The sequence below is a fragment of the Massilia phyllosphaerae genome (assembly GCF_034659755.1).
Classification (GTDB): Bacteria; Pseudomonadota; Gammaproteobacteria; order Burkholderiales; family Burkholderiaceae_D; genus Telluria; species Telluria phyllosphaerae.
The window spans coordinates 394565-452235 of record NZ_JAXSQX010000006.1 but is presented as its reverse complement, the minus strand read 5'-3'; the positions used below and the strand labels follow the sequence as shown (position 1 = coordinate 452235).

Sequence of the window (57671 nt, the reverse complement as noted above, 5' to 3'; positions counted from 1 at the left end):
AGCCGGGCGTGACCGTCAAGGACCTGAACATCCCGGCCAATGGCGGCGGCACCATCCCGCTGCACGTCTACGTGCCGGACGGCGCGGGTTCGGGTCCGCTGCCGGTGATGATGTACTACCACGGCGGCGGCTTCGTGATCGCCGACACCAAGGTGTACGACGCCTCGCCGCGCGCGCTGGCAAAGATGGCCAAGGCCATCATCGTCTCGGTGGATTACCGCCGCGCTCCCGAGCATAAATTCCCGGCCGCGCCGGAAGACGCCTACGCCGCCTACACCTACACGCTGCAGCACGCCAAGGAATGGGGCGGCGACCCGATGCGGGTGGCGGTCGGCGGCGAATCGGCCGGCGGCAACCTGGCGACCGTGGTCTCGCTGATGGCGCGCGACAAGAAGGCGCAGATGCCGGTGCACCAGCTGCTGGTCTACCCGGTGGTCGACAACGACATGAACCGTCCGTCGTACCAGCAGAACGCCAACGCCAAGCCGCTCAACAAGCCGATGATGGCCTGGTTCTTCAAGCACTACGGCGGCGACCCGAAGAGCCCGTACGCGCTGCCGCTGAAGAACGCGACGCTGACCGGCCTGCCGCCGGCAACCGTCATCGCCGCCGAGATCGACCCGCTGCGTGACGAAGGCAAGGCCTATGCCGACAAGCTGCAGGCGGCCGGCGTCAAGGTCGACTACAAGCTGTACAACGGCGTGACCCACGAATTCTTCGGCATGGGCGCGGTCGAGCCTAAGGCCAAGGATGCCGAGCAGTACGCCGCCGACGCCCTGAAGAAGGCTTTCGCAGCCAAGCACTAATTAGTATCAACTAGCATCAACCAGCAGCAGCGCCGCGGATGGGATGCGCTTTTTATGCCCATCCGCGGGCGCAAGCGTTACACTTGCGGATTCAACGCACCGACATCACGCAATAATGAACCTCGAACAACCCCTTTCCGAAAAAGAATTCGACGACCTCGACAACTTCCTGCTGTCCGAGCGCTGCGCCGACGACGCCATGACCCTGGACACGCTGCACGGCTACCTGACCGCGGTCGCCGTGGGTCCGGAAACCATCATGCCGGCCGAATGGCTGCCGCGCGTGTGGGGCGAAGACAAGACCGCGCCCCAATGGAAGAACCCGAAGGAAGAACAGCGCATCGTCAACCTGATCATGCGCTTCATGAACGAGATCCTGATCACCTTCGAAGTCTCACCCAAGGAATTCGAGCCGCTGTACGTCGAGCACGAGGTTGACGGCGAGACCCTAATCGATCCCGAAGGCTGGTGCTGGGGCTTCTGGGAAGGCCTGGAGCTGCGCGCCGACGCCTGGAACCCGGTCTGGGAATCGGAAGCCGGCCCGCTGATGCGCCCGATCTACCTGCTGGGCGCCGACGAGATCGAGGAAGAGGAACTGGCCGAAGTCGAGGACCCGCGCAAGGTGCACAAGCTGGCGCTCGAGATCGAGGCCAACCTGCCGGGCATCTACCGCTTCTGGCTGCCGCGCCGCAAGGGCGCGGTCGAGACCGTGAAGCGCGAGGAGCCAAAGGTCGGCCGCAACGACAACTGCCCTTGCGGCAGCGGCAAGAAATCCAAGAAATGCTGCGGCTAGGGTCAGAGCCCGGTTCTCGGGGTGGGCTCTGACCCGGGTGTAGAGTTGGCGTAGGGGTCAGAGCCCGGTTTTGACGGTTGGGCTCTGACCCCGGTTTTCAGCCGCGCTACCCAGCCACCACCACTCATTCCACCGTAATCGCCAGATCCCGCCCCTCCAGCGCCACCTGCCCGCCATAATCCGCGGCGTAGATGCGCAGGATATAGTCGCCCGGCGCCAGCGCATCCACCTGCCAGCTGCCGGGCAGCGCCACCCCGCCCTGCAAGGTGTTGTTGACGGCATACGCAAAGCGCGTCGCCTTGCTGCCGTACACCGTGATGCCGCTGCTGTCGGCATACACCAGCTTCACCGCCTCGTGCTCGCGCGGCAGGCGGTCGTACACCTGCGTGATGCGCGGCGCCTCGAAGCCGGCCACCGGACTGCCGTCCGCCTGCAGCAGCTGGTAACCCAGTTTATAGAGACCGAGCCGGCGCCGCGCCAGGTTGCCGTCCATCTGGTCGTAGACGTCGGCCACGATCGCGACCTGGCCGAGCGCGCGCGCCACCACCAGCCGGCGGTCCTTCTTCGCCGGCAGGCGCCGGCCGGCTGCATCGTACAGGGCGATGCCCTGGATGCGCGGCGCCACCGTGTCGCGCAGGCCGACAAAGGGCAGCGTCAGCGGATTGACCATTGCCCCGCCCGGGTGGTACTCCATATGCACGTGCGCCATCGGATTGATGGTGCCGAGGGCGTCGCCGACCGCGAAGCGGGTGCCGCGCCGCACGCGCACGCGCACCAGGCTGCCGTTGGCGCCGCGCAGCAGCTGGAAGCGCCCATCGAGGGCCTTGCCGCCGCTGTCGCGCCCCACGCGCATATGAATATAGTTGAGCGGTCCCAGGCTCATGCCCTCTCCCAGTTCGCCGAGCGCCCAGTTCGGATAAGGATCGCTGACCGTCGCCGGCAGGATCGCCAGCACGCGCGTGCCGATGTCGGCGCGAATGTCGAGGCCGGCGTGGAAGTGGTCGCGGCTCTCGCCACTGTAATTGCCGCGCACCTCGCCCATCACCCCGACGACTTCGTGCGGCTCTCCCTGCGGTCCTACCGGCCACGGCATGGCCGCCACTGCCGCCGCGGCGGCTGCCGGCGCCATCGCCGACAAGCGCGGCGCGGCCGCAGCAGTGGCCCCGGATGTGGCGCGCGGCGGCGCCAGCGAAAACAGCCGAAGCGCCTGTGCATCGGACACCACCAGCGCACCGTCGCGCCGCACGGCGATCGCGCGCGGGGCATACAGGCGCACGCTGCCGTCGCTGGCATAACTTGTCTGCGGCGGGCGGTCGGCATCCGCCAGCGCGCGATAGTGGCCGTCCGGGGCGCGCTGGACGATGCGTCCGCCGGCACCGCCGATGTACAGGTAACCGTCGTGGGTCAGGGCCACCGCCACCGGGCGCCGCAGCAGCGCGCGCTGCACGTTGGCGCCCTGCTCGTCTTCAAGCGGCACCGCCAGCGTGCTCACGCTGCCATCCTTGTCGATGCGGCGGATGGCGTCGTTGCCGGTATCGGCGACGAACAGCGTGCCCTCCTTGCTGACTGCGATCGCGGTCGGGGTGTCGAAGGCGGCCGCCGTGCCGATGCCGCCCAGGCTGGCGGGCGTGCCGCTGCCGGCCACCGTGGTCACGCTGCCGTCGCGGCCGATGCGGCGGATGCGGTCGTTGTAGGTATCGGCTACCCAGACCGTGCCGTCGCGGCCGACCGCCACGCCGACCGGGCCGTCGAAGCGGGCGGCGCGCCCCACGCCATCGAGGTAGCCGGCTTCGCCGCCACCCGCCAGCGTGCTCACGCTGCCGTCGGGCGCCACCTTGCGGATCGCGTTGTTGCCGGTGTCGGCCACGACCAGGTTGCCGAGGCGGTCGATGGCCAGCGCCGACGGCGTGTCGAAGGCGGCGGTGGCGCCCGGGCCGTCGGCGAAGCCGGCACGGCCGCCGGCGAAGGTGCTCACCACGCCGTCCGGGCCGACGCGGCGGATGCGATTGCCGTCGGCCACGTACACGTTGCCGTGGGCGTCGACCGCGGTGCCGAAGGGGTCGCTGAAGCGGCTGGCCGCTGCGGCACCGTCGGCGCTGCCCTCGATGCCGTCGCCGGCCAGCGTGGCCACACGCGCGGACCATGCGGTCCGGGTCGGGGCTTCGGCGGCGAGCCAGACCGGGCGGCCGGGCGTGGGCGGCTGGCGGTAGTCGAAGACGAAGTAGAGGCCGGCGACGGCGGCCAGCCCGGCGCCGAATACGAGCGCTGCGATCAGGGGTTTGCGGTTCATGCGTCTGGGCTAACTGAATAAGGATGCACCACTGACCACCGGGGTCAGAGCCCACCCGCCGAAACCGGGCTCTGACCCCTGCTGCGCAGACGGCTTTCATAGACGGCCGCCAGCAGGTCGGACTGGCTGACGATCCCCACGAACACCTCGTCAGCATCGACCACCGGGATGTGATGCAGCCCGCGATTGCTCATCACCGGCACCAGTTCGGCGATCGGCGCGTCGAAGCGGACGGTCCTGGCCGGCGACTGCATGATCTCGGCCACGGTCGCCGGGCGGTCGGCGCGGATGCCCAGCAGGTGGCCGAGCAGGCCGCGCAGGCGGGCGCGCAGGGTCTGGTAGTCGTCGATGCCGACGTGGCGCAGGAAATCGTCCTGGCCGATCATGCCGACCACACGGCGCTCGGCGTCCAGCACCGGCAGCGCGTGCAGGCGATGGCGGCGCAGCATGTGCCAGGCGGCGTCCAGCGGCAGCGCCGGCACCACGGTCACCGCATCCTTCGACATGATGGCGGCGCAGGTGACGACGCCGAAGCGGCGCTCGAAGGCGCGCATTTCGGTCTCCATCAGTATTTCCTCGAGGTCGTCGCGGCTGACGTCGAGCACCTGGCCGTAGTGCGCCAGCGCCGCGTCCAGGTCTTCCCTGGTGAAGCCGAGGCGCGCGGTCGGCACCGGGTCCTGGGTGGCGTGCACGTTGCGCAGCGCCGTGCCCTGCGGATGCGGGTAGCGGCGTCCGGTCAGGTTGTTGTAGACCAGCGCCACCAGCACGATCAGCGCGGAGTTCAGGCACACCGGCAGCAGCGCGAAGCCGAATCCGGCCGCCTGCACCGCCGGACCGCCCAGCACCGCGGTCAGCGCCACCGCGCCGCTGGGCGGGTGCAGGCAGCGCAGGAAGAACATCACGAAGATCGCCAGCGCGCCGGCCAGCGGCGCCGCCAGCACCGGGTTGCCGACCGCCTTGTAGCAGGCAACCCCGATCAGGGCCGCGATGGTGTTCCCGCCGATCACCGACCAGGGCTGGGCCAGCGGGCTGGCCGGCACGCAGAACAGCAGCACCGCCGAGGCGCCCATCGGCGCGACCAGGGCGGCCGGCATGGTGCCGGCGGCGCTGCCCACGATCTCGCTCAGGATGAAGGTCACGAACAGGCCGACCATGGCGCCGGCCACCGCGCGTGCGCGTTCGGCGCGTGAAATCGTCGTCGGCTGCGGCACGAAGGTGCGCAGCCAGTCCACACTTTTGTCCAGCATACGAAAATCGAGGATATCGGGGGTGGTCATTGTACCCGCCCCTTATCCAAAGCCAAATTTTCAGCCTTGCCGACGGCCGTGCCCGCATTCATGTACGATGAGCGCGATCGCGTAAACACCCTCCCCTCTCGACATGAAGGACAAGAACATGAAAAAGACATTCCAGACCACCTTGTTCGCGGCGGTCGCCGCCGCCCTGCTGGCCGGTTCGGCCCATGCCGCTGCCCCGATGGTGAAGACCCCGGCCCCCGGCTTCTACCGCATCATGGTCGGCGACATCGAAGTCACCCCGATCAACGACGGCACCGTCGACCTGCCGATGGACCAGCTGCTGAAACAGAAGCCGGAACTCACGCGCACCACGCTGGAAAAGAATTTCATGAAGGCACCGACCGAAACCTCGGACAACGCCTACCTGATCAATACCGGCACCAAGCTGGTGCTGGTCGACAGCGGCGCCGGCGCCCTGTTCGGCCCGACGCTCGGCAAGTTCGTCAACAACCTGAAGGCGGCCGGCTACCAGCCCGAGCAGATCGACGAGATCTACATCACCCACATGCACGGCGACCACGTCGGCGGCCTGGCCAGCAACGGCCAGCGCACCTTCCCGAATGCGATCGTGCGCGCCGGCAAGGGCGACGCCGACTACTGGCTGAACAAGGCCAACATGGACAAGGCCCCGGCCGACAAGAAAGGCGGCTTCCAGGGCGCGATGGCCTCGATCAATCCGTACGTGCAGGCCGGCAAGTTCAAGACCATCGACGCCGCCGGCCCGCTGGTGCCGGGCGTCTCGGCCCTGCCGGAGCCGGGCCACACCCCGGGCCACACCACCTACGTGGTCGAGAGCGGCGGCCAGAAGCTCGTGCTGATCGGCGACCTGATCCACGTTGCATCGGTCCAGTTCGACAATCCGCAGGTGACGATCGGCTTCGACAGCGACGAAAAAGCGGCCTACGCGTCGCGCAAGAAGGTGTTCGACGACGCCGCCAAGAACGGCTACCTGGTCGGCGGCGCGCACCTGCAGTTCCCGGGGCTGGGGCATATCGCCAGCCAGGGCAAGGGGTATCGCTGGATTCCGGTTAACTATACGCAGATGCGTTGAGCTTCCGGATGCACTGAGCGAGCATTGGTAGTACCAGCGACACGTGCACGTCGCCCCTGCGCAGGCAGGGGTCCAAGTTCATCGCAGGCTGTTGGCATGTGCTACTGGCAGCGCAGGCAAACTTGGATCCCTGCCTTCGCAGGGATGACGGGCATAAGCCAACTATTCTGTTGTTCGATCCGGGCCCTAGCGCCCGATCCCCGCCAGCACCTCGGTCAGCTTCTCCATATCCACCGGCTTCACCAGATGATGGTCGAAGCCCGCCTCCAGCGCCGCCTTGCGGTCCTGTTCCTGCCCGTAGCCGGTTACCGCCACCAGCACCATATCGCGCGTGGCCGGATCGGCGCGCAGGCGGCGGGCGAGTTCGTTGCCGTCCATGTCGGGTAGGCCGATGTCGAGCAGGGCCGCCTGCGGCGGCGCGGCCAGCGCCCTTGCCAGCGCGCTGCGCGAATCGTTTTCCACCTCGACCGCATAACCGCAGGCTTCCAGCAGCATGCCCAGCGTGGCGGCGGCGTCGACGTTGTCGTCCACCACCAGCAGGCGCAGCGGCGCCGGGGCGGCCGGCGCCAGGCCGCCTTCGGGCGCACCGGCGGCGGTTTCTTTCATGATGTCCGCCAGCGGCAGCGCGACGTCGAAGCGGCTGCCCTGTCCCGGTCCGGCGCTGGAACAGGCAACCGTGCCGCCATGCAGCTCGACTAGGTGCTTGACCAGCGCCAGGCCCAGTCCGAGGCCGCCCTGCGAGCGGTCGGACGAGCGCTGCGCCTGGGTGAACAGGTCGAACACGTGGGTAGTCAGCGCCGCTTCCATGCCGATGCCCTCGTCGCGCACGCTCAGCAGCAGCCGGGTGCCGTCGCTGCGTGCCCCCACCTCGATGCGGCGGCCCTCGGGGGAATATTTGGAAGCGTTGTTCAGCAGGTTGGCCAGCACCTGCACCAGGCGCGCCTTGTCGCCCATGACGGTGGCGTCCGGGTCAGGCAGGTCCACCGCCAGGTGCTGGCGGCGCGCTTCGAACATCGGCCGCACCTGCTCGATCGCCTCGTCGACGATGGTGCGCGCGGCCACCGGCGCGCGCGCCAGCGTGACCAGCCCGCGCGTGACGCGCGAGACGTCCAGCAGGTCGTCCACCAGGCTGGTCATGTGCTTGACCTGGCGCCCGATGATGGCGCTGCTGTGGCGCACGCGCGCCTCGTCGAGACGGCCGATCTTCAGCAGGTCGGCGGCGGCGCTGATGGGCGCCAGCGGGTTGCGCAGCTCGTGCGCCAGCATCGCCAGGAACTCGTCCTTGCGCTGGTCGGCGGCGCGCAGCTTTTCCTCGGCTGCCTTGCGCTCGCTGATGTCGAGGAAGAAGCAGACCAGGCCGCCGTCGTGCGAGGGATACGCGCGTACTTCGAGCCAGACCTGCCCGCCGCCGGGCAGCGGATGCAGGTACTCGGTGCGGCCCGCCACACGCTCGTTCATCGCCCGCACGTACATGCGGCCGACATCGGTGTCCAGCGCTTCCGGCCACACATCCCAGTGATGCCGCCCCAGCGCCTGCCCGGCACTGCGTCCCGACAGGCGCAAGCCCTCGGCGTTCACCTGCAGCACGGTCCAGTCGCGGTCCATCAGGACGAAGCCTTCGGCGATGGTGTCGAAAATGGTCTGGCTGTGGTCGCGCTCCGCACGCAGTGCGGCGTGGGCGCGTGCCAGGTCGACCGCGGTCCAAAGGCGCTCGGCCATGCTGCGCGCCAGCGCGATCTCGACGTCGCTCCAGCGGTGCGAACGTCCGCACGCGAGCGCCAGGAAGGCCACCAGCTGGCCGGCCTTGACCAGCGGCACCAGCAGGTAGCCGACCGCACCCAGCGCGGCATAGGCATCGCGGAAGGCGGCGGTGCGGCTATCGACGGCGACGTTGGCGACCGCCACTACCTCGCCGCTGCGTCCGGCCCGCGCCACCTCGGGACCGAAGACGCCGGACGCGTAGCGGCTGCCCGCCAGGCTGGGCAGATTGGGCCGGTGCCAGTCGCGTTCCACCACGAAGGCGCCGCCGGCAAGGTCAATCTCGCCATAGACGACGCGGTCGACGCCCAGTGTCTCGCCCAGCAGCGTGCTGGCGGTGCGGATCACGTCGGCGCTGGTCTTCAGCGGACGCAGCGCGTCGGCCAGCGCCAGCTCGAAGGCGGCGCGCCGTTCGGCCTGCACGCGGCCGGTGGTTTCGATGCAGGTGCAGTACATGCCCTGTACCTGGCCACGGCCATCCTGCAGGGGCGAATAGGAAAACGTGAAGAAAGTCTGCTCGCTGTAGCCCTTGCGCTCCATCAGCAGTGGCATGTTTTCGAAATAGGCTGACTTGTTGGACAGCGCACGGTCGGCGATCGGACCGAGGTCATGCCAGATTTCCCACCACACTTCGTGGAAGGGCGCGCCGAAGGCGGCCGGGTGCTTGTCCCCGAGGACCGGGATATAAGCGTCGTTGTACAGGAAGGTGAGTCCCGAGCCCCAGGCCAGGAACATCGGGAAGGTGGAGCTGACCACCATCGAGACGGCGGTGGCCAGCTCGGGCGGCCAGCTGTCCGCCGGCCCGAGCGGGGTGGCGCTCCAGTCACGTTCGCGCAGGAGGCGCCTTGCTTCGCTGTCGCCGCCTACGCCGGCGGTGGTACGCAGAATATCAGCCATGGGATGATTTTCGCATACCTGCCGCGTAGATTCACAATTGCAACATCGTGTCGTGAAAAGTGTTGTCTTTTGACACTTGGGCACGACACGTTCTTGCAGTTTTACTTGTTACAGCTTAATGAAGTGCTCGCGGTAGTAACGCAGCTCTTCGATCGACTCGACGATGTCGGCCAGCGCGGTGTGCTTTTGCGCCTTCTTGAAGCCCGACGCCAGTTCCGGCTTCCAGCGGCGGCACAGTTCCTTCAGCGTCGACACGTCCAGGTTACGGTAGTGGAAGAAGGCTTCCAGCTTCGGCATGCCGCGCGCCATGAAGCGGCGGTCCTGGCAGATCGAATTGCCGCACATCGGCGATTTGTTGGCCGGCACGTATTGCTTGAGGAAGGCGATCAGTTCCTGCTCGGCCTGGGCTTCGGTCACGGTCGAGGCCTTGACGCGGTCGATCAGGCCCGACTTGCCGTGCGTGCCCTTGTTCCAGTTGTCCATCTTGTCCAGCGTCTCGTCGCTCTGGTGGATGGCGAACACCGGGCCTTCGGCGATCACGTTCAGGTCCGGGTCGGTGACCACGACGGCCACTTCGATGATGCGGTCGTTGTCCGGATCGAGGCCGGTCATTTCCATGTCGAGCCAGACCAGGTTGAATTCGTTCGGGCGGGCGTTGGCTGCCGGCGTGCTCTGTTGTGACATAATTCTCTCTTCAATCAGTAAACAACGGGTTCAAATTCGGGGTCAGAGCACAATCAGCAATCTGCTCTGACCCCGAATTCGAATCGGTAATCAGAATCAGTCGGGGTCAGAGCACAAACGTGAACACCGTGCTCTGACCCCGAAATGAAGTTTTAGGATTTTCTCACAGGCATAGAATGGTTTCATTCGCGTTTTCGGTTTTGTTCGTCTTTTTCTTCATGCTGACCCTGGTCCTGCGCTACTGGCTGGCCAGCCGGCATACCCGCCACGTGCTCGGCCACCGCGAGCACGTGCCGGCCGAATTCGCCGCCAAGATCCCGCTCGAGGCCCACCGCAAGGCCGCCGACTACACCGTCGCCCGCACCCGCTTCGGCCTGTTCCACGCGCTGTGGAGCGGCCTGGTGCTGATCGGCTTCACGCTGCTGGGCGGCCTGCAGGCGCTGTCCACCCTGTCGCTGCACCTGTTCGGGCCCGGCATGGCGCACCAGATCGGCCTGGTCGTCGCCTTTGCCGTCGTTTCCGGCGTGCTCGACCTGCCCTTCGACTACTACCGCCAGTTCGTGCTCGAGCAGCGCTTCGGCTTCAACAAGATGCGCGTCAAGCTGTGGCTGAGCGACATGGTGAAAAGCGCGCTGATCGGCGCCGTTATCGGCCTGCCGCTGGTCTGGGTCGTGCTCGCCCTGATGGAAAGAACCGGCGCGCTGTGGTGGTTGTACGCGTGGCTGGTATGGAGCGGCTTCCAGCTGCTGATGATGGTGCTGTACCCGACCGTCATCGCGCCGCTGTTCAATAAATTCTCGCCGCTGGCCGACGACAGCCTCAAGGCGCGCATCGAAGGCTTGATGGCGCGCACCGGCTTCGCCTCCAAGGGCCTGTTCGTGATGGACGGCAGCAAACGCTCGGCCCACGGCAACGCCTATTTCTCGGGTTTCGGCGCCAACAAGCGCATCGTGTTCTTCGATACCCTGATCGAGCGCCTGGCGCCCCAGGAAGTCGAGGCCGTGCTGGCGCACGAACTGGGCCACTTCAAGCTGAAGCACATCGTCAAGCGCATCGCCGTGATGTTCGCGCTGTCGCTGGTGTTCCTCGCGCTGCTCGGCTACCTGAAGGACCAGGAATGGTTCTATACCGGCCTGGGCGTCATGCCGCTGCTGAACGGTGCCAACGACGCCATGGCCCTGCTGCTGTTCATGCTGGTGCTGCCGGTGTTCCTGTTCCCGTTCGCCCCGCTCGGCTCGTTCACGTCGCGCAAGCACGAATTCGAAGCCGACGCCTTCGCCGCCCAGCATAGCGACGCGCGCGACCTGGTCTCGGCCCTGGTCAAAATGTATGAGGACAATGCCTCGACGCTGACGCCGGACCCGCTGCATTCGGCCTTCTACGATTCGCATCCGCCGGCCTGGGTACGGGTCCAGCATTTGCAGAACCAGATGGCGGGGGCCGCATGAAGCTGCTCGCCAGACACTGCAGCCACGGCGCACCGGCCCTGGACGATGCTGCCATCGCCGCCCTGCTGCCGCAGGTGCCCGCATGGCATGTCGAGGACGACCACCTGCAGCGCGAATACGCCTTCCGCGACTACCACGAGACCATCGCCTTCGTGAACGCGCTGGCCTGGATGATCCACGGGCAGGATCACCACCCGCAATTGCTGGTCAGCTACCGCCACTGCGGCGTCGCCTTCACCACGCACTCGGCCGGCAACCACATCAGCGAAAACGACTTCATCTGCGCGGCCAAGGCCGATGCCATCTACACGGAACGGGCGAGCGCATGAGCGACCTGCAAGGCACCATCGTCGCGGCCCACGGCCGCCATTACCTGGCTGACGTCGAGGCCGACGGCCAGCACCAGTTCCTGCAATGCGTCACGCGCGGCAAGAAGACCAACGTGGCGGTCGGCGACATCGTCCACCTGAAGCGCACCTCGCCCGACCAGGCCGTGATCGAAAAGATCGCCGAGCGCACCACCCTGCTGTACCGCTCGGACCAGTACAAATCGAAACTGCTGGCAGCCAACATCTCGCGCCTGTTCATCGTCATCGCCACCGAGCCTGGCTTCACCGACGACCTGGTGTCGCGCGCGCTGGTCGCCTGCGAAGCGGCAGGCATCGAGGCCCACCTGATCCTGAACAAGGTCGACGTGCAGGAAGGCCTGGCACGTGCGCGCGAGCGTGCGGCGCTGTACACCGGCATGGGTTACCCGCTGCACGAAGTCTCGGCCAAGTCCGACCCGGCAGGCACGGTCGCCACCCTGCTGCCGCTGCTGGCAGGCCATTCCTCGATCCTGATCGGCCAGTCCGGCATGGGCAAGTCGACCATCGTCAACCTCCTGATTCCGGACGCCGACATCGCCGTGCGCGAAATCTCGGAAGCACTGGATACCGGCAAGCACACCACCACCTTTACGCGGCTGTACAAGCTGCCGGGCGGCGACGGCACCATCATCGACTCGCCCGGCTTCCAGGAATTCGGCCTGTACCACCTGAGCGAAGGCATGCTGGAACGCGCCTTCGTCGACTTCAAGCCCTACCTGGGCGGCTGCAAGTACTATAACTGCCGCCACCTGGCCGAGCCGCAGTGCGCGATCCTGGACGCGGTGGCCGCCGGCAAGATCAGCAAGATGCGACACGAGCTGTACGGGCAGCTGCTGCATGAATCGGCGCAGACGCTGTATTAACCGCCTGTCCTGACGCGCCGAACTTTTATTTTCTGAAACACAAGCGATACCGCTTATAATTCAGGAGATCACCGCATCTCCGACACGCAACTTCGACAGACTATGGCTGGCCAGACTCCCATCAAGCACTTCCTGCAGTTCTCCGATTTCACCCGCGACGAATTCGAGTACGTGATCGAACGCGCCAAGGTCATCAAGCGCAAGTTCAAGGCTTACGAGGTGTACCACCCGCTGGTCGACCGCACGCTGGTCATGGTGTTCGAAAAGAGCTCGACCCGCACCCGCCTGAGTTTCGAAGCCGGCATGCACCAGCTGGGTGGCGCCGCGATCTACCTGAACACCCGCGACAGCCAGCTGGGCCGCGGCGAGCCGGTCGAGGATGCAGGCCAGGTCATGAGCCGCATGTGCGACATCATCATGGTGCGCACCTTCGGCCAGGACATCATCGAGCGCTTCGCGGCCCATTCGCGGGTCCCGGTGATCAACGGACTCACCAACGAGCACCATCCCTGCCAGGTGCTGGCCGACGTGTTCACCTATTACGAACACCGGGGCTCCATCGCCGGCAAGACGGTGGCCTGGATCGGCGACGCCAACAACATGCTGTATTCCTGGCTGCAGGCGGCCGAAGTGTTTGGCTTCCACCTGAACGTGTCGACGCCGAAGGGCTACGACATCGACCAGGCCATGGTCAAGACCAGCAACTACACGGTGTTCGAGAACCCGTCGGATGCCTGTGCCGGTGCCGACCTGGTCACCACCGACGTCTGGACCAGCATGGGCTACGAGAAGGAAAACGCCGAGCGCCTGAAGGCCTTCGACGGCTTCATCGTCGACGGCGCCAAGATGGCGCGCGCCACGCCCGACGCGCTGTTCATGCACTGCCTGCCCGCGCACCGCGGCGAGGAAGTGGCGGCCGAGGTCATCGACGGCCCGCAATCGGTGGTCTGGGACGAAGCCGAGAACCGCCTGCACGTGCAGAAGGCGCTGATCGAATATCTGCTGCTCGGTCGCATCGAAGACAAATAAGTTTTATCATCACGCTTTAGCTTGATCGTCGGCCCGCAGGGGCCGGCTGACCATCATATCCCCCTCCAAAACACTGGAACCCCATGAGCGACATTAAAAAAGTAGTCCTCGCCTACTCCGGCGGCCTCGACACCTCGGTCATCCTCAAATGGCTGCAGGATCACTACAACTGCGAAATCGTCACCTTCACCGCCGACCTCGGCCAGGGCGAAGAGCTTGAGCCGGCGCGCGCCAAGGCGATCAAGTTCGGCATCAAGCCGGAAAACATCTACATCGACGACGTGCGCGAAGAATTCGTGCGCGACTTCGTGTTCCCGATGTTCCGCGCGAATACCGTCTACGAAGGCGAGTACCTGCTGGGCACCTCGATCGCGCGTCCGCTGATCGCGAAACGCTTGATTGAAATTGCCAACGAAACCGGCGCCGACGCGGTGTCGCACGGCGCCACCGGCAAGGGCAACGACCAGGTGCGCTTCGAGCTGGGCGCCTATGCGCTCAAGCCCGACGTCAAGATCATCGCCCCGTGGCGCGAATGGGACCTGCTGTCGCGTGAAAAACTGCTGAAGTACGCGGAAGACGCCGGCATCGACATCGACATGAAGCACAAGAACGGCGGCGCGCCCTACTCGATGGACGCCAACCTGCTGCACATCTCCTTCGAAGGCCGCCACCTGGAAAACCCGAGCGCCGAAGCCGAGGAATCGATGTGGCGCTGGACCGTGTCGCCGGAACAGGCGCCCGACCAGGCCGAGTACCTCGACATCGAATACGAGCACGGCGACATCGTCGGCCTGAACGGCACCAAGATGACCCCGGCCCAGGTGCTGACCGAGCTGAACCGCCTGGGCGGCAAGCACGGCATCGGCCGGCTTGACCTGGTTGAGAATCGCTACGTCGGCATGAAGTCGCGCGGCTGCTACGAAACCCCGGGCGGCACCATCATGCTGCGCGCCCACCGCGCGATCGAATCGATCACGCTGGACCGCGAAGTGGCGCACCTGAAGGACGACCTGATGCCGCGCTACGCCTCGCTGATCTATAACGGCTACTGGTGGGCTCCGGAACGCGTCGCGCTGCAGACGCTGATCGACCACACCCAGAAGAGTGTGAACGGCTGGGTGCGCGTGAAACTGTACAAGGGCAACGTGATCGTGGTGTCGCGCGATTCGAAGACCGATTCGCTGTTCGACATGAACATCGCGACCTTCGACGAAGACGGCGGCGCCTACAACCAGGCGGATGCGGGCGGCTTCATCAAGCTGAATGCGCTGCGCATGCGGATTGCTGCGAAGGCGAAGGCAAAGCGCGGGCAGTAATCACGAACGTGTAAGGCTGAAAGCCACTGGTCATGGTGACCAGTGGCTTTTCTTTTGGGCGCCTGACCACTATTTCCTCAACTGAGCGTCCTGCAAGGTAGCCACTACTTCATCGCCATGCAATCGTTGTTCTTCATGCCATTCGCCAGGCGCTGCTGATCGACAGCGCTGTTGTAACGTAGCCGGGACGCGAGCAGCATCTCGTTCTTGTATCGGAACGATGCCTCTCCGAATGACATGCCGTGCCCATACGCTAGTCCCAAGAGACCGTTTGCCGAGCGTTCCGACAGTGCCCAACCAAGGGCCGGCGAGCGCTTGAGACGACGCAGATTCGCTTCTAGATCCTGCTCCTTGCCCTGGTGGAGTTCCTTCGCTGCGTCCGAGGCAGGATCGGGTTGAGTGCCGGCGCTGCTTTCCGCAGTTTCCGGGTTAAGGGAACGCGAAGACATAGACCAATGGATGACTTGGCATTCGCCAAGGCGCTGCTGCATGTCATTCAACGAGATCGCAGTCCGTCCGTCGCGCACGGCTACCAGCGAATGTACAGGAACCGCCAGTTGCGTCAGGCCTCCCGATACAGTGTAATCGGGGACGGTTTTCGCTTCAAAACCTTCATCGGGATCGGAGCTAATCAACAGCGCGAACATACGGCTGCGCGGTATGCCATGTTGCTCGAGTACATTCGCAATATCGAGAATGGTTTGTCCACCCGAATTGTCGAAGTAGCCGCCATCGACGATTGCCCGTTCGCTGACAGCTTCCTTTTTGAGCCATGGATTCCAATGATAGACATTGCGTGCGTGCGCAGGACTAACCAGCGGAAAACGCGCGCTATCAAGGGCGTCGGAAAGCGGGCTCATATGCTCACCACACCAGCCATCCCGCGGGCACAGCAAAGGAAAGCTCAATAGCACGCGATGGCCGTCCTGGACACTCGTCGCATTGGATACTAGCAAGGGCTGCGCATCGTTACGCAATCGGTCTTCTTGCGCCAGAGCATTGTTTTCGATCTTGAGCTTGTTCGCCTTCAGAAATACTTCATAACGGTAGTACCAGCTCATCGTTAGGACGCCAGAGCGCGTCGAAAAATCGCTTTGCGAGGCCGAACCATCAATGCGAGCAAGATTCACTGCGCTGCGGATGAGATCATGGGTAGCACCGCGCAACACCACGGGACTCAGGTGGTCTGCACTTGCCGCAGTCAGCAGACTATTCACTAAAGGAAGAGCTCGCTCATCAGGCTTGGTATTGCGGCATAGCGCGCGCTGGACCGGATTGTAAGCGTCGACCCGGCTAGCGGCATACAGCAAACTGCCGATTGCACCACCGGACACCCCGCTAATCGCGAAGATCTGGTCACCGAACGCGCCGCAGGTAGCCGCATCGACCGCAGCAAGAGACGTTGCGGTATGGGCTGCGGCGCGACTCCCGCCACCGGCCGCTGCCACCAGGATTATGGGATCGTCCTTGCGGCGGCCAGGCTTTGCGGCCCATCGCTGATACCGCTCCCAAATGCGCTCATCCATCGAGCAAAATGCGACCGCATTGCGGCAATCGCCCTTTACGAAGGCTTTTTCTGGCGCAGCAAGCGGTGCTGGAGGCGCAATATTGCTCCAGGAAACCATTGCGAGCACGATCGCGCCGCACCAGAAGACCGGACGGCCCAATACGGACATCGCCAGCACGTAGCACACCCCGGCTGTCGCCAGTACCAGAATCAGTGTCGCAGGTGCGATCATGTAATCGGCAAAAACCAGAGGCTTGTCGCCCGCGATAAAAAGAACGACCACTGACACCACCAGGGCCGACAAATACAGGGGCGGCATATGCGGTGGTAGTCCACGGAAATGACGCCAGAGGCGTGCTTGTCGCGGCTCATCAGCGTAAACATGGATTTGGGCGCTCTTCGGTATCCGGGCCGGTATCAACAGTAGTACAAGCGGGAGCAGGCAAGCAATCGCGACGCCGAGCCGATGAGTGCGGTACATGAGGGAGACGCCAATTGTAAGCAACTGTAGAGCGAGCGCGAACGCGATGCTTGCACTGATCCCGATGATCCACCAGTAGTAGGTTCGCGGACAGCCGCCTTTGAGCGCGGCGAACACCAGCACGGCCGTGAAAAGCAACCATGCCGCGAAGAATACCGCTGTATCCCACTCAGCGTGAAAAGAGCCGAAAGACATCGCGGTGACCGCCACGGCAAACAAACTTCCCGCCGCGAGCCTGGATACACGCGGTGCGGAAGCGAGAGCGGCCTGGACAATGCTCGCAAGCAGAAAAATGCCTATCAACACCGGAAATACGACTAGCTGATTCCCGTAGCCGGTTGACGTCAACGCGCGATGCGAGAACAGCAGCAGGGGCACCGCTCCCAGCCAAGTCGCAAACACGATCAGATATTTGCTACGAGCCGCATCCCAGGCGGAGCTCGACCTGAGTGCGAAGAGGGCAGTGTCACGTACTAGATAGGCGAACCAGATGATGCTCGCTGTCAGAACAGCACCTTGAATCAGAGTGACGCGAATACCCAGTGGACTGGGACAGTCGTCCGCTTGTCCTATACACGCATACAGGATATTGTCGAAATATTCGTTGGCTTGGTCTACACCCAAGATCAAGCCGAACAGCGCCAATGCCGCGAATGCACGGCGAAGGCGCCAGCCTATCTTGCAAGTGCATAACATGAAATGACCAATGTCGCGCACCACTTGTACCCATGCGTCGATCTTTATACCGAAGTCAAGCGCAGTACGAATAATATTCATTAAGAGAACTCGGCTTTCGGATAAAAGAGAGAATCCTGCCTGTAACGCGAATACCAACATTAGTTGCTGCAGTTGATCCTACTTGATAAATATTCTGATCATGCATCAATTCAACATTGCACACTTCCCCCAAATCAAAATCATGCTTTTATCGGAGACGCGTGCATCAATTTAGAAATTGCCATTCCATCAGACCTGATGTCATAGCAAGATAGAAAACAGTGGCAAAAGCAATGTTACCTGCGGTACAGGATGGTTCTTAAGCGCTGTTAATGTGCAAGGCGCATCGACCTGAATGCACCATTTTGCCTTAAAAGAATTATAGGAAACTCGCGAATTGTAACGTGCGCATTTTTTAGAGACCGCATCGGAGGTATTCTAATGCCGATCCATCCATTACAGGCAGACGGTCCGCGCTCAATATCGTCAGGCACGATATCAATAAAACGCTAATACTGGCGCCCCTTCGATGCGGATACAGAGGATGATCCTGACAATACAACGGTGACTTTGCCTCTGCCGGCAAAATGAGCTTTTATCGACCCGAATGGCAAGACTGGCTTGCAGGTCAGAGCCACGCTGCACAGTGTCGTCCGCTTCGGCAGCATCATGCCGGTCGGCCGCTAAGGCAAGCACCGAGGGAAGCCGGTTCCGGCTAGAGCGAAACCGGTGTGCTCATTACACCTTGATTAAAAGTGGAAGTTCGCCGTCAGGCTCGCCCACCGCGGCGCCCCCGGCGTGTACCGGTATCCGCTCTTGTTGATCGCCGCCACATAGCGCTTGTCCCCCAGGTTGTACACGTTCAGCTGCAGATCCAGCCAGCGCGCCACCTTGTACGCGGCCACCGCATCCACCACCCAGTAATCGTCGGTATAGGCCGGCGTGCCCACCGCCCCATCGGTGCCGCGCAGCAGGCGGCCCGCGTAGCGCACGCCGCCGCCGATGCGCAGGCCGAACGGGAAGGTGTAGTTGGTCCAGCTGGTGAAGGCCGTCTTCGGCGTGTAGGTCAGTGCATTCTCGCCGCCGGCCGTGATCACCCTGCCCTGCTCGACCTTCGTGTCCATCCAGCTATAGCCGGCGCTGAGCGACCAGTCGCGCGTGATCTGGCCGACCGCGCTCAGTTCCACGCCCTGCACGCGCTTGCGGCCGGTCTGGTAATACGTGGTCGGGTTCACCGGATCCTGCTCGACCTCGTTCTTGACGACGGTGCGGAACAGTGCCGCGTTCAGGCCCAGCTTGCGGTGCAGCAGGTCCCATTTGGTGCCGACTTCGGTGGTGGTGCTCACCTGCGGGTCGTAGATCGGGTTGGCCGCGCTGTTGGCGTTGCCGGTCAGCGTCAGGTTCGAGCCCGGCGGCTGCTTGGAATTGGCCCAGAGCGCGTACACGCTGCTGAAGTCGGTCGGCTTGTACAGCACCGAGACCTTGCCGCTGGTGACGCTGTCGCTCAGTTCGAGGTGGGTCGCGGCTGTCGTGGCCCCGGTGGCCGGCAGCGCATCGTAATTGACGTCGAAATGGTCGACACGCAGCGAGGCGCCGAACAGCCACTTGTCGCCCAGCCTGATCGTGTCCAGCAGATAAGCGGACTCGGTCGTCACCTCGCCCTGGTTGCGGGCGCCGCTGCGCACCAGCTTCAGGTTGGCCGGCGCCAGGTTCGGGTCCGGGTTGTAGAGATTGGCCGGCGGCAGCATGCCGAGGTTGCCGAGGGCGGGATTGGTGGCATTGTTGACGTAGCTGTAGTTGACCTGCTTCTCGTTGCTCAGGTCAAGGCCGCTGACCAGCGTATGGCGCAGCCGGCCGGTATCGAATTCGGTGGTCACCACGGTCTGGTTGGCCAGCACCGTGTTTTCCTGGTCCTTGATGGTGCGGTTGCCGCGCAACAGCAGCCAGGTCGACGGGTCGTCGGCGCGCACGCCCGGATAGCGGACCGTGGCCGGCGCGATTGGCGCTTCCCGGGTGATGACGTTGGCGCCGCTGCTCATGAAGGCGCTCAGCAGGTAGAACTGCTTCGTCTTGCCGTAGCGGGTGGTGTTGCGCACCCGCATGCGCGGACTGAATTCGTGCTCGAGGATGGCGGTGAACATGTCGGCCTTGACGCGGTCGAAGTCGCTCTTGTTCCCATAGAAGTTTTGCGGATCCACCGGCGCAGGATTGTCCAGTTCGTGCCGGATCGGTGGAGGGTTGACCGCCGTCCGGCTCGGGATGGTCGGATTGGTGTAGCCCGGCAGGCCGACCGTCGGCACGCCGCCGTCCGGCAGGTTGTCCTGCTTGACGTGCAGGTAGTCGAGGTAGAGCTGGGTCGGGCTGTTCAAGCCGAAGGCGAGCGAAGGCGCCACGCCCCAGCGCTTGGCCTTGACGGTATCGCGGGCCGGGTTGCCGTTGTCCTGGTCGAGCGCGTTCAGGCGGAAGGCGATGCCGCGCCGATGGTCGAGCACCGTGTTCAGGTCGGCCGTGGCGCGCAGGCGGTCGGCGCTGCCGGCGTTCACGCTGGCGTTGCCGAAGCGGCGCAGCAGCGGCTGCTTGGTGCTCAGGTTGACCGAGCCGGTCGGCGCGCCACGCCCGGTGTCGGTGCCGGCCGGCCCTTTGAGCACGTCGATCTGCTCGATGTTGAAGATGTCGCGCGAGATCGAGCCGATGTCGCGCACGCCGTCCACGAAGATGCTGCCCGAGCTGTCGAAGCCGCGCATGTAGATGGCGTCGCCGGTGTTGGTGCTGCCATTTTCTCCGAGGAAGAAGGTGCCAACGCCCGGCGTGTTCTGCAGCGCTTCGGTCAGCGTGGTGGCGCCCTGCTGCTGGAACAGCTCTTTCTTGATGACGACCACGGTCTGCGGCGTGTCGACCAGCGCCTCGGTGTACTTGGGCGAGGCGGCGCGGTCGGCCTTCAGTTCGTTTTCGCGCTCGCCGACGATGTGCACCTTCTGGTGGCGATCGCCGTCGGCTGCGGCGGCAGCCGCCGTGCCGGCATCGTCCGCGTGGGCGGCGAGGGGCAACAGCATGGCGAATGCGGTACCGGCAACGGCATGTTTGCGGTGGGTGATATAACTGGAAGTTTTCATGTGGTCTGGGTGATGTCGTTTTGGAATAGTTATTCGAACGCCACGCACTCTAGCAAGGATTTCCCATAATGTAAACGCGAATCATTATCATTTGCGTTAAGCATCAAGGCCGTGACGCGAATTCAGACAGGCGACGACAAATGCAGCCGGGCGCGCAGCCGCTACGGCCTGACAGCCTCGAAAACACCCGTTTAGGCATGCAAAGCAGATTTTTATTGCGTTAATGAACGCTTATACCGCCGTGCGCGTCGCCAAAATGTTACATTTGCGAAGATTCCTTGCTACACGGAGCATGCATGCTTTCCAACCTGAGCCTCAAGAGCAAACTGAGCATCGGCTTCGGTGCCATCGTCGCCGTCCTTCTGCTGCTGTTGGGCTTTGCCTATAACAATTTTTCCCGCTTGCAGGAAGCACGCGACTGGGACCGCCATACGCTCGAGGTCTTGCTGGAAACCGACAAGATCGCGACCTCGATGCTGCAGGTCCAGGCCTCGGTCCGCGGCTACCTGCTGACCGGGAACGATGGCTTGCTGGAGACGGTCGAGACCGAACACGGGCGTGCACGCCAGCACCTGCAGCGCACAATCGACCTGACGCGCGACAACAGCGCCCAGCAGGGACGCCTGCAGCAGCTCATGCCGATCCTGGACAACTGGATGACGAACGCCGTGCACCCGCAGATCGCCACCCGGCGGCGTGCCGGCGCAGCCGGACTGACCGCGGTGGCGGGCCAGGTCGAAAGCACGGTGGTGGCGGGCAGCACAGCGATGACCTCGGTACGGCGCCTGCTGGAACAGGTCGAAGCCGAGGAAAACCGCCTGCTGGCCCAGCGCCAGCAGCAAACCGCTGCGCTCAAGCTGGGCATGGACCGCCTGCTCGGTTTCGGCGGCCTGGCCTGCGTGCTGCTGGCGATCGTGATCGGCACCCTGCTGGTGCGCGCGGTATCGAGCCCGCTGGCCAGCCTGAGCACCGCCGCGCGCCAGCTCGGCGCCGGCGTGCAGGGTTCGCGCGCCGAGGTGATGTCGAAGGATGAGCTGGGCCAGGTGGCGCTCGAATTCAACCGCATGGCGCAGGCGATCGAGGATAGCCAGGCCAAGGAACTGGCGGCCAGCAAGGAACTGCGCGCCAAGGTCGACACGCTGCTGGACGTGGTGTCGCGCGCCGCGCGCGGCGACCTCACCGCCGACGTCACGATCCGCGGCGACGACGCCATCGGCCGCCTCGGCGAAGGCCTCGCCACGATGCTGGGCAACCTGCGCAGCCTGATCAACAACGTGCAGCGCGCCGGCATCCAGGTCACCACCTCGGCCACCCAGATTGCCGCCTCCGCGCGCCAGCAGGAAGCGACCGGCGTCGAGCAGGCCCAGACCAGCGTCGAAGTGCTGTCGACCACGCGCGAGATCTCGGCCAACACGGCGCAACTGTTGCGCACGATGGAAGAAGCGACCGAGGTCGCCGACTACACCACCAATGCCACCGTCGACGCCCAGGACAACCTGAAGCGCATGGACCAGACCATGCAGCAGATGGTCGCGGCCACCGATTCGATCGGCGCCAAGCTGGCGGCCCTGTCGGAAAAGGCCAGCAACATCAACGGCGTGCTGACCACCATCACCAAGGTGGCGGACCAGACCAACATCCTGTCGCTGAACGCCGCGATCGAAGCCGAAAAGGCCGGCGAGGCGGGCCGCGGCTTTGCCGTCGTGGCCAGCGAGATCCGGCGCCTGGCCGACCAGACCTCGGTCTCGACCTGGGACATCGAGCAGATGCTGAAGGAGATGCAGTCGGCGGTCTCGGCCAGCGTCATGGGCATGGACAAGTTCGCCGAGGAGATCCGCCGCAGCGTGGGCGAGGCGCGCCGCGTGGCCGAACAGCTGTCCGGCATGACCGACCAGGTGCGCAAGCTGGCGCCGCGCTTCGACCTGGTGCTGCAGGGAATGCAGTCGCAGGCGGTGGGCGCGTCGCAGATCACGGAAACCATGACGCAGCTGTCCGACGCCAGCCAGCAGACCGTCGATTCGCTCAAGGCGACCAGCGAAGCCGTGCACCAGCTCCAGTACGCCGCCGGCGACCTGCAGCAGTCGGTGGCCAGCTTCGCGGTCAACCTGTAAGCGCCGCAGCGACGCACTGGTCTACTCATGAACGTGCTGGTCTTCCACATCGGTCCCGAACGCTATGCGCTGCCGCTGGCCGCCGTACTGCGGGTGCTGCCGGCCGCGCGCCTGAAGGCGCTGCCCGGTGCACCGGACTACGTGGCCGGCCTGCTCGACCTGCATGGCGAGCCGGTGCCGGTGATCGACCTGTCGCGCCTGGGCGGCAGCCCGGCCGAGACAGTGCGCTACGATACCCGCATCCTGCTGGTCGACCTGCCGGCCGCCGGCGCCACCCGGCGCCTGGGGCTGCAAGCCGAGCGCGTGACCGGCGTGGAAGCCCTGCTCGAGGCACCGCTCGACCCCGGCGTGCTGGCGGCGCCCTGGCTTGGCGCCGTGGCCCGCGGCGCCGCCGGCGGCATGCTGCAACTGATCGAGCCGGCGCGGCTGCTGGCGCCGGAAGTGGCGGCGCTGCTGTTCGGCAGCGAGGGAGCGGCCGCATGAACCGCCTGCGCGACACGCTGCACGCCAGCACCGGCCTGATGCCGACCGACGCCGACCTGGAGCGGGCGCTGCGCGATGCCGCCGGCGGCCCGCGCGCCCTGCCGGCGCCCGAGGAGTACGCCCCGCTGCCCGGCACGCCCGAGTTCGAGGCGCTGGTCGACCAGCTGGTGGTGCCGGAATCCTGGATCCTGCGCGATCCGGCCGTGTTCACCGAAGCCCTGCACTTCGTTCAGCAGCGCCTGGCGGCCCGGCCGCAGCGCTCCGTGCGCATCCTGTCGGTGCCGTGTGCCGGCGGCGAAGAACCGTATTCGATGGCGCTGGTGCTGGCGCAAGCCGGTATTCCCGCCAGCCGCTGCCGCATCGACGCGATCGACCTGTCGCAGGCCGCGATCGCACGGGCGCGCAGCGGACGCTTCACCCGCAATGCCTTCCGCGGCGCCGACCTGGCCTTCCGCGAGCGCTGGTTCACGCGCCAGGGCGACGACTACCTGGTCGACGACGCGCTGCGCGCCTATGTCGGCTTCAGCCAGGGCAACCTGCTGGCGATGGCCGAACGCGCCGGCTTGCCGGCGGCCGGCGTCCCGGCGGCCGGCGTCCCGGCGGCCGGCGTCCCGGCGGCCGGCGTCCTGCCCCCCTACGACCTGGTGTTCTGCCGCAACCTGCTGATTTATTTCGACGCGCCCACGCGCACCCGCGCGGCCCAGGCCATTGCCAATGTGCTGGCCGACGATGGCCTGCTGCTGTCCGGCCACGCCGAAGCGCCCTCGTTCTGCGCCAACGGCTTCGTGCCGGCGCATACGGGTTTCGTCCTGCGCAAGCGGATCGGTCCGGCCCAGCCGGCGGCCGCCATGGCGGCGCTGGCTGACCTGCCGCCGCTGCGCCGCCGCGCGCGTGCCGCACCGCTGCCCATCCCGCCGCATCGCCCGGCGGCCGCCACGTCGGCGCCACCGGCGCCCCCCGCGCGGCCGTCTCCGCCGGCGCCCGACGAGCTGCTGGCCCAGGCGCGCAGCCTCGCCGACGCCGGCCGCCTGCAGCAAGCCGAAGCCGCCTGCCGCGCCCTGCTCGACATCGCGCCCGACAGCGCCGACGCCTGGTTCCTGCTGGGGACCGTGCAGGCCAGCGCCGCGCGCCCGCACGCGGCCGACACCAGCTGGCGCCGCTGCGTCTACCTCGCGCCCGACCATTACGAAGCCCTGTGCAGCCTGGCGCTGCTGCACGAAGGTTTGGGCGATGCAGCCACCGGCGCCGGCTTCCGCCAGCGCGCCGCGCGCATCTATGCACGCCGCGGGGGGACACTCGCATGACCGCCTTGAAGCCCGGGATCGCTGCCCGCAACAGCCTGTCGCGTCCGGTCGATGCGGACTATGGCGAGGAGTGGGCGCGCGAACTGGCGCGTCCGGCCAGCGGCAGCGGCAGCACCGATGCCGCGGCGATGGTGTTCAGGATCGGCGCCGAATGGCTGGCGGTGCCGCTGGCGCTGGCAGCCTCGGTGGCGCCGATCGCGCCGGTGCACCGACTGCCGCACCGCGGCGGCGGCGGGCCGCTGCTCGGCATCGTCGCCGCCGGCGGCAGGCTGTTGCCGGCGGTGTCGCTGGCGCGCCTGCTCGAGATCGACGCCGGCGCCGCCGTCCCGGCCGGACGCCACGCCTTTGCACGCCTGCTGGTACTGGCCGAATCCGACCCGCAACGCGGCACCGGGCGCAGCGCAGGCGCGTTTGCACTGCCGGTGGACGAGGTGCAGGGCGTGGTGCGCTACGCCGGCGCCGCCCTGCTGCCGCCGGCGGCCACGGTCGGGCGCGCGCCGCCGCCGCTGGTGAGCGGCGTGCTGCCGGGTGCCGTGCGCGCTGCAGCGGGCAACGGCTTAGCGGACAGCGGCGCCGCCGGCCTGCTCGACGCCCGTCTGCTGTTGACGGCGCTGAAGGGATTGCTGCGATGAGCCTGGACCACATGGGCGGTGACCTGAGCAGCTTCTCGATGCTCGACCTGTTCCGCATGGAAGCCGGCGAGCAGGCGCGCGTGCTGACCGACGGCCTGCTGCAGCTCGAGCGCGGCGCGGCCGATCCGGTGCTGCTGGAAGCGATGATGCGCGCCGCCCACTCGATCAAGGGCGCCGCCGCCATCGTCGACCGCCAGGCGGTGGTCGGCCTGGCGCACGCGATGGAAGACGTGTTCGTGGCCGCCCAGCAGGGCCGGACGACGGTCGACGCCGGCGCCGCCGACACCCTGCTCGACAGCGTCGACCTGATGCAGCGCCTGGCCGGCGCCGACGAGGACACCGGCACCGATGCGGCGGTGCAGGCGCGCATCGATGCGCTGGCGGCGCTGCTAGCGCGGCCAGCCGCATCGCCGGCCGCTGCTGCGCCCAAGGCCGCGGTAGCCAGTCCTGCAGCGCTGCAGCAACCGGAAGCACCGGCAGCGCTGGCCTCACCACTAGCCGCGGGCGCGCCCGCACAGGCGGACAAGGCGCCCGCGAATGCAGAATCCGTGCCCGTCCCTGCCTCTGCACTCGCGGCCGCCAGCGACGAACTGCTGACGCTGGCCAGCCAGGCGCGCGTGCATGCCGGCCAGCTGCGCCCGTGGCTGGACGCCATGCAGCGCTACAAGCGCCAGCAGAGGAGCGTGCTGGGGGCGCTGGACCAGTTGCACGAGGCGATCGTGGCCGCCAACGACCCGCGCCTGCTGGAACTGGCGCTGGCGTTGCGCGATCGCATGCAGCCGCTGCCCGGGTTCCTGCTGCGCTCGATCCGCGACGCCGAGAACTACGAGCGCCAGGCCTCCAACGTGTCGGCGCGCCTGGCCGACGAAGTGCTGGCGCTGCGCATGTGCCGCTTCGGCGACGGCGTGCACGGCTTGCCGCGCATGGTGCGCGACCTCGGGCGCAGCCTGGGCAAGGATGCGCAGCTGGTCATCGAAGGCAGCGCCACGCTGGTCGAGCGCGCCGTGCTGGCGCGCATGGAAGCGCCGCTGAACCAGTTATTGCGGAATGCCATCGACCATGGCCTGGAAACGCCGGCCGAGCGCCTCGCCGCCGGCAAGCCGGCCACCGGTACCATCGTCCTGAGCGCGCGCCACCGCGGCGGCATGCTGGTGATGGAAGTGCGCGACGACGGCCGCGGCGTCGATCCGGAACGCATCCGCCAGGCCGCCGCGCGGCGCACGGCCACGCCGGCCATTGCGGCCGAACTCAGTCTCGGCGAGCTGATGGAATTCCTGTTCCTGCCCGGCTTTTCGCTGAAGGAGACGCCCAACGCCATCTCCGGGCGCGGGGTCGGCATGGATGTGGTGCACGAAGCGGTGCAGCGCCAGAACGGCACCGTGCGCGCCGAGTCGACGCCCGGCGCGGGTTTTCGCACCCTGATCACGCTGCCGCTGACCCAGTCGGTGATGCGCGCGCTGGTGGTGGAGGTGGCCGGCGAGGCGTATGCGATGCCGATCACGCGCGTTGAACACGTGCTGCGCCTGCAGCGCAGCGAGGCGCGCACCCTGTCCGGCCGCGAGTACGTCGACCTGGACGGCGTCCACCTCGGCCTGGTGGCGGCCAGCCAGGTGCTGGAGCTGGACGATGCGGCGGGCACGCGCGACGACACCCTGTCGGTGGTCGTGGTCGGCACCGGGGCGGAACGCTACGGCCTGGTGGTGGACGCCATCGTCGGCGAGCAGAGCCTGACCGTGCAGCCGCTCGAACCGGTGTTCGGCAAGCTGCGCGACATCGCCGCCGGCGCCCTGCTGGAAGACGGCGCCCCGGTGCTGATCATCGACGTGCCCGACCTGCTGGTCTCGATCGGGCGCCTGCTCGACCAGGGCGCCAGCCTGCAGCCGGCGCGCGCCGCCGAAGCGGGGACGGTGCGCCGCGTGCTGGTGGTCGACGATTCGCTGACGGTGCGCGAGATGCAGCGCAAGCTGCTGGCCGGCCACGGCTACCGGGTCGAGGTGGCGCTGGACGGCATCGACGGCTGGAACAACCTGCGCGCCGGCGAGTACGACCTGGTGATCACCGACATCGACATGCCGCGCCTGGACGGCATCGGCCTGCTCGAGCGCATCCGCCACGACCCGCGCCTGCAGCGCATGCCGGTGATGATCGTGTCATACAAGGACCGGCCGGAAGACCGCGCGCGCGGCATGGAAGCCGGCGCCGACTATTACCTGGCCAAGGGCAGCTTCCACGACGCCACCCTGCTGGAAGCGGTGCTCGACCTGATCGGTCCGGCCTACCATCGGGGGACATCATGAGGATCGGCATCGCCAACGACAGCCCGACCGCGGCCGAGGCGCTGCGCCGGGTGGTCAGCTCGAGCAGCGCGCACCGGGTGGCCTGGATCGCCCGCAACGGCCTGGACGCGGTGCGCCTGTGCGCCGACCTGCCGCCCGACCTGGTGCTGATGGACCTGAACATGCCGGAACTCGACGGCATCGAGGCCACCCGCCAGATCATGCAGCGCGCGCCGTGCGCGATCCTGGTGGTGACGGCGGCGCCGCAGGACAACGTCAACGCGGTGTTCCGCGCGCTCGGCGCCGGCGCCCTCGACGTCACCGCGACGCCGGTGCTGCTCGGGCAGCCCGGCGGCGAAGCGGCGCTGCTGGCCAAGATCCGTACCATCGGCAAACTGATTGGGGGCGGCCGGACCATCATCGGTGCAGCCGCCGAGGGTCCGGCTTCGGTCCTGGCCGGCGGCGACGCCGTCAAGCACCTGGTCGCGATCGGCGCCTCGACCGGCGGCCCGATGGCGCTGGCCAGGCTGCTGTCGCGCTGGCAGCCGCCGGCGGATACCGCGGTGGTGGTGGTCCAGCATATCGACGCCGCCTTTGCCGACCAGATGGCGAAATGGCTGGGCGACCAGGTCCCCGTGCCGGTGCGCGCCATCGCCGGCGGCGAGGCGCCCGAACCCGGCGTGGTCCAGCTGGCGCGCACCAACGACCATTTGTACATCACGCCGGGCGGCCGCTTCTGCTACGATAGCCATCCGCGCGACGAGATCTACCGCCCTTCGATCGACGTGTTCTTCGGCTCAGTCGCACTGCACTGGGAGCGCGCCGCCACCGGCATCCTGCTTACCGGCATGGGCCGCGACGGCGCCAACGGCCTGCTGGCATTGCGCCGGTCGGGCAAAACCACCATCGCCCAGGACGAAGCCAGCAGTGCCGTGTACGGCATGCCCAAGGCTGCCGCCGAACTGGGTGCCGCCGAAAAGATTTTAGCGCTCGACAGCATCGGCCAGATGTTGTTGGGTAGAATGTCAGGTTTCGCGTGAATCAACGCTCCGTTTCCAGCCCAGAACCACACATGTCCGCAGCCAGCCCGCACCCCGACGAACCAACGAGCGCCGAGTACAAGGTGCGTGTCCTGCTGGTCGACGACCAGCTCATCATCGTCGAAGCCGTCCGCCGCATGCTCGCCAGCCATCCGGACATCGAATACCACTACGTCACCGACCCGCATGCGGCGCTGGCCGGCGCCCAGGCGCTGCGCCCGACCGTGATCCTGCAGGACCTGGTGATGCCCGGCGTCGACGGCTTCGACCTGATCCAGGAATACCGCGCCGACCCCGCGCTGCGCGAAGTGCCGGTGATCGTCCTCACCACCAAGGACGAACCCAAGCTCAAGGCCCACGGCTTCGCGGTCGGCGCCAACGACTACCTGGTCAAGCTGCCCGACCAGCTGGAACTGGTGGCGCGCATCCGCCACCATTCCAGCGGCTACATCAAGGGCTTGAAGTGCGAGGCCTGCCAGGCCAAGCTGGCCGGTGTCCAGGCCGAGCTGGCGCAGGTAAAGGCGGAGCTGGCGGCGCTGCGCGGGGCTTGAGCCGGCCCTGCGCTACCACGTCGCTTCCGCGCTCACCCGTCGTTCCGGCGCTAACCCGTCGTTCCCGCGCAGGCGGGGACGACGGGTGGATGTCAGACGGTAACCGGCTCCGGTTCCAGCTCGAGCCCAAAGCGCGCCCGCACATCCTGCTGGATCGCCCGCGCCAGCGCCATCACTTCCGCGCCGCTCGCGCCGCCGTTATTCACCAGCACCAGCGCCTGCTTCGGGTAGACCCCGGCGCGGCCCAGGCTCTTCCCTTTCCAGCCGCACTGGTCGATCAGCCAGCCGGCCGCCAGCTTCTCGCTGCCGTCCGCCTGGCGATGGTGCACCAGGTTCGGCCAGGCTTGCAGCAGCTGCGCGCACTCTGCGCCCGACACCACCGGATTCTTGAAGAAGCTGCCGGCATTGCCGATCTCTGCCGGGTCGGGCAGCTTGCGGCGCCGGATCGCGATCACGGCATTACCGACCTGGCGCGGGGTCGGGTCGGCGATGCCTTCCAGCGCCTGGGCCAGCTCGGCGTAGCGCAGGTTCGGCGCCCAGGCGCGCGGTAGCGCGAAGGTCACGTCCAGTACCACCAGGTCGCGGCCCTCGGCGTGCTTGAACACACTGTCGCGGTAGCCGAAGCGGCAGTCCGCCGCCGTCATCGTGCGCGTCTTGCCGGTCGCGAAATCGAACACGGTCAGCGCGTGGAACACATCCTTGATCTCGGCCCCGTAGGCGCCGATGTTCTGGATCGGCGAGGCGCCCACCGTGCCCGGGATCAGCGCCAGGTTTTCCAGGCCGCCCAGGCCCTGCGCCAGCGTCCATTCGACCAGGCCGTGCCAGTTCTCGCCGGCCTGGGCACGCACCAGCGTCACCTCGTCGTCCTGGCCGACAATGGCCTTGCCGAGCAGGCCCATGTGCAATACCAGGGCCTCGACGTCGCGCGTCAGGAGCAGGTTGCTGCCGCCGCCCAGCACCAGGCGCGGCAGTGCGGCCAGCGCCGGGTTGGCGGCGAGTTGCGTCAACTGCCCGGGGTCGGTGATGCGCAGGTAACGGCGCGCACGCGCGTCGATGCGGAAGGTATTGAAGGCTTGCAGGGAAACGTCGGTGGACAGGGACAGGTCGGACATGGCGGGCATCGAGTAATTTGTGCCGATTATATAGCGGCACAGCCCGATGGAAGCCGCATGCCATGTCCGTTACAATACCGCCATTCTTCCCCAAGCATAAGAAAAGGAAAACACAATGCCATCATTTGACGTGGTCTGCGAAGCAGACATGGTCGAGGTCAAGAACGCCGTCGATCAATCCAGCAAGGAAATCGAAACCCGCTTCGACTTCAAGGGCACCTCGGCCAAGGTCGAGCAGAAGGACAAGGAAATCACCCTGTACGGCGACTCCGACTTCCAGATCAGCCAGGTCAAGGACGTCCTGTTGAACAAGATGACCAAGCGTAAGGTCGATGTCCGTTTCCTGGACGAAGGCAAGATCGAGAAGATCGGCGGCGACAAGGTCAAGCAGGTGATGAAGGTGCGCAACGGCATCGAGACCGAGGACGGCAAGAAGATCACCAAGCTGATCAAGGAAAGCAAGATGAAAGTGCAGGCCTCGATCCAGGGCGACACCGTGCGCGTCACCGGCAAGGACCGCGATATCCTGCAGGAAGCGATCGCCCTGCTGCGCAAGGACGTCAAGGATTTGCCGCTGGCTTTCAATAACTTCCGGGATTAATCCGACCGTCGCCCCTGCGAAGGCAGGGGTCCAAGTTGTACGCGTCTCTACAGCGCATGCAAACTTAGATCCCTGCCTTCGCAGGGACGACGTAGTGGCATGCTTGCACGCCGGATCGCACGACCGTTCGGTAAATGGTGCTCGGCCCCCTCCTCTCCTTGCGGTAAAATGGAGAGTGCGCAAATACGTCATATAGCGACGTTGCTCTGCGATAAACAGTGATTGGTAGTCTAAGGATAGCAATGAAACGAGTTGATGATTTCCGCCTGCGTCTGGGCAACAAGGAATATGTGCCCATCATGATCGGCGGCATGGGCGTGGACATCTCGACGTCCGAGCTGGCGCTGGAAGCGGCGCGCCTCGGCGGTATCGGACACATTTCCGATGCGATGGTGCAGGATGTTTCGGACCGCAAGTTCGACACCAGCTTCGTCAAGGAAAAAACCAAGCTCTACAAGTTCAACATCAACAATTCCGACAAATCGGTGGTCCAGTTCGACCTCGAGCGCCTGGCCGAGGCGACCCGCCTGCACGTCGGCGCCACCATGGCCGCGAAAAAAGGCGATGGCCTGATCTTCGTGAACTGCATGGAAAAGCTGACCATGAACGCGCCGAAGGAAACCCTGCGCACCCGCCTGTCGGCGGCGCTGGACGCGGGTATCGACGGCATCACCATGTCGGCCGGCCTGCACCTCGGTTCGTTCGAGCTGATCAAGGATCACCCGCGCTTCCGCGACGCCAAGCTGGGCATCATCGTTTCCTCGGTGCGCGCGCTGCAGCTGTTCCTGCGCAAGGTGTCGCGCCTGAACCGCAATCCCGACTACATCATCGTCGAAGGCCCGCTGGCCGGCGGCCACCTCGGCTTCGGCATCGAGGACTGGAAGGAATACGACCTGCACACCATCATGGACGAGATCCACGCGTACATGAAGGCGGAAAACCTGGACATCCCACTGATCGCGGCCGGCGGCATCTTCACCGGTTCCGATGCTGTCAGCTTCCTGGAAAAAGGCGCCGGCGGCGTGCAGGTGGCGACCCGCTTCACCATGACCCACGAATGCGGCCTGCCGGACAGCGTCAAGCAGGAATACATCCGCGCCACCGAGGACGACATCATCGTCAACGGCGTGTCGCCGACCGGTTACCCGATGCGCATGCTGAAGCAGACCCCGGCAATCGGCTCCGGCATCCGTCCGGGCTGCGAATCCTACGGCTACCTGCTGGATGCGACCGGCAATTGCGCCTACATCAATTCGTACAACCGCGAAGTGCAGGCCAACCCGGACCAGAAGAACGTGCAGGTGTTCGACAAGACCTGCCTGTGCACCCACATGCGCAACTTCAACTGCTGGACCTGCGGTTCGACCACCTACCGCCTGAAGGACACGACCCACAAGCTGGGCGACGGCAATTACCAGATCCTGTCGGCCGAGCACGTGTTCAAGGATTACCAGTTCAGCGTGGACAACCAGATCGCCCTGCCGCCGCGGCAGGAAGCGGCGGCCTGAACCAGGTAAAGCGATAATGCAACGGCGCGGATCTCCGTGCCGTTTTCATTTCAATCTTCCCATTCCTGATAGAACGAATTGCCCGCGCCACTGTCCAACGGCCGTTGACCTTGTGTCGGGAGACGCCCCATGTCCGAGTTCGAGGCCCCGATACGGGCCGTTTTCCTGGTCGATGCACGGGGCACCGTCGCCGGCTGGAATGCCGGCTGTACCCAACTGTTCGGGTTGACGCCCGCCGCTGTCCTTGGCCAGCCGGCCACCCTGCTGCTCGCCGGCGGCCAGGCCGAGTGGGAAGATGCCCTGCATGGCGCCCCGGATGACGAACGCGAGCTCGCCGTCGACCTGCACGCCGCCCACGGACGCATCCTGCCGGCCAGCCTGGCGCTGGTGCCGCAATTCGATGCCGGCGGCGGCCTGGTCGAGCACACGGTCGCGGTCCTTGCACAGCAGTTCGCAATGGACGATGCGACCGAATCGGAGCGCGTGGCGCGCGCGCCGCTATCCTCGGTGGTCGACCTGTTTCCCGGCACCTTTTATGCCATCAACCGCGATGGCCGCTTCGTGCTGTGGAACCACAACATGGAGCGCATGCTGGAACTCATGCCCGACGAGCTGGCCGCCACGCGTGCGGTCGACCTGGTCGACCTGCCGCAGCGGCCCCAGTTCATCGACGGCATGCGGCGCGTGTTCGAGCACGGCGAGGAGCTCCAGCTCGAAGTCGAGTACGTCTCCAAGAGCGGCAAGGAAACCCCTTTCCTGCTGCGCGGCAGCCGCATCCGCTGCGACGGCGAGGATTACCTGTTCGGCCTCGGCATCGACATCACCGAGCGGCGCGCGCGCGAAACCCACCTGCGCCTGCGCGAGCGCGCCCTGCACGCGGCCAGCAACGGCATCGTCATCACCCGCAGCAGCGGCGAGCCGGGGGCCGACAACCTGATCGAATACGTCAACCCGGCCTTCGAGCGCATCACCGGCTACCCGGCCGACGAGGTCATCGGCCTCGACTCGCGCTTCATGGCGGCGCCCGGCATGGACGACAACGAGCGCGCCATGCTGCGCGACGCCATTGCCCGGCGCACCAGCGTCAACGTGGTACTGCGCAACCTGCGCAAGAACGGCGAGCTGTTCTGGAACGACCTGAACATCACGCCGGTGCAGGACGAGCATGGGGCGGTCAGCCATTTCATCGGCGTCATCAACGACGTGACCGCGCTCAAGCAGCGCACCGCCCGCCTCGAACACGAAGTCAACCACGACGCGCTGACCGGCCTGGCCAACCGCAACCTGATGTGGGACCGGCTGGAGCAGGCACTGCACCTGGCCGGGCGCCAGAAATCGCTGGTGGCCACCGTGCTGATCGATCTCAATGACTTCAAGGCGATCAACGACACCTTCGGCCACGAAGCCGGCGACGTGGTGCTGAAGGTGGTCGCGCGCCGCCTGCAGTCGTCGGTACGCGACAGCGACACGGTGGCGCGCATGTCCGGCGACGAATTCGTGCTGGTGCTGACCAACCAGCCGTCGCTGCGCTTCACGCTGCGCATGGTCGAGCGCCTGCGCCGCAGTTTCGCGATCCCGGTCGCCTTCGGCGGCCACGAAATCCCGGTCGGCGCCAGCGTCGGCGTGTCGCTGTATCCGCACGACGGCAATACCGCAGCCGAACTGGTGCGCGCCGCCGACGTCGCCATGTACCACGGCAAGGGCAATGGCCACAACGACGTGAATTTCTTCTCCAGCAACATGAAGGCCAGCACCGAGGCCAAGCGCAAGATCGAGAGCGAACTGCACGACGCCATCGAGCGCGACGAACTGTTCCTGCTGTACCAGCCGCGCGTGGCCACCCATTCCGGCCGCATGACGGGCTTCGAGGCGCTGCTGCGCTGGCGCCATCCCGAGCACGGTGTGCTGCCGCCCGGACATTTCCTGACCGAGGCCGAGGAAAGCGGCGCCATCGTCGAGATCGGCCGGCGCGTGCTCGACCAGGCCTGCGCCTTTGCCGGCCAGCTCGCCGCCATCGGCTTCGGCAACGTGCCGGTGACGGTCAACGTGTCCTACCGCGAATACAGCCAGCCAGGCTTCGTGGCCGGCCTGGCCGAGCGCATGGCACGCTACCGGCTGGCGCCGGGCAGCCTGCAGCTGGATCTGCGCATCGAGGGCCTGATCCGCAATCCGACGCTCGGACGCGAACTGGCCGAGCAGTTGCGCGAACTGGGCATTGGTTTGTCGGTGGATGGCTTCGGCGCCGGGCTGTGCGACCTCGGCTACCTGGAACAGCTGGCGGCGACCCAGGTCAAGCTGGCGCGCGACACTGCGCACTCGGCGCTGGACGGCGGCGGCGCGATCGTCAAGAGCCTGGTCGACATCGGGCACAACCTCAACATGCAGGTGGTCGGCGAAGCGGTGGAAACGCGGCCGCAGATGGAATTCCTGACCGCGCTCGGCTGCGACCAGCTGCAGGGGATCTGGTTCAGCGAACCGCTGCCGCCCGAGGCGGCGCAGCGGCTGCTGCAGGAACGCCAGCTGGCCTAGCGCCGGATGGGATCAGGAGCGCTTGAGCTGGCCGATGACGCTCGCGACCTTGGTGGTGATCACGTCGACCGCCGGGCCGTTGGCGCCGTGCGGCAGGATCACGTCGGCGTGGCGCTTGGTCGGCTCGATGAACTGCTTGTGCATCGGGCGCACCGTGTTCATGTACTGGTTGACGATGCTCTCCATCGTGCGGCCGCGCTCGGCCACATCGCGCTGCAGGCGGCGGATGAAGCGGACGTCGGGCGCGGTGTCGACGAAAATCTTGAGCGACATCATCTTGCGCAAGTCGGCATCGTACAGGGCGAACAGGCCCTCGATCACGATCACCGGGGCCGGCTTGACCGGGATGGTCTTGCCCGAGCGGTTGCTGATCGTGAAGTCGTACTCCGGCATCTCGATGGCTTCGCCATTGCGCAAGGCATGGACGTGCTGTACCAGCAGCGGCCAGTCGAAGGCCTGCGGGTGGTCGTAGTTCTGCTTGCGGCGTTCGTCAAGGCTGAGGTCGGTCTGGTCGCGGTAGTAGTCGTCCTGCATCACGACCGACACCATCTCGGTACCGAAGGACGCCAGCACCTGCTGGGTCACCGTCGACTTGCCGCTGCCGCTGCCGCCGGCGACCCCGATCACAAAGGGAACAAAGGAATGTTGATTCATCCCCGCATGATACCGGAGCGGCGGCGGAACGGACAGGGCCGGCGTTGCTTCCGTTGTCAGCCTTCGCTGGTGATGCGCTTGACGAGCGCCCCCAGCACATCCTCGGCCATGTCGTTCGATACCTGGCAGGTGCCGGCATTTTCGTGGCCGCCGCCACCATATTCCAGCATCAGCATGCCGATGTTGGTCTTCGAACTGCGGTTCAGGATCGATTTGCCGGTGGCGAACACGGTGTTCTGGTTCTTCAGGCCCCACAGCACGTGGATCGAGATGTTGGTTTCCGGGAACAGCGCATAGATCAGGAAGCGGTTGCCGGCATAGATCACCTGTTCCTCGCGCAGGTCGAGCACGACCAGGTTGGCATGCACCTTGGCGCAGCGCCGGATCTGCTGCTTGCACAGTTCGTTGTGCTGTTCATACAGCGTCACCCGCTCGCGCACGTCCGGCAATGCCATGATCTGCTCGATGCCGTGGTTGCGGCAGTAATCGATCAGGTCCATCATCAGCTGGTAGTTCGAGATGCGGAATTCGTGGAAGCGGCCGAGGCCGGTGCGCGCATCCATCAGGAAGTTCAGCAGGTTCCAGCCCTTGGGGTCGAGCACCTCTTCCTGGGTAAACCGGGCGGCGTCGCCCTTGTCGACTGCCGCCATCATGTCGCGCCAGGCAGCCGGGAAGGCGCGCGTGCCGCCGTAGTGGTCGTACACCACGCGCGCCGCCGACGGCGCCTTGGGGTCGATCACGTGGTTGTCGCGGCGGCCGCTGTTGCGGACGGTTTCCGACAGGTGATGGTCGAAGGCCAGGTGCGCGCCCGCCACGTACGGCAGGTTGGTGGTGATGTCGCGCGCACTGATCGCGATCTTCCCGTCCTGCATGTCCTTCGGATGGACGAACAGGATGTCGTCGATCAGGTCCAGGTGCTTGAGCAGGACGGCGCAGACCAGGCCGTCGAAATCGCTGCGGGTTACGAGGCGGTAGCGTTGCGGAACGGCAGACATCGGCACACCCTTTCATCGAAGTGGAGACCAAATCATCATACCGTGCAATATTTCCAAATGACAGTTTTTGGTGAAGGATTGCAGTCCAGGCGCCGGATACTGCGGGCTGTCGCAAAGCACTGGCACTGGGACGCCCGGCAAATTACAGTTGTAACATCCCAACAGCAAGCGTGGATGCGGCCGGCATTTCGCCGCCGGATGCCGGCAGGCAGTACACTCGCCGGCACCCGTCCATTAGCGCTCTATCAAGAATAATAGTTCCATGCCAACATCGCGTCCAAACCAGCAGGCCTTGTCGACCGCCCTGTCATCGCTGTACCGTGCCTTCGACGCGGTGGCGACCTGGGTGACGCAGCTGTCATGGTGGAAGTTCCTGCTGTTTGCCGCGCTGCTGCTGACGGCCGGCACCATCGTGCAACAGGAATTGTTTTCCGGCGGCGAGGAAGACATCGTGCGCACCGAGCGCAGCGCGCGCCGCGACGAACCCACCATCACCATCGACGACAGCGGCATCCACCTGAATCCGCGCGGCCGCGCGCGCAGCGGCGCCACCGTCAACATCGATCCGGAAGCCGAAGGCGCCAAGGCCGAGGCTGCCGCAGCCGCGGCGGCGGCCGAGGCCGAAAAGGCCGCCGGCAAGGCCGGCAAGGCGGCGGCGGATGCTGCGGCGGCCGGCGCCCAGGCCGAAGCTGCCGGCAAGGCTGCGCAGGCGGTACCGGTGCCGCCCGTACCGCCCGCGCCGCCGGGTACGCCGTCGCGCGTCGCCAAGAGCGGGCGCGGCGACGACGAAGTCCACATCGACCTGCCGCCGCAGATCAGCGACGAGCTGTCGGACGCGATCGAGGCCGCGGTCGACGACGCCGCCGAAGCCAAGGCGCGCAGCTACCACAAGCAGGCCTCGACCTGGTTCACCAGCTTCGTCTGGCTGCTGGTGCTGGCCCTGTTCGGCACCAAGGCGCTGGTCGGCGGCAAGAAGCGCGCCGAGGCCGAGATGCAGACCGCCACCGCGGCGGCCGAGCGCGAGTCGATGCAGCGCCAGCTGTCCGAAGCCAAGATGCAGACCATGCAGGCGCAGGTCGAGCCGCACTTCCTGTTCAATACCCTGGCCTCGGTCGAGCACCTGATCGAGACCGACCCGCCGCGCGCCTCGGCCATGCAGCGCACCCTGATCCAGTACCTGCGCGCGGTGCTGCCGCAGATGCGCGACAACACCCTGGTCACCAATCTCGGGCGCGAAGTCGACATGGTCAACGCCTACCTCGACCTGCTGAAAATGCGCATGGAAGAGCGCCTGACCGTCAACGTCCAGGTGCCGAGCGGACTGCGCAGCGCGGCCTTCCCACCGATGATGCTGCAGTCGATGGTCGAAAATGCAATCAAGCACGGGCTCGAATGCAAGCCCGAGGGCGGCCACCTGGACGTGACCGCCGAGGTGTTCGACAGCCGCCTGCGCGTGACCGTGGCCGACGACGGCGTCGGCTTCGGCGTCGTGCCGAGCAAGGGCACCGGCCTTGGCCTGTCGAACATCCGCGACCGCCTGGCACTGTTGCACGGCAAGGCCGGCCACCTGCACATCGCCGCCAACAGTCCGAGCGGCGTGATCGCGACGATCGAAGTGCCCTACCAGCTGGCGCCGAAATAGGCGCAGCGAAATCAGCATCCAGCCTATTGCCCCAGGCGACGTTTCGTTGAATAATCGACATTCCCTCACCCAGCCCATGACGGGCCACTGCGACCATGCCTACTGCGATCATTGCCGATGACGAAAGACTGATGCGCGACCTGCTGCGCACCCGCCTGTCCCAGGCGTGGCCGGAACTGCAGATCGTCGGCGAAGCGAAAAACGGCGACGAAGCCGTGCAGCTCGTCGGCGAACTGCGGCCCGACCTGACCTTCCTCGACATCCGCATGCCGGGCAAGACCGGGATGGATGCGGCGCGCGAGATCGGCGACGCCAGCCAGGTCGTGTTCGTGACCGCCTACGACGAGTACGCGGTGGAAGCCTTCGAGCGCGGCGCCGTCGACTACGTGCTGAAACCGCCGGAGCCGGAGCGCCTGCGGATCACGGTCGAGCGCCTGAAGGAGCGGCTCAAGGAACGCAGCGGCACGGCCGAAGGCGCGGCGCCGGGTGCGGGTGCGCCTGCGGCCGTGAACATGAGCGACACCGTCAGCGCCATGCTGACCCAGCTCGCGGAAAAGATCGCCGCGCCCAAGCCGAAATACCTGCAATGGATCCAGGCCAGCATCGGCCAGGACCTGCGCATGATCCCGGTCGAGGACATCCTGTTTTTCCGTTCAGACGAGAAATATACCTGCGTCCAGACCGACAAGCTGGAAGCCCTGATCCGCAAGCCGGTGCGCGACCTGGCCGAGGAACTCGACCCCTCGCTGTTCTGGCAGATCCACCGCGCCACGCTGGTCAACGTCAACGCCATCGAAGGCGTCACGCGCGACATCCGCGGCCGCCACCTGGTGCTGATTAAGGGCCGTCCGGATAAATTAGAAGTCAGCCGCAGCTTCCTGCACCTGTTCAAGCAGATGTAAATCATACTGTCGAGCCTCAAGCCGGCCATGGCCGGCGGCGCGTAAGGTAGATGCCGGACCCGCAAGCGGGTCGTTTTTTCGAGGGCCTACCATGAACCCGTCGCGCCGCCTGCGTTTCCCTGGCTGGCCCACAGCCTCGCAGTTGGGAAGTTTCCTGATCGGGCTGGCTGCCGGCCGTGCGCTGGGCCGCCGCGTTTACAAGAGAGCAGACACCGTGCCCGCCAGCCGCCAGATCGTGCATCACGCCAGCGAAGCCATCATCTCGGCCGACCTCGGCAATCTCATCATCACCGCCAACCCGGCCGCCGCCAGCCTGTTCGGCACCAGCGTCGAGCAGATGCTGGGCAGTCCGCTGGAGCGCTACATCGAGGCGCGGCGCGGGTCGCAAGCGGGCTCGCACGACGGTCCCGGCGAATTCTTCGGTGCCGGCGACGGCCGCGCCGGGCGCCGCGCCACCGACTACACCGTCACCGGCCTGCGCGCCGACGGCCACCGCTTCCCGCTCGAAGGGTCGATCTCGCGCGCCAGCAACGGCACGCCCTACTACACCGTGATCATGCGCGACGTCTCGGACCGCCAGCGGGTGCAGGAAAAGCTGTCGCGTTCGCACGACCAGCTGCGCCAGCTGTCGGCCGCGCTGCAGACCATCCGCGAAGAAGAGCGCACCCACATCGCGCGCGAGCTGCACGACGACCTCGGCCAGATCCTGGCCTCGCTGCGCATGGACCTGAACCTGCTGCAGCAGACCGCAGGCACGCCCACCGACAGCCTGCGCCTGATGCACGGCATGGAATCCAACCTGCTGACCGCGATCACTTCGCTGCGCCGCATCGCCAGCAACCTGCGTCCGCGCGCGCTGGACGAAGGCGGCCTGTATTTCGCCCTGCAGGGCTTGCGCGACGATTTCGTCGAGCGCTACGGCATTCCCTGCACCCTGCTCGCCGACGAAGCCGAACTGCGCCTGGACGACGCGGCCAGCACCGCCATCTTCCGCATCGTGCAGGAAGCGCTGACCAACATCGCGCGCCATGCCGAAGCCACCAGCGTGACCATGAACCTGTTCCGCCTGAACGGCGACCTGCTGGTGACGATCCGCGACGACGGCGTCGGCATCCGTCCCGAAGACATGGAAAAGGCGGCCTCGCTGGGCCTGATCGGCATGCGCGAGCGGGTCTGGGGCATGCGCGGGGAAATCTCGATCAGTGCCGAAACACCGTCCGGCACACGCGTCGACATCGTGCTGCCGGTGGCCGGACACCTGGTATGAACAGCGGGGTCGGCCAGCAAGTGTGGATAATAAACAACATTTCGCTTTGTCATCAAACGGACATACGTCTTCGATAAGATGCCAGTCATTCAAGAGAGTAGTTTATAAAAAGCAACTCCTCACTCGACCGACTTTACCCTTATTGGAGAAACCCGAATGCAAGTCAAACGCCTGGCCATCGCCCTGATCGCCGCCACCCCGCTGTTCGCTGCCGCCCAGTCCAACGTCCAGCTGTACGGTATCCTCGACGCCGCCGTGTCGTCGCAGGACCTCGGTGGTCCGGAAGGCCGTCAGACCGTGGTCAACTCGGGCAACCAGTCGAGCAGCCGCTTCGGTTTCCGTGGCAGCGAAGACCTGGGCAATGGCCTGAAAGCGATCTTCAACCTGGAAGCCGGTACCGCGATCGACACCGGCGCCGGTGACTCGGCGCTGTTCGGCCGCCGCGCCGTGGTCGGCCTGGAAGGCGCCTTCGGTGCCGTGACCCTGGGCCGCGAATACTCGCCGATTGCTTCGATCGCCGCCGCCTCCGATGCTTTCGGCCAGGGCTTCTACGGCTCGAACCTGGCAGCCTTCGGCGCCAACTTCCCGAACACCGCCGCCGCCGCGGCCCCGGCCGGCAGCACCAACCGCCTGACCCGCCGCCTGGGCAACTCGATCAACTACAAGAGCGCATCGTTCGCCGGCCTCAGGGTGCTGGCCGCCTTCGCCGCCGGCGAAACCACGCCGACCACCACCACCAACGTCAACACCTCCCTGGAAAAGGGCAACCTGTGGGGCGGCGGCGTGGAATACACGCTGGGCGGCCTGTACCTGGGCGCCGCTTACCACCAGATCAAGCGCGTGGCGGCTGACGAAGACAAGGAAATGGCAGTCGGCGGCAGCTACCGCTTCGACCAGCTGGGCGGCTTCGAAATCAAGGCCAACTGGATGAAGGCCGAGCGCCCGGCCGTGGCCGACTACAAGCAGGCCAACATCGGCGGCTCGATCCCGTTCGGCGCCCACCGCTTCTACGTCAACTACCAGCAGCAGAAGCAAGCCAACGCCGAAGGCAAGACCTGGGCACTGGCCTACACCTACTCGCTGTCGAAGCGCACCAACCTGTACGCCAGCTATGCCAGCCTGGACAACAACAGCACCGGCCAGTTCGGCATCACCTCGTCGTCGGTCACCCTGACCCCGACCGCCGTGAACCGCGATCCGGACGTGTTCTCGCTGGGCCTGCGTCACTCGTTCTGAACGAACGTTTGATCTGAACGTAAAAACGGCGGCCGGTATGATCAGGCCGCCGTTTTTTATGGCGTCAACGCTATATTTCCGTAGGGTGGACGGCTCGCCGTCCACGCGTTCACATCACGCAGGCATAAACGCGGCGGTCTTTTACACGCCGGTTGAACGCGTGGACGGGGGAACCCGTCCACCCTACCTCAATTCACCCGACGCCGTTTATTTGAGGCGGCAGGTCAGCAGCCAGTAATACTCCATGCGCACGATCTTGATCTCGCGCACCGCATCGGCCAGGCGCTTGCGCAGCGTGCTGTCGGTCGGGTAGCTCTTGGGCAGCTCGACCCGCTCGCCGTCCGGCGTGGTCACCAGCTGGAAAGTATTCCCCTGCGCGTCGGTGCGCGCGATGGTCGTGCTGCTGCCCTCGACGTAGGCATCGTCCAGCACGATCAGCAAGACGTCCTTGCCCACGCGCGCGCGCAGCTGCTTGAGGAAGGCTTCCTGTTCTTCGCGCAGCAGGTGCGACCACCAGAAGCCGATGAAGACCGCGCTGAAGTCGCCCAGGTCGGCCGGCAGGTTCAGGCCATCGGCTTCGCGGAAGCTCACCTTGTCGGCCGGCAGGCCGCGCCGCGTGGCCAGTGCCAGCATCTCGGCGCTGGTGTCGGTGGCGACGATGCGCTCGGCGCTGGCGGCCATGACTTCGGTCCAGTAGCCGGTGCCGCAAGCCAGTTCCAGGATGGTATGGCCGCGCGCCAGATGGGCCACCATCTCGCGCAGCTGGCCGAGGTCATTGGCGCGCTCGTGGCGCCCGCTGGCGGCGGCATCGTAGCCGGCGGCGGTTTTCGCGTAAAAGGCTGCAACTTGGTTCTTGTGTTCCATCATTCTTCTCTAATTCTTAAAGCTCGTAATTGTCGCTCGTGCCACGCATGGCCGACTCCACCATCTTGCGGTTCAGCGTCGGCGCCAGCAGCTCGATGAAGGTATAGATATAGCTGCGCAGATAGGCGCCCTGCTTCACCGCCACCCGCGACACGTTCATGCCGAACAGCTGGCCGACCGGGATCGCGCGCAGGTTGCGGTCGCGTTCCGGGTCGAAGGCCATGCCGGCGATGATGCCGATGCCCATCCCCAGTTCCACATAGGTCTTGATGACGTCGGCGTCGATCGCTTCCAGCAGCACGTCCGGCTTCAGGTGGCGCAGCTCGAAGGCGTGGTCGATCTTGCTGCGGCCGGCAAAGGCGGCATCGTACGTAATCAGCGGGTAGCCTGCAATCTCTTCCAGCGAAATTGCCTTGGAGCGCGTCAGCGGATGCTCGTGCGGCACCACTACCACGTGTTCCCACTGGTAGCACGGCAGCGTAATCAGGCCGTCGACGGCGGCGATCGACTCGGTCGCGATGGCCAGGTCGGCCTGGTCGTTCTTGACCATCTCGGCGATCTGGCGCGGATTGCCCTGCAGCAGCGACAGCCGCACTTTCGGGAAACGCTGCATGAAGGCCTGCACCACCTTCGGCAGCATGTAGCGCGCCTGGGTGTGGGTGGTGGCGATCGTGAAGCTGCCGCTGTCCTGGGCCGCGTATTCCTTGCCGATGCGCTTGAGGCTGTCGATCTCCTGCATGATCAGCTCGACCGACTGCAACACCAGGCGGCCGGGCTCGGTCAGGCCGCGGATACGCTTGCCGTGACGGGTAAAGATGTCGACCCCGAGCTCTTCTTCCAGCTCGATGATGGCCTTGGAGACGCCCGGCTGGGAGGTGAACAAGGCCTTGGCGGCGTCGGTCAAATTGAAATTCTGGCGGACCGCCTCACGTACGAACCTCAGTTGATGTAAATTCATTGCCTTTTCTAATCGTCAATACCTATCCCGCATTTTACAAGCTTGCTTATACCTCAGGCTCATATAAGCAAATAAAATCTCAGTCGTTTGGAATAAAGCTCCATTTTATTAATATTCCGTTAGTTTGGGTCAGGACTGGCCCACTGCATCCACAGGATCTTGACCATGTACCGTTACGACCAATACGACCACCTCATCGTGCGCGAACGCATCGCGCAGTACCGCGACCAGGTACAGCGCCGTCTCAATGATGAGCTGACCGAAGAAGAATTCCTGCCGCTGCGCCTGCAGAACGGCCTGTACATGCAGCGCCATGCCTACATGCTGCGCATCGCCGTGCCCTACGGCCTGCTGTCGACCGCGCAGATGCGCATGTTCGCCCACATCGCGCGCAAATATGACCGCGGCTACGGCCACTTCACGACGCGCCAGAACATCCAGTTCAACTGGATCGAACTGGAACAGACGCCGGACATCCTGGCCGACCTGGCGTCGGTCGAGATGCACGCGATCCAGACCTCGGGCAATTGCATCCGCAACACTACCACCGACCAGTTTGCCGGCGTCGCCGCCGACGAGATCATCGATCCGCGTCCGTTCGCCGAAATCCTGCGCCAGTGGAGCACCTTCCACCCTGAATTCATCGCCCTGCCGCGCAAGTTCAAGATCGCCGTCAACGGCGCCGTGGAAGACCGCGCCGCGATCGCGATCCACGACATCGGCCTGACCGCCGTGCGCAACGAAGCGGGCGAAGTCGGCTTCAAGTTCATGGCCGGCGGCGGCATGGGCCGTACCCCGATCCTGGGCAGCGTGATCAACGAATTCGTGGCCTGGCCGCACCTGCTGACCTACACCGAAGCGATCATGCGCGTGTATAACCAGTTCGGCCGCCGCGACAACAAGTACAAGGCGCGCATCAAGATCCTGGTCAAGGCGCTGGGCGTCGAGGAATTCACGCGCCTGGTCGAGGCCGAGTTCGCCGACCTGAAGGACGGCCCGGAAACGCTGACCGCCGAGGAACTCGAGCGCGTGGCGGTCTGGTTCAATCCGAAGCCGTACAAGACCCTGGCGGCGATCGACCCGCAAGCCGCCAATGGGCAAAATGCGGCGGATAACAAGGCCTTTGCCAACTGGCTGCAGCGCAACGTCAAGCCGCACAAGGTGCCGGGCTACGCCTCGGTCGTGCTGTCGCTGAAGAAAACCGGCGTGCCGCCGGGCGACGCCACCGCCGAACAGATGGACTTCGTGGCCGAACTCGGCGACAAGTACAGCTTCGGCGAACTGCGCGTGACCCACGAGCAGAACCTGGTGCTGGCCGACGTCGAGCAATCGAAACTGTTCGAAGTGTGGCAACTGGCGAAATCGAAGGGCCTGGCGACGCCGAACATCGGCCTGCTGACCGACATCATCGCCTGCCCGGGCGGCGATTTCTGCTCGCTGGCGAATGCGAAGTCGATCCCGATCGCGGCGGCCATTGCCGAGCGCTTCGACAACCTCGACTTCCAGCACGACATCGGCGACATCGAACTGAACATCTCGGGCTGCATCAACGCCTGCGGCCACCACCACGTCGGCCACATCGGCATCCTGGGCGTGGACAAGGACGGTTCCGAGTGGTACCAGGTGTCGCTCGGCGGCGCCCAGGGCAACAATGCCGCGATCGGCAAGATCATCGGCCCGTCGTTCTCGGCGCCGCAGATGCCGGAAGTCGTCGGCCGCCTGCTGGATGTGTATGTGCGCAACCGCGTCGAAGGCGAACGCTTCGTCGACGTCGCCCAGCGCCTGGGCATCGCGCCGTTCAAGGAATATGTGTATGCCACGCCGATCCCGGCGGGCGAACTGGCTGGAGAAGACCACTATGCTTAATCACCACCCACAGATCATCAAGGGTCGCGACGTGGTCAACGACGACTGGAGCGTGCTGAAGCTCGACGAGGGCCAGACGCCCGAGAGCGTCGAGGTCCCGCAAGGCAAGATCATCGTGCCGGTGCCGGTCTGGCTGGCCCAGCGCGCGCAGCTGAGCGGGCGTGGCGAGATCGGCATCTGGTTCGCCTCGGATGAGCTGGCGGACGCGGTCAAGGACGACCTGGCGCAATTCGCCGTGGTCGCCGTCGACTTCCCGAAGTTCACCGATGGCCGCGGCTATTCGATCGCCTACAACCTGCGCAAGCGCCTGGGCTACACCGGCGAACTGCGCGCGATCGGCGACGTGCTGCGCGACCAGCTGTTCCAGATGTACCGCTGCGGCTTCGACGCCTACGCCACGCGCCAGGACCGCAACATCCATGACGCGCTGAAGGGCCTGAGCGTCTTCTCGGAAACCTACCAGGCGTCCGTCGACCAGCCGGTGCCGCTGTTCCGCCGCCAGGCGCGCGGCGTGCCGCCCGAGCATGTCGATACCGGCGCCGGCATTTAAAAGTCTTTAGGAAATCAAATGAGTGACCTGCACGCGCGGGTGGAAGAAACCCGCGGCATCCTGGAGCGCATTGCGCGCGATTTTTCGCCTGCCGTGTTCGCTTCCAGCCTGGCGGCCGAAGACATGGTCCTGACCGACATGATCTTGCGCGCCGGGCTTCCGATCACCATCTTCACGCTGGAGACCGGACGCCTGCACAAGGAAACCCTGGACGTGCTCGAGAAGGTGCGCGCCCAGTATGGCCATGAAATCAAGCAGTACAAGCCGCAGCCGGAAGCGGTCGAGCGCTACGTGACGCAGAACGGCCTGAACGCCTTCTACGACAGTGTCGAGATGCGCAAGGAATGCTGCCGCATCCGCAAGGTCGAGCCCCTGGGGCGCGCTCTTGCAGGCAACAAGGCCTGGGTGACCGGCCAGCGCCGCTCGCAGTCGACCACCCGTTCCGAACTGGCGGTGCAGGAAGACGACGCCGCGCACGGCATGCAGAAGTTCAATCCGCTGGCCGACTGGAGCGAGGCGGACGTGTGGGAGTACATCCGTGCCAATACGGTGCCCTACAACGCCCTGCACGACCGCGGCTACCCGTCGATCGGCTGCGAACCCTGCACCCGCGCGATCCAGCCGGGCGAGGACGTACGCGCCGGCCGCTGGTGGTGGGAAAGCGCCGACTCCAAGGAGTGCGGCCTGCACCTGGTAGACGGCAAACTCATTCGTATCAAATCCGTGGCCGCCTGATTTTTCGGCCACAGCAATGACAGGTACGCATTAAAAGGTTAATTATGACGACTTTCAGCGACACCCCCGGCGCCCTCGGTGACGTCAACGCACGCCACCTCGATGCCTTGGAATCCGAGGCGATCCACATCCTGCGCGAAGTGGCCGCCGAGTGCTCGAACCCCGCCCTGCTGTTCTCGGGCGGCAAGGACTCCGTGGTGCTGCTGCGCCTGGCGGAAAAAGCCTTCCGCCCGGGTAAGTTCCCCTTCCCGCTGGTCCACATCGACACCGGCCACAACTTCGACGAAGTGATCGCCTTCCGCAACGCCCGCGTAGCGGAGCTGGGCGAGCGCCTGATCGTCGGCTCGGTCGAGGACTCGATCAAGAAGGGCACCGTGCGCCTGCGCAATCCGCAGACCGATTCGCGCAACGCGGCCCAGGCCGTGACGCTGCTGGAAACCATCGCCGAGCACGGCTTCGACGCCTGCATCGGCGGCGCCCGCCGCGACGAGGAAAAAGCGCGCGCCAAGGAACGCATCTTCTCGTTCCGCGATGAATTCGGCCAATGGGACCCGAAGGCCCAGCGCCCCGAGCTGTGGGATCTGTACAACACCCGCGTCCACCCGGGCGAGAACATGCGCGTGTTCCCGATCTCGAACTGGACCGAGCTCGACGTCTGGCAATACATCGCCCGCGAAAAGCTGGCCCTGCCGCCGATCTATTTCGCGCACGAGCGCCAGGTGATTCCGCGCAACGGCCTGCTGGTGCCGCTGACCCCGCTGACCCCGCCGCGCGAAGGCGAAACGGTCGAGACGCAGACGGTCCGCTTCCGCACCGTCGGCGACATCTCCTGCACCTGCCCGGTGTCCTCGGATGCGGCGACGGTCGACGCGATCATCGCCGAGACCGCGATCACCCAGGTGACCGAACGCGGCGCCACCCGGATGGACGACCAGACCTCGGAAGCGTCGATGGAAAAACGCAAGAAGCAAGGATATTTCTGATGAATGCCCCGACCGAACAATTGAATCACCAAGCCGATGCGAGCGGCCAGGCCAGCCTGCTGCGCTTCATCACCGCCGGCTCCGTCGACGATGGCAAGAGTACCCTGATCGGGCGCCTCCTGTTCGACAGCAAGGGCATCTTCGCGGACCAGCTGGCCGCCGTGTCGCGCTCGAAGCACAAGCGCACCGTGGGCGACACCATCGACCTGTCGCTGCTGACCGACGGCCTGGAGGCCGAACGCGAGCAAGGCATCACGATCGACGTGGCCTACCGCTACTTCGCGACGCCGAAGCGCAAGTTCATCATCGCCGACACGCCCGGCCACGAGCAGTACACCCGCAACATGGTGACCGGCGCCTCGACCGCCGACGCCGTGATCATCCTGGTCGACGTGTCGAAGGTGAAGCTCGGTGACGACGGCTCCGTGGAGCTGCTGACCCAGACCAAGCGCCACTCGACCATCGCCAAGCTGCTGCAGATCGAGCACGTGATCGTCGCCGTCAACAAGATGGACCTGGTGAACTACGACCAGACCGTGTATGACCGCATCGTCGGCGCCTACACCGCGTTTGCGCAAAGCCTCGGCCTGAAGGACATCACCCCGATCCCGCTGTCGGCGCTGGCCGGCGACAACGTGGTCGACAAGAGCGACAACATGGCCTGGTACGACGGCCCGACCCTGATCGAGCTGCTGGAAGGCCTGAGCGTCTACGACGAGGCGCACGCCGCGCCGTTCCGCTTCCCGGTGCAGCTGGTGGCGCGCCACAACGGCCACGAAGCCAACGACTTCCGCGGCTACATGGGCCGCGTGGAGTCGGGCAAGATCGCGGTCGGCGACAAGATCGTGGTGCAGCCGTCCGGCCATGAAGCGACCATCAAGGAAATCACCACCTTCGACGGCCCGCTGCAACAGGCGGTGGCCGGCCAGTCCGTCACCCTGCTGCTGAACGAATACGTCGACATCTCGCGCGGCGACGTGCTGGCCAATGCCGAACAGCCGGCCACCCTGCTCAAGCAGGTGACCGCCGACGTGTGCTGGATGGCCGACGAGCCGCTCGACCTGCGCCGCAAGTACTGGATCAAGCATGGTACGCGCCAGACCATGGCCAAGGTGAAGTCGATCGACGACATCCTGGACGTGAACACCCAGCAGCGCCACGCTGCCGACGGTCTCAAACTGAACGACATCGCGCGCATCCAGATCGTGGTGCAGCAGCCGCTGGCCGCCGACGCCTATGCCGACATCCGCGCCACCGGTGCCTTCATCCTGATCGATGAAGTTACCCACCAGACCGTCGCAGCCGGTATGATTCGGATTGCTGAATAATCTGAAAGGCGGATAGCGCAGTGCTGGGGAAAGTGTATTTGATCGGAGCCGGACCCGGCGCTGCTGACCTGATCACCGTTCGCGGGGCGCGCCTGCTGGCGCAGGCCGAGGTCGTGCTGTACGACGCCCTCGTCACCCCCGAGATGCTGGACCTGTGCCGGCAGGCCGACCTGATCTCGGTCGGCAAGCGATCCGGCCAGCGCTCCGCCGCGCAGGCCGACATCAACCGCCAGCTGGTCGAGGCCGCGCAGCGCTACCGCACCGTGGTGCGCCTGAAAGGCGGCGACCCGATGCTGTTCGGGCGTGCCGACGAGGAGCTGCGTGCGCTGGAAGCTGAAGGCATCGAGGTCGAGATCGTCCCCGGCATCACCACCGCGGTGGCCGCCGCCGCCGCCACCAAGCAGCCGCTCACCAAGCGCGGCGTGGCGCGCAGCGTCGCCTTCTTCACCTCCAGCACCGCGCCCGACCAGCCGGACCACCCGGCCCTCCCCGAGACCGACACCCTGGTGCAATACATGGGCGGCCGCGAAGCCGCGGCCACGGCGGAACGCCTGCTGGCGGAAGGCCGCCGCGCCGACCTGCCGGTGGTGGTGGTGGAAAACTGCAGCCGCGCCGACGAACGCATCCTGCGCCTGACGCTGGCCACGCTGGCGCACGGGCTGGAGATGTCGCACGGGCCGATGCTGGTGATGATCGGCGAGGCGCTGCAGCGGCGTGAGCATCAGGCGCCGGATGCATCGCATGCGCCGGGTGCTTGAGCCCAGATTCAATTAGCAGATTTATTTTCGTTAGCCATAAAACGTCGCCCCTGCGCAGGCAGGGGCGACGGTTTTTAAGCCAGCAATCTAACCGGCACCCTCGCGCCGCAACCGGTCGTGCTCGTCCAGCTCCTGCTGCAAACGCAACGCCGCCGCCCCCGTATCCAGTGCGATCCCGTTCAGCCGCGCCAGTGCCGCCGCCAGCCGCGTGCCGGTGCAGCCGCCGCATTCCCGCATGTGCCAGATCGCCAGGTCGCGCCGCATGGTGCCGACCTCGTCGCGCAAGCCGGTCAGCATGCGGCGCAGGCTGCCGTCGGCATCGGAGGCGATGCGCAGCAGCGGCCCATCGAGGGCACCGCTGCCCATGTTGCGCGACATGGCGTCGATGCGCGCACGCATGCGCAGCAGGCGCAGGGCCATGCGGTCGAGGCGGCGCGCGCACAGGATCTCGACCAGCGGGCGCGGCAGCGCTTTACGGAAGGCGGCAAGCAGTTGCGCAAGAGGTGTGGGCATGGGTCGCGGGCAGAGATTCGGGGCGTAAGGGGCCACCGGCGAGTGTCGGCGGGGATGCCGACTCTGTCCATGCCGCGAACGGGATGAGGGCCATGACGCGGCGCAAAGAGTGCGCCGACAGCGTGCTCAACCCGCCCAGTGGACGTAATCGATCCCGTTCTGGATACTGCCCACCACCTGCGCCTGGTTTTCCGCGCTCTCGCTGAAATTCACCAGCACCTCCACTGGCGACACGACCTGCAGCGACGACATCCAGAAATCGAAGCCCGCTCCTTCCGCCGGCCGGTGCAGCACGTTCTGGTACAGCGCGTCCACGAATTGCGCGTCGCTGAGGTTGGCGCCGTACAGGTCCTTGAATTCATGGCTGCCGACGAAGTCGCGCGCCGCGTCCTTCAAGGGTGCGCCGCGGTCGAGTATGTCGATCCAGAAGCCGAGGCCGACCTTGTCCGGGGTGCGGTCGAAGGCGGCCTGGTACAGGCGGTAGGCCTGGCCGGCGGTGCCGTCGATGTCGAGCGCGACCATGCAGTCGCCGAACTGCAGGCGCTCGATGCTCTGCAACGTCGCGTGGCCGCCCTGGGCGTCGGTCACCGAGAAGCCGCTGCCGTCGTGCACCACCGTGTAGCCGGCGCGCGCGCCGCTGTAGACGGCGGTGTCGAGGCCGGCGCCGCCATCCAGTGCGTGTATCCCCACCGAAACGCCCAGCACGTTATTGCCGGTGTCGCCGACGATGGCCGGCGGCGCCGCTGCCGTCAACGCCGCCGACGACTGCGCTGTACTGAGGTGGGCCGCACCGCCATCCGCAACCTGCCCCTGCAGCACGCGCATCTCGACGCCGACGCTGCCGTCGGCCGCGGTGTCGACCCAGGCGCTCACGAAACCGCCGCCCGCCAGCGCGCTGACGTCGGCCCCCGCCTGGTCGCCGGCGCGGTGCTGGCTGACCGCGAACTCGTGCGGGTCGAGGGCGCTGCCGTCGGCACCGAAGCGGCGCCCGAAGATGCCGTTGCCGGCATCGTCGCTGCCCTGCCAGGTGACCACGAAGCCGCCGTCCGACAGCGCGGCCGCCGCGGCGTCGTAGCGGCCGCCGCCGGAGTCGACGTTGGCCTGGGTCAGCTCGCCCAGCGCATGGCCGGCGCCGTCGAAGCGCTGGAAATAGATGTCGCTGATCGAGAAGCCGTGCGGGTCGTTCATGTAGCTGTCCCAGGCCACCACGAAGCCGCCGCCGGCCAGCGCCGTCACGTGCGGCAGCGGGGCCGCGGTGGTGATGCTGGCCGCGTAGCCGTCGCCGCTAACCACGAAGGGCGTGCCGCCGTTGATCGACGCATACACGTTGCCGTCGTTGATCTCGCCCCAGGCCAGCACGTAGCCGCCTTCCTTCAGGGCCACGAGGTCCGGGCTGTAGGCCGAGCCCAGCGCGCCGGCGTCGTGCACCGCGCCGATGGCGCTGCCGTCGGCGGCGGCCTGCTGCACGTGCACCGTGCCGCCGCTGCGCCAGGCCACCGCGAACGAGCCGTCCGCCAGCGTCGCCATCGCCGGCATCGCCGCGTCGCCGGCCGCGCCGCCATCCACCACATGCTCGGCGCCGGCGCTACCGCCCGCTTCCACCACGCGGTAGGCGATCTTGTTGGCGCCGCCGTCGTTCAGCGTATAGGCCACCACGAAACGGCCGCCCGCCAGCGCACTCACCGCCGGCTGGCCCTCGGCGGCACCGCCATTCGGGGTCAGAGCAAAATTGGGCCCGTGCGCATTGCCGGCGGCATCGCGGATCTGCGCCCACAGGGCGGCGTCCGGCCCTTGCCAGACCGTGACGAAGCCGCCGGTGGACAACGTCGCCACCGACGGGGTAGCGCTCGCGGCATCGCTACCGGCACCCAACCTGGCTTCGTTGGCGAAGCCGGCCAGGTCGCGCGTGCTGCCGTCTTCGACCGTGTAGGTGAGCGTGCGCGTCACGCCGGTGTTGGGCAGCGGGTTGCCGCCCGCGTCGACCTGGTAGCGGTCATAGTAATGGAGGGTGGCCGAGGCTGCGCCGCCGCTGGCCGGCAACAGCGCCGCATTGGCGATCACCAGCCGGCCGCTGGTATCGACCGCGCGGTCGTAGGCGACCGCGAACAGGCCCGGCTGCGACTGGCTGTCGATCACCCAGCGGCCGCCGGTGAGCGCGCCGGTGTCGACCGGGAGCAGCACGTCGGCCACGTCGCCGGCCTGCATGGTCGTGAACAGGATGTCGTAGCTGCCGGTCAGGCCGACCGGCTGGTTGTCGACCACCACCGTGTTTTCGACCGTGGCGATACTGCCGTCGGCCAGGCGGTAATGCACGTTGAAGCTGTCCGGCGTGACCGAGTCGCCGGGCTGGCGGTCCTGGAAGCGCCAGAGGGTCGCACCGAGGGCGCCGCTGGCGGCAATGTAGGCGCCCTGCCCGTCGACCGGCAGTGCATAGTTGCTCCAGGTCTTGCCGGCATCCAGGCTGTACTGCAGGTCGCCGCGCGAGGCAGCCTGGCCGAGGCTGCCGGAAGCGTCGAAGGCGACGGCGACGGCGGCGACGGGCGACGCGCCGGTCGGTGTGGCCCCGGCATAGTTCCAGGTAGTGCTGGCGTAGCCCGGGCGGACATTGATGAGGGTGGCGGGGGTGGTCATGGCGTGTGTTACTCAAGCACAGGATAGATGAGCAACATAATTCCCCAATGCAAATCTAAATGCAATGATGAAATTATTTTCGTGCCTGCGCTTACGCCAAAAACCAACGTTCGATTACTCCGGTGCCAACGGAGTTAACGAAAAAGATTAACTCCACTGCAACACAGATAATGAACCGGATTCCGATCAGGTCGAGCGATTCAGGGCAGCGCCGCGGCGCAATACGCGGCCATCGCGGCCAGCACGTCCGGGTTTTCGCCCACCGCCGGCACGGTCGAGAAGCGCACTTCCGGATAGGTGGCGCGCAAGCCGTCCATCAGCTGCGGCAGGTCGCGCAGCAGGTGGCCGCCCTGCCCCAGGAACACCGGCACCACGGTGATGTCGGGCACGCCGTCCGCGACCAGCGCCGCCACCTCGTCCGGCAAGGTGGGCGTCATCAGCTCCAGGAAGGCCAGCGTGACCTTGCAGTCGGGGCGCTGCTGCGCCGTCAGTTCGCGCAGGCGCTGGAACGGGACAGCCCAGGAGGCGGCGCGGGCGCCGTGGGCAAATAGTACGAGTGCAGATGTCATCAATGTCTCTCCACCCAGCGCAGGCCGACGAGCGCCAGCGCCAGGAACAACAGGCTCGGTGCCACCGCCGTCAGGAATGCCGGCCACGTGGACAGGATGCCGATGTGCGAGAACAGCGAATTAATCAACAGGAAGCTCACGCCGATCATGATGCCGACGAAAATCTTGAGGCTGACGCCACCGCTGCGCGACTGCAGGTAGCCGAAGGGCAGCGCCAGCGCCATCAGGACGAAGATCGACAGCGGATCGACCAGCTTTTTCCAGAACGCGATCTTGAAGCGCTCGGTCTCCTGGCGGTTTTCGGCCAGGTGGCGCGTGTACACTGCCAGTTCATTGGCCGACATGCGCTCGGGGTCGGAACGCGACACCGACAGGATCTTGGGCGTGATCTCGGAGGCCAGGTCGAGCGTCGCCAGCTTGCGCGTCTCGACCCGGGCCGTGTCCTGGCCGAAGCGCGACTGGATCGACTCGCCGCTGGCCGCCGCGGAACCCGGCACCGGCAGCGTGCGGCTGTTGGTGAACTGGGTTTCGGTGACGTCCTGCAGGCGCCAGATGCCGTTGCCGCTGAAGGTGGCGTTGGCCGCCGTGATCAGCGCGCGCATGCGCATGCTGCCGTCGAATTCGTACAGGCGCACGTCGACCAGCTGGCCGTCCGGACGGATCTGGCGCGCGTTGAAGAAGCGCGAGCCGGTGACCGGGCCGCGCGCGCCGTCGGCATGGACGGTGTCCTTGGTCCACATGCCGGAGCGGAATTCGGACGACACGGTGGCGCCCTTGGCCGACAGGCGGATGCGCTCGGCCAGCGGCGCGGTGCGCGGCGTGATCACTTCACCGAAGATGAAGGTGATGACCACGAACACCAGGCCGATCTTGAACAGCATGGTGGCCGCCATCCGGGTCGACATCGACGAGGCGCGCATGATGGTGAATTCCGAGCTCTGCGCGAACTGCGCCATCGTGTAGATGGTGCCGAGCATGGCCGCCACCGGCATCACGCGGTACATGTTGCCGGGCACCTGCATCAGCACGTACAGCAGCGCATGCTGCATCATGTAGCCGCCCTTGCCGACGTCGGGCAATTCCTGGGTCAGGTCCATGAAGGCGATCAGCGCCAGCAGGGCGATCAGCACGAAGGCCACCGCCTGGCTGATATTCACCAGAAAATAGCGTTGCAGGATCTTCATTGGGCGCCTCCCTTGGCGGAAGCGCTTTGCAGCAGGCGCCGGCGGCGCAAGGCATTCAGCACCACCATCGGATGCAGGCGGTGGTTGACGTTCATGCGCCAGGCGAACAGGACGAGCGCCGCCAGCACCACCATCAGGTGCAGCGGCCACCAGCCCATGCCGAAGGCCAGCCTGCCCTGCTCGACGGCCTTCTCGGCCGCCTTGGTCAGGTTCAGGTAGGTAAAGAAGATCAGCAGCGCCAGGATCAGGTTGGTCGAGGCGCCGGCACGCGGGTTGACGAAGCCGAGCGGGATCGCAAGCAGCATCAACACCACGCACATGATGGGCGCGGTCATGCGGTACTGGAGTTCGGCACGGGTGTAGGGGTTGGGCGGCAATGCCAGCAGCGCCGGCGTGGACAGGCCGCCGACCTTGACGTCGCCCAGCACCGGCACCTGGGTCGCCACGCGCATGCGGTAGCGCTCGAATTCCATCGACTGGAAGTCGGCCCGGCCCGGCGTGCCCGAATAGCGGCGGCCGTTCTTGAGCACCAGGTACTGGCCGCCCTTGCCGTCCGGCTCGATCACGCCTTCCTTGGCGACCACGGTGGTGGTCAAGCCCTTTTCGACCGTGTTGACGAAGACGTTCTGGACCACCGGCGAGGTACGCCCGCCGGTGCTCTCGACGAAGAACACGCGGTTGGCACCGGCCGATTCGCGGAACTGGCCGGGGGCGACGCGCTGCAGGTCTTCGCGCTTTTCGAAGCGCTGGCTGAATTCGCTGCTCTTGAGCTGGGCCCAGGGGATCACGACGAAGGACAGGGCCGCCACCACGGCCACGATCGGCAAGCCGAAGGTGAGCACCGGCGCGATCCAGCGCGCGAGCGACTGGCCGGAGGCGAACCAGACCACCATTTCGGAATCGCGGTAGCTGCGGGTGATGACCACAAGGACGGAAATAAAGCTGGTGAGAATCAGGATGGTTGGCTGATAATTCACCACCGCCAGGCCGATCAGGGCCAGCACGTCGCCCGAATCGACCTTGCCGCCCGCGGCCCGGCCCAGGATGGTGATCAGGGTCCAGGTGACAAGGATCGAAAACAGGACCGTGAAGGTCGCGCCGGCCACGCTGGCCAATTCACGCTGTAGGGCGCGTCGGAAAATCATTCGATGGTTATAATTGCAGGTTAATTTGGAACTGAGCAGTAACTGAGCAGTGCAGTGTCCGTCGCAAGCACGGCCGAAAATACGAAACGGAGAATCAAATGGACTTTAGCATAAAAGCATTCGACACCAAAAACACGCTGGGCGCGGCCAAGTCGGGCTGCATCGCCGTGGCGGTATTCGAGAACAAGAAACTGTCGGAGGCAGCGAAGGCCCTCGATCTGAACGGCGCCATCTCGGCCGCCGTCAAGTCGGGCGATATCTCCGGCAAGCCCGGTTCGACCCTGCTGCTGCGCGGCGTGGCCGGCATGGCGGCAAGCCGCGTGCTGCTGGTGGGCGTCGGTGCCGACGAGGCGATCAGCGAGAAGAGCTTCGGCAGCGCCGTCACCGCGATGCTGAAAGCCTTCACCTCGCTGGGCGCACAAGATGCCATTATCGCATTCCCGTTCGAGAATGTGAAAGGCCGCGACCTGAACTGGGCGGTGCGCAGCATCGTCGTCGCCGCCAACGAATCCGAATTCCGCAGCGACGCGCAAAAGAGCAAGAAAGACCCGGCCATCACCGGCGTGCGCAAGCTGGCGCTGGCGGTGCCTGCCGCCACCCCGCAGCTGAAGGCCGTGCTGGCACAGTCGATCGCGATCGCCAACGGTATGAACCTGACCAAGGAGCTGGGCAACCTGTCGCCGAACGTCTGCACCCCGACCTACCTGGCCAACACCGCGCGCAAGCTGGCCGAGGACTACGGCTTCGACGTCGAGGTCCTGGACCGCAAGCAGCTCGAAGCGCTGAAGATGGGCAGCTTCCTGTCCGTGACCCGCGGCAGCGACGAGCCGCCGAAGTTCATCGTCCTCAAGCACATGGGCGGCAAGCCGAAGGACGCGCCGACCGTCCTGGTGGGCAAAGGCATCACCTTCGACACCGGCGGCATCTCGCTGAAGCCGGGTCCGGGCATGGATGAAATGAAGTACGACATGTGCGGCGCCGGCTCGGTACTGGGCACCTTCCGCGCGATCGGCGAGATGAACATCAAGCTGAACGTGATCGGCATCGTGGCCGCCTGCGAGAACATGCCGTCGGGCCGCGCCACCAAGCCGGGCGACATCGTCACCGCGATGAACGGCACCACCATCGAGATCCTGAATACCGACGCCGAAGGCCGCCTGGTGCTGGCCGACGCCCTGACCTACGCCGAGCGCTTCAAGCCGGCCGCCGTGGTCGACATCGCGACGCTGACCGGCGCCTGCATCGTCGCCCTGGGCCACCACAACTCGGGCCTGTTCACCCGCCATGACGACATCCACAACGCGCTGGCCGACGAGCTGATGGACGCCGGCGCCCAGACCGGGGACACCGCCTGGCGCCTGCCGATCGGCGAGAACTACAACGAGCAGCTGAAGTCGAACTTCGCGGACCTGGCCAACATCGGCAGCCCGGGCGGCGCCTCCTGCACCGCGGCGGCCTTCCTGGAAAACTTCACCCGCAACTACACCTGGGCCCACCTGGACATCGCCGGCACCGCCTGGAAGAGCGGCGCCGCCAAAGGCGCGACCGGCCGTCCGGTGCCGCTGCTGACGACCTTCCTGCTGAACCGCGTGTAACTACTGCGCGTTAAGCGTGGGGATGGACGCTGCACCGCAGGTCCGTTGCCCCAAAAACCGTCGCCCCTGCGCAGGCAGGGACCCAAGTTATGAGCGTTTCGACGGCTCGTGCAACTTGGGCCCCTGCCTTCGCAGGGGCGACGTTTATGGGAACGCTAAAAGACGACGTTACCCGGCGCCGGCGCCGCATCCGGATCGCCCGGCCGTCCGCCGGCTGCCCGCATCAGGATCGTCAGCGTCGACGGATACGCCACCCCTTCCCCCGCCTGGCGGTTGATGTAACCGTCCATCCCGGCCGTGATCACGACGTTGCCGATCAACTTGTCGGTATCGAACAGCGAGGCGTTATGCGATGCCGCCTGCTCGCGCGCTCTGCCGACGCCCTCGCGCGCGCAATCGATGGTCAAGGGATCGCGGGCACGTTCGACGGTGACGCGGCCCGGCGCCACCACGAACCAGCGCCCCGCGCTGTTGGACAGCACGCAGCCGACGCCGACGACTTCGCGGTGGCCGAGGATGGTATGGACTTCGAGCTGCTGCAAGGGCGCATCGGCGCTCGCCACCACGCAGCCGGCCGTGGCGGCCGCCAGCGCCAGTGCGCACGCAATGCGGAAATGGAAAATGGACATGGTTCGACCCGGGACGAATACCTGCCAGTTTACGGCAGGTTCGGGCTGAACATGAGGAATTGCAGAAGGCGATTCAAGCCGTAATGGCGGCAAAACGCGGC

47 protein-coding genes (2 of these 47 running past the window's edge) are annotated in these 57671 nt (G+C 65.9%); 29 read left to right on the top strand and 18 right to left on the bottom strand.

Features of this window, described 5'->3' with window-relative positions; translation table 11 throughout:
* Together U1H99_RS23240 and U1H99_RS23235 are read left to right on the top strand one after the other, a co-directional pair.
* Positions 1 to 806, top strand: the 3' portion of a protein-coding gene (locus U1H99_RS23240) for an alpha/beta hydrolase (protein WP_323144076.1). Its footprint begins 241 nt before the window's first position; the window shows 806 of its 1047 coding nt (coding positions 242-1047); its start codon lies beyond the left edge, outside the window; it ends in the stop codon at positions 804 to 806.
* Between the two features lie 115 nt (positions 807 to 921).
* Positions 922 to 1599 (top strand): UPF0149 family protein, encoded by a 678-nt coding sequence (locus U1H99_RS23235; RefSeq protein ID WP_323144075.1) that lies wholly within the window; start codon positions 922 to 924, stop codon positions 1597 to 1599.
* Positions 1600 to 1723: 124 nt separating this feature from the next.
* On the opposite strand, the gene U1H99_RS23230 is transcribed toward U1H99_RS23235, so the two are convergent.
* Both U1H99_RS23230 and U1H99_RS23225 read right to left on the bottom strand, forming a co-directional pair.
* Entirely contained in the window at positions 1724 to 3889 is a 2166-nt protein-coding gene (locus U1H99_RS23230) for an NHL repeat-containing protein (protein WP_323144074.1), read from the bottom strand.
* Positions 3890 to 3933: 44 nt separating this feature from the next.
* Positions 3934 to 5136, bottom strand: coding sequence for an HPP family protein (locus tag U1H99_RS23225; protein WP_323144073.1), 1203 nt, complete (start codon positions 5134 to 5136; stop codon positions 3934 to 3936).
* A 148-nt stretch (positions 5137 to 5284) separates the two neighbouring features.
* Here U1H99_RS23225 and U1H99_RS23220 point away from each other — a divergent pair, with 148 nt between their 5' ends.
* The gene (locus U1H99_RS23220; RefSeq protein ID WP_323144072.1) at positions 5285 to 6238 is read left to right on the top strand and encodes an MBL fold metallo-hydrolase; all 954 of its coding nucleotides are present in this window, start codon (positions 5285 to 5287) and stop codon (positions 6236 to 6238) included.
* A gap of 186 nt (positions 6239 to 6424) precedes the next feature.
* Here U1H99_RS23220 and U1H99_RS23215 read toward each other — a convergent pair whose 3' ends face one another.
* Positions 6425 to 8893 (bottom strand): hybrid sensor histidine kinase/response regulator, encoded by a 2469-nt coding sequence (locus tag U1H99_RS23215; protein ID WP_323144071.1) that lies wholly within the window; start codon positions 8891 to 8893, stop codon positions 6425 to 6427.
* Between the two features lie 108 nt (positions 8894 to 9001).
* A complete protein-coding gene (orn, locus tag U1H99_RS23210; protein ID WP_323144070.1) occupies positions 9002 to 9577 on the bottom strand; it encodes an oligoribonuclease in 576 nt (191 codons plus the stop codon).
* A 176-nt stretch (positions 9578 to 9753) separates the two neighbouring features.
* Here orn and U1H99_RS23205 point away from each other — a divergent pair, with 176 nt between their 5' ends.
* The 5 genes from U1H99_RS23205 to U1H99_RS23185 all read left to right on the top strand — a co-directional run bounded on the left by U1H99_RS23205 (position 9754) and on the right by U1H99_RS23185 (position 14601).
* Positions 9754 to 11025: a M48 family metallopeptidase gene (locus U1H99_RS23205; protein ID WP_323144069.1), complete on the top strand. Its 1272-nt coding sequence runs from the start codon at positions 9754 to 9756 to the stop codon at positions 11023 to 11025.
* Positions 11022 to 11354 (top strand): 4a-hydroxytetrahydrobiopterin dehydratase, encoded by a 333-nt coding sequence (locus U1H99_RS23200; RefSeq protein WP_323144068.1) that lies wholly within the window; start codon positions 11022 to 11024, stop codon positions 11352 to 11354. The genes U1H99_RS23205 and U1H99_RS23200 overlap by 4 nt, the downstream gene beginning before the upstream one ends.
* Positions 11351 to 12256 carry a ribosome small subunit-dependent GTPase A gene (gene rsgA, locus U1H99_RS23195; protein ID WP_323144067.1) on the top strand — a complete coding sequence of 302 codons (906 nt, stop codon included), beginning with the start codon at positions 11351 to 11353 and terminating at the stop codon, positions 12254 to 12256. Before U1H99_RS23200 ends, rsgA begins: the two co-directional genes overlap by 4 nt.
* A 102-nt stretch (positions 12257 to 12358) precedes the next feature.
* Positions 12359 to 13285 (top strand): ornithine carbamoyltransferase, encoded by a 927-nt coding sequence (gene argF, locus U1H99_RS23190; protein ID WP_323144066.1) that lies wholly within the window; start codon positions 12359 to 12361, stop codon positions 13283 to 13285.
* 83 nt (positions 13286 to 13368) lie between these two features.
* On the top strand, positions 13369 to 14601 hold the full coding sequence (locus U1H99_RS23185; RefSeq protein ID WP_323144065.1) for an argininosuccinate synthase: 1233 nt from the start codon (positions 13369 to 13371) through the stop codon (positions 14599 to 14601).
* Between the two features lie 104 nt (positions 14602 to 14705).
* Here the strand turns inward: U1H99_RS23185 and U1H99_RS23180 are convergent, their stop codons facing one another.
* Together U1H99_RS23180 and U1H99_RS23175 are read right to left on the bottom strand one after the other, a co-directional pair.
* Positions 14706 to 17366 (bottom strand): hypothetical protein, encoded by a 2661-nt coding sequence (locus U1H99_RS23180; RefSeq protein WP_323144064.1) that lies wholly within the window; start codon positions 17364 to 17366, stop codon positions 14706 to 14708.
* A gap of 689 nt (positions 17367 to 18055) precedes the next feature.
* A complete protein-coding gene (locus U1H99_RS23175; RefSeq protein WP_323144063.1) occupies positions 18056 to 20419 on the bottom strand; it encodes a catecholate siderophore receptor Fiu in 2364 nt (787 codons plus the stop codon).
* Positions 20420 to 20715: 296 nt separating this feature from the next.
* Here U1H99_RS23175 and U1H99_RS23170 point away from each other — a divergent pair, with 296 nt between their 5' ends.
* The 7 genes from U1H99_RS23170 to U1H99_RS23140 are packed head-to-tail and all read left to right on the top strand — an operon-like array spanning position 20716 to position 28816.
* Positions 20716 to 22530: a methyl-accepting chemotaxis protein gene (locus U1H99_RS23170; RefSeq protein ID WP_323144062.1), complete on the top strand. Its 1815-nt coding sequence runs from the start codon at positions 20716 to 20718 to the stop codon at positions 22528 to 22530.
* 27 nt (positions 22531 to 22557) lie between these two features.
* The gene (locus U1H99_RS23165) at positions 22558 to 23013 is read left to right on the top strand and encodes a chemotaxis protein CheW (protein WP_323144061.1); all 456 of its coding nucleotides are present in this window, start codon (positions 22558 to 22560) and stop codon (positions 23011 to 23013) included.
* Positions 23010 to 24317 (top strand): CheR family methyltransferase, encoded by a 1308-nt coding sequence (locus U1H99_RS23160; RefSeq protein WP_323144060.1) that lies wholly within the window; start codon positions 23010 to 23012, stop codon positions 24315 to 24317. Before U1H99_RS23165 ends, U1H99_RS23160 begins: the two co-directional genes overlap by 4 nt.
* Positions 24314 to 24949, top strand: a complete 636-nt coding sequence (locus U1H99_RS23155; protein WP_323144059.1) for a chemotaxis protein CheW — start codon at positions 24314 to 24316, stop codon at positions 24947 to 24949. The genes U1H99_RS23160 and U1H99_RS23155 overlap by 4 nt, the downstream gene beginning before the upstream one ends.
* Complete coding sequence (locus tag U1H99_RS23150) at positions 24946 to 27246, top strand: hybrid sensor histidine kinase/response regulator (protein WP_323144058.1); 2301 nt, start codon at positions 24946 to 24948, stop codon at positions 27244 to 27246. Before U1H99_RS23155 ends, U1H99_RS23150 begins: the two co-directional genes overlap by 4 nt.
* Positions 27243 to 28265: a chemotaxis-specific protein-glutamate methyltransferase CheB gene (gene cheB / locus U1H99_RS23145; RefSeq protein WP_323144057.1), complete on the top strand. Its 1023-nt coding sequence runs from the start codon at positions 27243 to 27245 to the stop codon at positions 28263 to 28265. Before U1H99_RS23150 ends, cheB begins: the two co-directional genes overlap by 4 nt.
* A gap of 32 nt (positions 28266 to 28297) precedes the next feature.
* The gene (locus tag U1H99_RS23140; RefSeq protein ID WP_323144056.1) at positions 28298 to 28816 is read left to right on the top strand and encodes a response regulator; all 519 of its coding nucleotides are present in this window, start codon (positions 28298 to 28300) and stop codon (positions 28814 to 28816) included.
* 92 nt (positions 28817 to 28908) lie between these two features.
* On the opposite strand, the gene murB is transcribed toward U1H99_RS23140, so the two are convergent.
* Entirely contained in the window at positions 28909 to 29928 is a 1020-nt protein-coding gene (gene murB, locus U1H99_RS23135) for a UDP-N-acetylmuramate dehydrogenase (RefSeq protein ID WP_323144055.1), read from the bottom strand.
* A 115-nt stretch (positions 29929 to 30043) separates the two neighbouring features.
* On the opposite strand from murB, the gene U1H99_RS23130 reads away from it, so the two are divergent.
* From U1H99_RS23130 to U1H99_RS23120, 3 genes are all read left to right on the top strand, one after another.
* Positions 30044 to 30529, top strand: a complete 486-nt coding sequence (locus U1H99_RS23130) for a YajQ family cyclic di-GMP-binding protein (RefSeq protein WP_323144054.1) — start codon at positions 30044 to 30046, stop codon at positions 30527 to 30529.
* 242 nt (positions 30530 to 30771) lie between these two features.
* Entirely contained in the window at positions 30772 to 32037 is a 1266-nt protein-coding gene (locus tag U1H99_RS23125; RefSeq protein WP_323144053.1) for a nitronate monooxygenase, read from the top strand.
* A 129-nt stretch (positions 32038 to 32166) separates the two neighbouring features.
* Positions 32167 to 34566 carry a sensor domain-containing protein gene (locus U1H99_RS23120; protein WP_323144052.1) on the top strand — a complete coding sequence of 800 codons (2400 nt, stop codon included), beginning with the start codon at positions 32167 to 32169 and terminating at the stop codon, positions 34564 to 34566.
* A gap of 12 nt (positions 34567 to 34578) precedes the next feature.
* On the opposite strand, the gene udk is transcribed toward U1H99_RS23120, so the two are convergent.
* Positions 34579 to 35220 carry a uridine kinase gene (gene udk / locus U1H99_RS23115; protein WP_141828700.1) on the bottom strand — a complete coding sequence of 214 codons (642 nt, stop codon included), beginning with the start codon at positions 35218 to 35220 and terminating at the stop codon, positions 34579 to 34581.
* 56 nt (positions 35221 to 35276) lie between these two features.
* Positions 35277 to 36215: an exopolyphosphatase gene (locus tag U1H99_RS23110; RefSeq protein ID WP_323144051.1), complete on the bottom strand. Its 939-nt coding sequence runs from the start codon at positions 36213 to 36215 to the stop codon at positions 35277 to 35279.
* A gap of 262 nt (positions 36216 to 36477) precedes the next feature.
* On the opposite strand from U1H99_RS23110, the gene U1H99_RS23105 reads away from it, so the two are divergent.
* The 4 genes from U1H99_RS23105 to U1H99_RS23090 all read left to right on the top strand — a co-directional run bounded on the left by U1H99_RS23105 (position 36478) and on the right by U1H99_RS23090 (position 41262).
* A complete protein-coding gene (locus U1H99_RS23105) occupies positions 36478 to 37857 on the top strand; it encodes a sensor histidine kinase (protein WP_323144050.1) in 1380 nt (459 codons plus the stop codon).
* Between the two features lie 95 nt (positions 37858 to 37952).
* Entirely contained in the window at positions 37953 to 38759 is an 807-nt protein-coding gene (locus tag U1H99_RS23100) for a LytR/AlgR family response regulator transcription factor (RefSeq protein ID WP_323144049.1), read from the top strand.
* 91 nt (positions 38760 to 38850) lie between these two features.
* The gene (locus U1H99_RS23095; RefSeq protein ID WP_323144048.1) at positions 38851 to 40026 is read left to right on the top strand and encodes a PAS domain-containing sensor histidine kinase; all 1176 of its coding nucleotides are present in this window, start codon (positions 38851 to 38853) and stop codon (positions 40024 to 40026) included.
* Between the two features lie 156 nt (positions 40027 to 40182).
* The gene (locus tag U1H99_RS23090) at positions 40183 to 41262 is read left to right on the top strand and encodes a porin (protein ID WP_323144047.1); all 1080 of its coding nucleotides are present in this window, start codon (positions 40183 to 40185) and stop codon (positions 41260 to 41262) included.
* A gap of 207 nt (positions 41263 to 41469) precedes the next feature.
* On the opposite strand, the gene U1H99_RS23085 is transcribed toward U1H99_RS23090, so the two are convergent.
* The gene (locus tag U1H99_RS23085; protein ID WP_323144046.1) at positions 41470 to 42129 is read right to left on the bottom strand and encodes a class I SAM-dependent methyltransferase; all 660 of its coding nucleotides are present in this window, start codon (positions 42127 to 42129) and stop codon (positions 41470 to 41472) included.
* Between the two features lie 13 nt (positions 42130 to 42142).
* A complete protein-coding gene (locus U1H99_RS23080) occupies positions 42143 to 43084 on the bottom strand; it encodes a CysB family HTH-type transcriptional regulator (RefSeq protein ID WP_323144045.1) in 942 nt (313 codons plus the stop codon).
* Positions 43085 to 43249: 165 nt separating this feature from the next.
* Here U1H99_RS23080 and U1H99_RS23075 point away from each other — a divergent pair, with 165 nt between their 5' ends.
* Genes U1H99_RS23075 through cobA form a run of 6 tightly spaced genes read left to right on the top strand, consistent with a single transcriptional unit; the run spans position 43250 to position 49304 of the window.
* Positions 43250 to 44950: a nitrite/sulfite reductase gene (locus U1H99_RS23075; RefSeq protein WP_323144044.1), complete on the top strand. Its 1701-nt coding sequence runs from the start codon at positions 43250 to 43252 to the stop codon at positions 44948 to 44950.
* Positions 44943 to 45500, top strand: a complete 558-nt coding sequence (locus U1H99_RS23070; protein WP_323144043.1) for a DUF934 domain-containing protein — start codon at positions 44943 to 44945, stop codon at positions 45498 to 45500. The genes U1H99_RS23075 and U1H99_RS23070 overlap by 8 nt, the downstream gene beginning before the upstream one ends.
* A gap of 18 nt (positions 45501 to 45518) precedes the next feature.
* Positions 45519 to 46235: a phosphoadenylyl-sulfate reductase gene (locus tag U1H99_RS23065; RefSeq protein WP_323144042.1), complete on the top strand. Its 717-nt coding sequence runs from the start codon at positions 45519 to 45521 to the stop codon at positions 46233 to 46235.
* Positions 46236 to 46279: 44 nt separating this feature from the next.
* Entirely contained in the window at positions 46280 to 47218 is a 939-nt protein-coding gene (gene cysD / locus U1H99_RS23060) for a sulfate adenylyltransferase subunit CysD (RefSeq protein WP_323144041.1), read from the top strand.
* Positions 47218 to 48546, top strand: a complete 1329-nt coding sequence (locus tag U1H99_RS23055) for a sulfate adenylyltransferase subunit 1 (RefSeq protein ID WP_323144040.1) — start codon at positions 47218 to 47220, stop codon at positions 48544 to 48546. Before cysD ends, U1H99_RS23055 begins: the two co-directional genes overlap by 1 nt.
* A gap of 20 nt (positions 48547 to 48566) precedes the next feature.
* Positions 48567 to 49304, top strand: a complete 738-nt coding sequence (gene cobA / locus U1H99_RS23050) for a uroporphyrinogen-III C-methyltransferase (RefSeq protein ID WP_323144039.1) — start codon at positions 48567 to 48569, stop codon at positions 49302 to 49304.
* A gap of 87 nt (positions 49305 to 49391) precedes the next feature.
* Here cobA and U1H99_RS23045 read toward each other — a convergent pair whose 3' ends face one another.
* From U1H99_RS23045 to lptF, 5 genes are all read right to left on the bottom strand, one after another.
* Positions 49392 to 49817, bottom strand: coding sequence for a hypothetical protein (locus tag U1H99_RS23045; protein WP_323144038.1), 426 nt, complete (start codon positions 49815 to 49817; stop codon positions 49392 to 49394).
* Between the two features lie 126 nt (positions 49818 to 49943).
* Positions 49944 to 52448, bottom strand: a complete 2505-nt coding sequence (locus tag U1H99_RS23040) for a DUF4214 domain-containing protein (RefSeq protein WP_323144037.1) — start codon at positions 52446 to 52448, stop codon at positions 49944 to 49946.
* Positions 52449 to 52648: 200 nt separating this feature from the next.
* A complete protein-coding gene (locus U1H99_RS23035) occupies positions 52649 to 53017 on the bottom strand; it encodes a sirohydrochlorin chelatase (protein ID WP_323144036.1) in 369 nt (122 codons plus the stop codon).
* Positions 53017 to 54201, bottom strand: coding sequence for an LPS export ABC transporter permease LptG (gene lptG, locus U1H99_RS23030; RefSeq protein ID WP_323144035.1), 1185 nt, complete (start codon positions 54199 to 54201; stop codon positions 53017 to 53019). Before lptG ends, U1H99_RS23035 begins: the two co-directional genes overlap by 1 nt.
* The gene (gene lptF / locus U1H99_RS23025; RefSeq protein WP_323144034.1) at positions 54198 to 55346 is read right to left on the bottom strand and encodes an LPS export ABC transporter permease LptF; all 1149 of its coding nucleotides are present in this window, start codon (positions 55344 to 55346) and stop codon (positions 54198 to 54200) included. Before lptF ends, lptG begins: the two co-directional genes overlap by 4 nt.
* A 98-nt stretch (positions 55347 to 55444) precedes the next feature.
* Here lptF and U1H99_RS23020 point away from each other — a divergent pair, with 98 nt between their 5' ends.
* Positions 55445 to 56941: a leucyl aminopeptidase gene (locus U1H99_RS23020; RefSeq protein WP_323144033.1), complete on the top strand. Its 1497-nt coding sequence runs from the start codon at positions 55445 to 55447 to the stop codon at positions 56939 to 56941.
* Positions 56942 to 57096: 155 nt separating this feature from the next.
* Here U1H99_RS23020 and U1H99_RS23015 read toward each other — a convergent pair whose 3' ends face one another.
* Entirely contained in the window at positions 57097 to 57570 is a 474-nt protein-coding gene (locus tag U1H99_RS23015; protein ID WP_323144032.1) for a hypothetical protein, read from the bottom strand.
* A 73-nt stretch (positions 57571 to 57643) separates the two neighbouring features.
* Positions 57644 to 57671 carry the 3' portion of a DUF1653 domain-containing protein gene (locus tag U1H99_RS23010; RefSeq protein WP_323144031.1) on the bottom strand. The gene runs 176 nt beyond the window's last position, so the window shows 28 of its 204 coding nt (coding positions 177-204); the start codon falls outside the window, past its right edge; its stop codon occupies positions 57644 to 57646.

Bases quoted from the DNA above. Each gene is read 5' to 3' on its own strand.
- U1H99_RS23235 (WP_323144075.1), top strand. From the start codon at position 922: ATGAACCTCGAACAACCCCTTTCCGAAAAAGAATTCGACGACCTCGAC.
- U1H99_RS23230 (WP_323144074.1), bottom strand. From the start codon at position 3,889: ATGAACCGCAAACCCCTGATCGCAGCGCTCGTATTCGGCGCCGGGCTG.
- U1H99_RS23225 (WP_323144073.1), bottom strand. From the start codon at position 5,136: ATGCTGGACAAAAGTGTGGACTGGCTGCGCACCTTCGTGCCGCAGCCG.
- U1H99_RS23220 (WP_323144072.1), top strand. From the start codon at position 5,285: ATGAAAAAGACATTCCAGACCACCTTGTTCGCGGCGGTCGCCGCCGCC.
- U1H99_RS23215 (WP_323144071.1), bottom strand. From the start codon at position 8,893: ATGGCTGATATTCTGCGTACCACCGCCGGCGTAGGCGGCGACAGCGAA.
- orn (WP_323144070.1), bottom strand. From the start codon at position 9,577: ATGTCACAACAGAGCACGCCGGCAGCCAACGCCCGCCCGAACGAATTC.
- U1H99_RS23205 (WP_323144069.1), top strand. From the start codon at position 9,754: ATGGTTTCATTCGCGTTTTCGGTTTTGTTCGTCTTTTTCTTCATGCTG.
- U1H99_RS23200 (WP_323144068.1), top strand. From the start codon at position 11,022: ATGAAGCTGCTCGCCAGACACTGCAGCCACGGCGCACCGGCCCTGGAC.
- rsgA (WP_323144067.1), top strand. From the start codon at position 11,351: ATGAGCGACCTGCAAGGCACCATCGTCGCGGCCCACGGCCGCCATTAC.
- argF (WP_323144066.1), top strand. From the start codon at position 12,359: ATGGCTGGCCAGACTCCCATCAAGCACTTCCTGCAGTTCTCCGATTTC.
- U1H99_RS23185 (WP_323144065.1), top strand. From the start codon at position 13,369: ATGAGCGACATTAAAAAAGTAGTCCTCGCCTACTCCGGCGGCCTCGAC.
- U1H99_RS23180 (WP_323144064.1), bottom strand. From the start codon at position 17,366: ATGAATATTATTCGTACTGCGCTTGACTTCGGTATAAAGATCGACGCA.
- U1H99_RS23175 (WP_323144063.1), bottom strand. From the start codon at position 20,419: ATGAAAACTTCCAGTTATATCACCCACCGCAAACATGCCGTTGCCGGT.
- U1H99_RS23170 (WP_323144062.1), top strand. From the start codon at position 20,716: ATGCTTTCCAACCTGAGCCTCAAGAGCAAACTGAGCATCGGCTTCGGT.
- U1H99_RS23165 (WP_323144061.1), top strand. From the start codon at position 22,558: ATGAACGTGCTGGTCTTCCACATCGGTCCCGAACGCTATGCGCTGCCG.
- U1H99_RS23160 (WP_323144060.1), top strand. From the start codon at position 23,010: ATGAACCGCCTGCGCGACACGCTGCACGCCAGCACCGGCCTGATGCCG.
- U1H99_RS23155 (WP_323144059.1), top strand. From the start codon at position 24,314: ATGACCGCCTTGAAGCCCGGGATCGCTGCCCGCAACAGCCTGTCGCGT.
- U1H99_RS23150 (WP_323144058.1), top strand. From the start codon at position 24,946: ATGAGCCTGGACCACATGGGCGGTGACCTGAGCAGCTTCTCGATGCTC.
- cheB (WP_323144057.1), top strand. From the start codon at position 27,243: ATGAGGATCGGCATCGCCAACGACAGCCCGACCGCGGCCGAGGCGCTG.
- U1H99_RS23140 (WP_323144056.1), top strand. From the start codon at position 28,298: ATGTCCGCAGCCAGCCCGCACCCCGACGAACCAACGAGCGCCGAGTAC.
- murB (WP_323144055.1), bottom strand. From the start codon at position 29,928: ATGTCCGACCTGTCCCTGTCCACCGACGTTTCCCTGCAAGCCTTCAAT.
- U1H99_RS23130 (WP_323144054.1), top strand. From the start codon at position 30,044: ATGCCATCATTTGACGTGGTCTGCGAAGCAGACATGGTCGAGGTCAAG.
- U1H99_RS23125 (WP_323144053.1), top strand. From the start codon at position 30,772: ATGAAACGAGTTGATGATTTCCGCCTGCGTCTGGGCAACAAGGAATAT.
- U1H99_RS23120 (WP_323144052.1), top strand. From the start codon at position 32,167: ATGTCCGAGTTCGAGGCCCCGATACGGGCCGTTTTCCTGGTCGATGCA.
- udk (WP_141828700.1), bottom strand. From the start codon at position 35,220: ATGAATCAACATTCCTTTGTTCCCTTTGTGATCGGGGTCGCCGGCGGC.
- U1H99_RS23110 (WP_323144051.1), bottom strand. From the start codon at position 36,215: ATGTCTGCCGTTCCGCAACGCTACCGCCTCGTAACCCGCAGCGATTTC.
- U1H99_RS23105 (WP_323144050.1), top strand. From the start codon at position 36,478: ATGCCAACATCGCGTCCAAACCAGCAGGCCTTGTCGACCGCCCTGTCA.
- U1H99_RS23100 (WP_323144049.1), top strand. From the start codon at position 37,953: ATGCCTACTGCGATCATTGCCGATGACGAAAGACTGATGCGCGACCTG.
- U1H99_RS23095 (WP_323144048.1), top strand. From the start codon at position 38,851: ATGAACCCGTCGCGCCGCCTGCGTTTCCCTGGCTGGCCCACAGCCTCG.
- U1H99_RS23090 (WP_323144047.1), top strand. From the start codon at position 40,183: ATGCAAGTCAAACGCCTGGCCATCGCCCTGATCGCCGCCACCCCGCTG.
- U1H99_RS23085 (WP_323144046.1), bottom strand. From the start codon at position 42,129: ATGATGGAACACAAGAACCAAGTTGCAGCCTTTTACGCGAAAACCGCC.
- U1H99_RS23080 (WP_323144045.1), bottom strand. From the start codon at position 43,084: ATGAATTTACATCAACTGAGGTTCGTACGTGAGGCGGTCCGCCAGAAT.
- U1H99_RS23075 (WP_323144044.1), top strand. From the start codon at position 43,250: ATGTACCGTTACGACCAATACGACCACCTCATCGTGCGCGAACGCATC.
- U1H99_RS23070 (WP_323144043.1), top strand. From the start codon at position 44,943: ATGCTTAATCACCACCCACAGATCATCAAGGGTCGCGACGTGGTCAAC.
- U1H99_RS23065 (WP_323144042.1), top strand. From the start codon at position 45,519: ATGAGTGACCTGCACGCGCGGGTGGAAGAAACCCGCGGCATCCTGGAG.
- cysD (WP_323144041.1), top strand. From the start codon at position 46,280: ATGACGACTTTCAGCGACACCCCCGGCGCCCTCGGTGACGTCAACGCA.
- U1H99_RS23055 (WP_323144040.1), top strand. From the start codon at position 47,218: ATGAATGCCCCGACCGAACAATTGAATCACCAAGCCGATGCGAGCGGC.
- U1H99_RS23045 (WP_323144038.1), bottom strand. From the start codon at position 49,817: ATGCCCACACCTCTTGCGCAACTGCTTGCCGCCTTCCGTAAAGCGCTG.
- U1H99_RS23040 (WP_323144037.1), bottom strand. From the start codon at position 52,448: ATGACCACCCCCGCCACCCTCATCAATGTCCGCCCGGGCTACGCCAGC.
- U1H99_RS23035 (WP_323144036.1), bottom strand. From the start codon at position 53,017: ATGACATCTGCACTCGTACTATTTGCCCACGGCGCCCGCGCCGCCTCC.
- lptG (WP_323144035.1), bottom strand. From the start codon at position 54,201: ATGAAGATCCTGCAACGCTATTTTCTGGTGAATATCAGCCAGGCGGTG.
- lptF (WP_323144034.1), bottom strand. From the start codon at position 55,346: ATGATTTTCCGACGCGCCCTACAGCGTGAATTGGCCAGCGTGGCCGGC.
- U1H99_RS23020 (WP_323144033.1), top strand. From the start codon at position 55,445: ATGGACTTTAGCATAAAAGCATTCGACACCAAAAACACGCTGGGCGCG.
- U1H99_RS23015 (WP_323144032.1), bottom strand. From the start codon at position 57,570: ATGTCCATTTTCCATTTCCGCATTGCGTGCGCACTGGCGCTGGCGGCC.